The 57,542-nt window shown below is 68.8% G+C and carries 48 protein-coding genes (2 of these 48 running past the window's edge); 36 read left to right on the plus strand and 12 right to left on the minus strand.

All coding sequences use genetic code 11. The features are described 5' to 3' along the window. From tssK to G369_RS0119500, 29 genes are all read left to right on the plus strand, one after another. Positions 1 to 358, plus strand: partial view of a type VI secretion system baseplate subunit TssK gene (tssK, locus tag G369_RS0119355; protein WP_019655681.1) — the 3' end only. Its footprint begins 974 nt before the window's first position; the window shows 358 of its 1,332 coding nt (coding positions 975-1,332); its start codon lies off the left edge, out of view; the stop codon is at positions 356 to 358. 121 nt (positions 359 to 479) lie between these two features. Beyond that, positions 480 to 1,850 carry a DotU family type VI secretion system protein gene (locus G369_RS0119360; RefSeq protein ID WP_019655682.1) on the plus strand — a complete coding sequence of 457 codons (1,371 nt, stop codon included), beginning with the start codon at positions 480 to 482 and terminating at the stop codon, positions 1,848 to 1,850. Further along, positions 1,847 to 5,449, plus strand: a complete 3,603-nt coding sequence (tssM, locus tag G369_RS0119365; RefSeq protein WP_019655683.1) for a type VI secretion system membrane subunit TssM — start codon at positions 1,847 to 1,849, stop codon at positions 5,447 to 5,449. The genes G369_RS0119360 and tssM overlap by 4 nt, the downstream gene beginning before the upstream one ends. After that, the gene (gene tagF, locus G369_RS0119370) at positions 5,446 to 6,102 is read left to right on the plus strand and encodes a type VI secretion system-associated protein TagF (RefSeq protein ID WP_020723172.1); all 657 of its coding nucleotides are present in this window, start codon (positions 5,446 to 5,448) and stop codon (positions 6,100 to 6,102) included. Before tssM ends, tagF begins: the two co-directional genes overlap by 4 nt. Before the next feature lie 819 nt (positions 6,103 to 6,921). Continuing rightward, entirely contained in the window at positions 6,922 to 8,865 is a 1,944-nt protein-coding gene (locus tag G369_RS0119375; RefSeq protein WP_019655685.1) for a serine/threonine-protein kinase, read from the plus strand. Between the two features lie 54 nt (positions 8,866 to 8,919). Further along, positions 8,920 to 10,572, plus strand: coding sequence for a murein transglycosylase A (gene mltA / locus G369_RS0119380; RefSeq protein ID WP_019655686.1), 1,653 nt, complete (start codon positions 8,920 to 8,922; stop codon positions 10,570 to 10,572). 166 nt (positions 10,573 to 10,738) lie between these two features. After that, positions 10,739 to 11,488, plus strand: coding sequence for a hypothetical protein (locus G369_RS0119385; RefSeq protein WP_019655687.1), 750 nt, complete (start codon positions 10,739 to 10,741; stop codon positions 11,486 to 11,488). A 27-nt stretch (positions 11,489 to 11,515) separates the two neighbouring features. Then, positions 11,516 to 12,724 (plus strand): hypothetical protein, encoded by a 1,209-nt coding sequence (locus G369_RS0119390; protein WP_019655688.1) that lies wholly within the window; start codon positions 11,516 to 11,518, stop codon positions 12,722 to 12,724. Between the two features lie 370 nt (positions 12,725 to 13,094). After that, the gene (locus G369_RS0119395) at positions 13,095 to 15,086 is read left to right on the plus strand and encodes a caspase family protein (protein ID WP_244164354.1); all 1,992 of its coding nucleotides are present in this window, start codon (positions 13,095 to 13,097) and stop codon (positions 15,084 to 15,086) included. Positions 15,087 to 15,133: 47 nt separating this feature from the next. Continuing rightward, positions 15,134 to 15,691 carry a type VI secretion system tube protein Hcp gene (locus G369_RS0119400; RefSeq protein ID WP_019655689.1) on the plus strand — a complete coding sequence of 186 codons (558 nt, stop codon included), beginning with the start codon at positions 15,134 to 15,136 and terminating at the stop codon, positions 15,689 to 15,691. Between the two features lie 88 nt (positions 15,692 to 15,779). Then, complete coding sequence (locus tag G369_RS36050; protein ID WP_019655690.1) at positions 15,780 to 16,619, plus strand: type VI secretion system accessory protein TagJ; 840 nt, start codon at positions 15,780 to 15,782, stop codon at positions 16,617 to 16,619. Beyond that, positions 16,612 to 17,124, plus strand: coding sequence for a type VI secretion system baseplate subunit TssE (gene tssE, locus G369_RS0119410; RefSeq protein ID WP_019655691.1), 513 nt, complete (start codon positions 16,612 to 16,614; stop codon positions 17,122 to 17,124). Before G369_RS36050 ends, tssE begins: the two co-directional genes overlap by 8 nt. Before the next feature lie 111 nt (positions 17,125 to 17,235). Then, positions 17,236 to 19,128 (plus strand): type VI secretion system baseplate subunit TssF, encoded by a 1,893-nt coding sequence (gene tssF, locus G369_RS0119415; protein WP_019655692.1) that lies wholly within the window; start codon positions 17,236 to 17,238, stop codon positions 19,126 to 19,128. Continuing rightward, positions 19,125 to 20,246: a type VI secretion system baseplate subunit TssG gene (gene tssG, locus G369_RS0119420; protein ID WP_019655693.1), complete on the plus strand. Its 1,122-nt coding sequence runs from the start codon at positions 19,125 to 19,127 to the stop codon at positions 20,244 to 20,246. The genes tssF and tssG overlap by 4 nt, the downstream gene beginning before the upstream one ends. Beyond that, complete coding sequence (tssH, locus tag G369_RS0119425) at positions 20,243 to 22,972, plus strand: type VI secretion system ATPase TssH (RefSeq protein ID WP_019655694.1); 2,730 nt, start codon at positions 20,243 to 20,245, stop codon at positions 22,970 to 22,972. Before tssG ends, tssH begins: the two co-directional genes overlap by 4 nt. A 22-nt stretch (positions 22,973 to 22,994) precedes the next feature. Further along, positions 22,995 to 25,838, plus strand: coding sequence for a type VI secretion system Vgr family protein (locus G369_RS39725; RefSeq protein ID WP_019655695.1), 2,844 nt, complete (start codon positions 22,995 to 22,997; stop codon positions 25,836 to 25,838). 16 nt (positions 25,839 to 25,854) lie between these two features. Next, positions 25,855 to 28,494, plus strand: a complete 2,640-nt coding sequence (locus tag G369_RS0119435; protein ID WP_019655696.1) for a DUF2169 family type VI secretion system accessory protein — start codon at positions 25,855 to 25,857, stop codon at positions 28,492 to 28,494. After that, positions 28,491 to 29,543 carry a pentapeptide repeat-containing protein gene (locus tag G369_RS0119440; protein WP_221404281.1) on the plus strand — a complete coding sequence of 351 codons (1,053 nt, stop codon included), beginning with the start codon at positions 28,491 to 28,493 and terminating at the stop codon, positions 29,541 to 29,543. Before G369_RS0119435 ends, G369_RS0119440 begins: the two co-directional genes overlap by 4 nt. 42 nt (positions 29,544 to 29,585) lie before the next feature. Continuing rightward, positions 29,586 to 30,215: a DUF3540 domain-containing protein gene (locus tag G369_RS0119445; protein ID WP_026346501.1), complete on the plus strand. Its 630-nt coding sequence runs from the start codon at positions 29,586 to 29,588 to the stop codon at positions 30,213 to 30,215. Positions 30,216 to 30,224: 9 nt separating this feature from the next. Then, positions 30,225 to 30,620, plus strand: coding sequence for a DUF4150 domain-containing protein (locus tag G369_RS0119450; protein ID WP_019655699.1), 396 nt, complete (start codon positions 30,225 to 30,227; stop codon positions 30,618 to 30,620). 58 nt (positions 30,621 to 30,678) lie between these two features. Beyond that, complete coding sequence (locus G369_RS0119455; protein ID WP_019655700.1) at positions 30,679 to 33,057, plus strand: type VI secretion system Vgr family protein; 2,379 nt, start codon at positions 30,679 to 30,681, stop codon at positions 33,055 to 33,057. Positions 33,058 to 33,087: 30 nt separating this feature from the next. Beyond that, the gene (locus G369_RS0119460) at positions 33,088 to 33,582 is read left to right on the plus strand and encodes a DUF6484 domain-containing protein (RefSeq protein WP_019655701.1); all 495 of its coding nucleotides are present in this window, start codon (positions 33,088 to 33,090) and stop codon (positions 33,580 to 33,582) included. Positions 33,583 to 33,597: 15 nt separating this feature from the next. After that, on the plus strand, positions 33,598 to 34,725 hold the full coding sequence (locus G369_RS0119465; RefSeq protein ID WP_019655702.1) for a DUF2169 family type VI secretion system accessory protein: 1,128 nt from the start codon (positions 33,598 to 33,600) through the stop codon (positions 34,723 to 34,725). After that, positions 34,722 to 35,765, plus strand: coding sequence for a 3-oxoacyl-ACP synthase (locus G369_RS0119470; RefSeq protein ID WP_019655703.1), 1,044 nt, complete (start codon positions 34,722 to 34,724; stop codon positions 35,763 to 35,765). Before G369_RS0119465 ends, G369_RS0119470 begins: the two co-directional genes overlap by 4 nt. A 10-nt stretch (positions 35,766 to 35,775) precedes the next feature. Continuing rightward, positions 35,776 to 36,924, plus strand: coding sequence for a PAAR-like domain-containing protein (locus tag G369_RS0119475; protein ID WP_019655704.1), 1,149 nt, complete (start codon positions 35,776 to 35,778; stop codon positions 36,922 to 36,924). Positions 36,925 to 36,938: 14 nt separating this feature from the next. After that, complete coding sequence (locus G369_RS0119480; RefSeq protein WP_026346503.1) at positions 36,939 to 37,826, plus strand: hypothetical protein; 888 nt, start codon at positions 36,939 to 36,941, stop codon at positions 37,824 to 37,826. A gap of 10 nt (positions 37,827 to 37,836) precedes the next feature. Continuing rightward, positions 37,837 to 39,132, plus strand: a complete 1,296-nt coding sequence (locus G369_RS0119485) for a TIGR02270 family protein (protein ID WP_244164355.1) — start codon at positions 37,837 to 37,839, stop codon at positions 39,130 to 39,132. A 263-nt stretch (positions 39,133 to 39,395) separates the two neighbouring features. After that, positions 39,396 to 41,129, plus strand: a complete 1,734-nt coding sequence (gene tagH, locus G369_RS0119495; RefSeq protein WP_019655709.1) for a type VI secretion system-associated FHA domain protein TagH — start codon at positions 39,396 to 39,398, stop codon at positions 41,127 to 41,129. A gap of 118 nt (positions 41,130 to 41,247) precedes the next feature. After that, positions 41,248 to 42,042, plus strand: a complete 795-nt coding sequence (locus G369_RS0119500; RefSeq protein ID WP_019655710.1) for a PP2C family protein-serine/threonine phosphatase — start codon at positions 41,248 to 41,250, stop codon at positions 42,040 to 42,042. Between the two features lie 120 nt (positions 42,043 to 42,162). Here the strand turns inward: G369_RS0119500 and G369_RS0119505 are convergent, their stop codons facing one another. From G369_RS0119505 to tssA, 5 genes are all read right to left on the minus strand, one after another. Next, positions 42,163 to 42,702, minus strand: coding sequence for a peptidoglycan-binding domain-containing protein (locus G369_RS0119505; protein ID WP_019655711.1), 540 nt, complete (start codon positions 42,700 to 42,702; stop codon positions 42,163 to 42,165). 81 nt (positions 42,703 to 42,783) lie between these two features. Then, positions 42,784 to 43,263, minus strand: coding sequence for an Hcp family type VI secretion system effector (locus G369_RS0119510; RefSeq protein ID WP_019655712.1), 480 nt, complete (start codon positions 43,261 to 43,263; stop codon positions 42,784 to 42,786). A 167-nt stretch (positions 43,264 to 43,430) separates the two neighbouring features. After that, positions 43,431 to 44,924, minus strand: a complete 1,494-nt coding sequence (gene tssC, locus G369_RS0119515) for a type VI secretion system contractile sheath large subunit (RefSeq protein WP_019655713.1) — start codon at positions 44,922 to 44,924, stop codon at positions 43,431 to 43,433. A 38-nt stretch (positions 44,925 to 44,962) separates the two neighbouring features. Next, positions 44,963 to 45,478: a type VI secretion system contractile sheath small subunit gene (tssB, locus tag G369_RS0119520; protein WP_019655714.1), complete on the minus strand. Its 516-nt coding sequence runs from the start codon at positions 45,476 to 45,478 to the stop codon at positions 44,963 to 44,965. Between the two features lie 51 nt (positions 45,479 to 45,529). After that, complete coding sequence (gene tssA, locus G369_RS0119525; RefSeq protein WP_019655715.1) at positions 45,530 to 46,567, minus strand: type VI secretion system protein TssA; 1,038 nt, start codon at positions 46,565 to 46,567, stop codon at positions 45,530 to 45,532. 71 nt (positions 46,568 to 46,638) lie between these two features. Between tssA and tssJ the strand changes: the two genes are divergently transcribed. Further along, positions 46,639 to 47,151: a type VI secretion system lipoprotein TssJ gene (gene tssJ / locus G369_RS0119530; protein WP_019655716.1), complete on the plus strand. Its 513-nt coding sequence runs from the start codon at positions 46,639 to 46,641 to the stop codon at positions 47,149 to 47,151. Positions 47,152 to 47,172: 21 nt separating this feature from the next. Here tssJ and G369_RS0119535 read toward each other — a convergent pair whose 3' ends face one another. Further along, positions 47,173 to 48,273: a type VI secretion system protein gene (locus G369_RS0119535; RefSeq protein WP_019655717.1), complete on the minus strand. Its 1,101-nt coding sequence runs from the start codon at positions 48,271 to 48,273 to the stop codon at positions 47,173 to 47,175. Further along, positions 48,270 to 49,622 carry a DotU family type IV/VI secretion system protein gene (locus G369_RS0119540; protein ID WP_026346506.1) on the minus strand — a complete coding sequence of 451 codons (1,353 nt, stop codon included), beginning with the start codon at positions 49,620 to 49,622 and terminating at the stop codon, positions 48,270 to 48,272. Before G369_RS0119540 ends, G369_RS0119535 begins: the two co-directional genes overlap by 4 nt. Positions 49,623 to 49,865: 243 nt before the next feature. On the opposite strand from G369_RS0119540, the gene G369_RS0119545 reads away from it, so the two are divergent. Continuing rightward, positions 49,866 to 50,567, plus strand: a complete 702-nt coding sequence (locus tag G369_RS0119545; RefSeq protein WP_019655718.1) for a response regulator transcription factor — start codon at positions 49,866 to 49,868, stop codon at positions 50,565 to 50,567. 61 nt (positions 50,568 to 50,628) lie between these two features. Here G369_RS0119545 and G369_RS0119550 read toward each other — a convergent pair whose 3' ends face one another. The 4 genes from G369_RS0119550 to G369_RS0119565 form a co-directional block, all read right to left on the minus strand. Continuing rightward, positions 50,629 to 51,078, minus strand: a complete 450-nt coding sequence (locus G369_RS0119550; RefSeq protein ID WP_019655719.1) for a hypothetical protein — start codon at positions 51,076 to 51,078, stop codon at positions 50,629 to 50,631. Continuing rightward, positions 51,075 to 51,230, minus strand: coding sequence for a hypothetical protein (locus G369_RS38630; protein WP_019655720.1), 156 nt, complete (start codon positions 51,228 to 51,230; stop codon positions 51,075 to 51,077). Before G369_RS38630 ends, G369_RS0119550 begins: the two co-directional genes overlap by 4 nt. A 174-nt stretch (positions 51,231 to 51,404) precedes the next feature. Further along, a complete protein-coding gene (locus tag G369_RS0119560) occupies positions 51,405 to 51,752 on the minus strand; it encodes a hypothetical protein (protein WP_157773740.1) in 348 nt (115 codons plus the stop codon). Between the two features lie 35 nt (positions 51,753 to 51,787). Beyond that, positions 51,788 to 52,333, minus strand: coding sequence for an Rrf2 family transcriptional regulator (locus G369_RS0119565; protein WP_019655722.1), 546 nt, complete (start codon positions 52,331 to 52,333; stop codon positions 51,788 to 51,790). A gap of 188 nt (positions 52,334 to 52,521) precedes the next feature. Here G369_RS0119565 and G369_RS0119570 point away from each other — a divergent pair, with 188 nt between their 5' ends. Beyond that, the gene (locus G369_RS0119570; protein WP_019655723.1) at positions 52,522 to 53,235 is read left to right on the plus strand and encodes a phosphoglycolate phosphatase; all 714 of its coding nucleotides are present in this window, start codon (positions 52,522 to 52,524) and stop codon (positions 53,233 to 53,235) included. Positions 53,236 to 53,258: 23 nt separating this feature from the next. Here the strand turns inward: G369_RS0119570 and G369_RS0119575 are convergent, their stop codons facing one another. Then, complete coding sequence (locus tag G369_RS0119575; RefSeq protein WP_019655724.1) at positions 53,259 to 53,861, minus strand: chalcone isomerase family protein; 603 nt, start codon at positions 53,859 to 53,861, stop codon at positions 53,259 to 53,261. Between the two features lie 347 nt (positions 53,862 to 54,208). Here G369_RS0119575 and trpE point away from each other — a divergent pair, with 347 nt between their 5' ends. The 4 genes from trpE to ltaE form a co-directional block, all read left to right on the plus strand. Then, positions 54,209 to 55,711: an anthranilate synthase component I gene (gene trpE / locus G369_RS0119580; protein WP_019655725.1), complete on the plus strand. Its 1,503-nt coding sequence runs from the start codon at positions 54,209 to 54,211 to the stop codon at positions 55,709 to 55,711. Then, the gene (locus G369_RS0119585) at positions 55,708 to 56,100 is read left to right on the plus strand and encodes a GxxExxY protein (protein WP_019655726.1); all 393 of its coding nucleotides are present in this window, start codon (positions 55,708 to 55,710) and stop codon (positions 56,098 to 56,100) included. Before trpE ends, G369_RS0119585 begins: the two co-directional genes overlap by 4 nt. Next, positions 56,097 to 56,681, plus strand: coding sequence for an aminodeoxychorismate/anthranilate synthase component II (locus G369_RS0119590; RefSeq protein ID WP_019655727.1), 585 nt, complete (start codon positions 56,097 to 56,099; stop codon positions 56,679 to 56,681). Before G369_RS0119585 ends, G369_RS0119590 begins: the two co-directional genes overlap by 4 nt. Before the next feature lie 118 nt (positions 56,682 to 56,799). Beyond that, positions 56,800 to 57,542, plus strand: partial view of a low-specificity L-threonine aldolase gene (ltaE, locus tag G369_RS0119595; protein ID WP_019655728.1) — the 5' portion only. 316 nt of this gene lie beyond the right edge of the window; the window shows 743 of its 1,059 coding nt (coding positions 1-743); the start codon lies at positions 56,800 to 56,802; its stop codon lies off the right edge, out of view.

The raw sequence follows: 57,542 nt of genomic DNA on the forward strand, positions 1-57,542 counted from the left end.
CGGTGTGCGCGTGGCGGTGGTCACCGATGTGGAGCTGCAGCGCAAGGCCACCTTCGTGCTCGCGGTGAGCGCGAGCATGCCCAGCGAGGCGCTGCGCGCGCGCTTTCCCACGCAGGTCAAGATCGGGCCGGTCGAGCGCATCCGCGACCTCGTCAACCTCGCGCTGCCGGGCGTCACGCTCACGCCGATGCCGGTGGCGCCGAGGCAGATTCCCTTCCACACGGGCGCCAGCTATTTCGAGCTGGAGACGCGCAACAGCGACCTGTGGCGGCAGCTAGAGCAGTCGGGGGGCATCGCGATGCACATCGCGGGCGATTTCCCCGGGCTCGATCTCCAGTTCTGGGCAATACGAGCATGACCCCCAGTCTTCGCGCACTTCGTGCCGCTACGCCAACCTCCTTCGAGGGGGCAACGCCTGTTGCCCGGCAAAGCCGGTTCCGCGGCATTCCACGAATTGGCGCCGTCAGCGTGGAGCCATCATGAGCACACCTCCCGATCCCTTCGCCGCCTTCGAGTCGGAGCGCACGGTCATCAAGCCCAAGCCGCGCACGCCGGCGGGCACGCCGAGTGCGCCCGCGCCTGCGCCTTTCTTCGGAGGGGCCGATCCGACACCCGCCGCCGACGTTGGTGAACTCGGCCTGCTCAATCCACTGGTGTCGGCCGCCGGCAAGCTGCTGGTGCTGATCGGCAAGCTGCGCAACCTCGCGCAGCCGCCCAACGTGCCGGCGCTGCGTGCATCGACCGCCGATGCGGTCAACCAGTTCGACGCCAGCGCGCGCCGTGCGGGCGTGGGCAACGAGTCGGTGCTGGCCGCGCGCTACGTGCTGTGCACCGCGCTCGACGAGGCCGTGGCCAACACGCCCTGGGGCGTGCAGGCCGGCTGGAACAAGCAGAGCCTGCTGGTGCAGTTCCACAACGAGACCTGGGGCGGCGAGAAGGTCTTCCAGCTGCTGGCCAAGCTCGCTCAGGACGTGCCCACGCACCGCCAGCTGCTGGAGCTGATCTACAGCGTGCTCGCCCTCGGCTTCGAGGGCCGCTACCGCGTGATCGACAACGGCCGCGCGCAGCTCGACTCGGTGCGCCAGCGCCTGGCCGACCTCATCGCGAAGGACCGTCCGCCCGTGGAAGCCGAGCTCTCGCCGCACTGGCGCGGGCAGGGCGCCGGCACGGTGCGGCTGCGCGAGTCGCTGCCGCTTTGGGTGTTCGCAGCGGGCTTCGCGCTGCTGCTGGCGCTCGCATGGTTCGGGCTGCGGCTCACGCTCAACCATCGTTCCGACACCACCTACGCCGCGGTGTCCAGCCTGCGCGCGCCCAACATCCAGATCGCGCCGCCCGCGCTGCCGGCGAAGACGCCGCGCCTCGCGCGCTTCCTCGAGCCCGAGGTGAAGCAGGGCCTGGTGACGGTGACCGACGAGGCCGACCGCAGCGTGGTGCGCCTGCGCGGCGACTCCTTCTTCGGCTCCGGCAGCGCCGACCCGATGCCGCAGTCGCTGCCGGTGCTGCGCCGCATCGGCCAGGCGCTGTCCGAGGTGAAGGGCGAGGTGCTGATCACCGGCCACTCCGACAACCAGCCGATCCGCTCGCTGCGCTATCCGTCCAACTGGCATCTGTCGGCCGCGCGCGCCGATGCGGTGAAGGGCGCGCTCTCCACGCTGGTCGACCCGGCCCGCATGCGTTCCGACGGCAAGGCCGACGCCGAGCCGGTGGCGCCCAACGACACGCCGGCCAACCGCGCGCGCAACCGCCGCGTCGAGATCGTGCTGCTGACGGGCCCCGAGGGCGTCACACCCGCGCCGACTGCTGTCGCGCCGGCCGCCGTTCCTGCTCCGGCCGCGGGAGCGACGAAATGATCAAGAAAATCTTCGGCTTCCTCTTCAGCCCGCTGCTGCTCACGCTGCTGGCGCTGCTCGTCGTCGCGCTGCTGATCTGGTGGATCGGCCCGCTGGTGAAGATCGGCTCGCTCGCGCCGCTGGAGAGCGAGACCACGCGCGCCATCGTCATCGGCGTCATCGTGCTCGTCGTGGTGCTGCGCGCGCTGTACCGCCGCTGGCGCGCCCGCCGCGCGAGCCGGCACCTCACCGACGGCCTCATGAAGGCGCCGGCCGCCAAGGCCGATGCGCCGGTCAACGGCGAGCAGAAGATCCTCGACACGCGCTTCAGCGAGGCCGTTGCCACGCTCAAGCAGATGCGGCTGCATGCCGCCGGCAGGAAGCCGGGCTGGCGCGACTGGCTTTCCATCTCGGGCGGCAGCTATCTCTACGACCTGCCCTGGTACGTGTTCATCGGCGCGCCCGGCGCGGGCAAGACCACCGCGCTGGTCAACTCGGGCCTGAGCTTCCCGCTGGCCGAGAAGTTCGGCCCCGGCGCCATCCGCGGCGTGGGCGGCACGCGCAACTGCGACTGGTGGTTCACCGACGAGGCGGTGCTCATCGACACCGCGGGCCGCTACACCACGCAGGACAGCCACCAGTCGGAAGACAAGAGCGCGTGGGAAGGCTTCCTGGGGCTGCTGAAGAAGGTGCGCCCGCGACGGCCGCTGAATGGCGTGTTCCTCACCGTCAGCGTGGCCGACCTGCTGAGCCAGGGCCCCGAGGCGCGCACGCAGCTCGCGGCATCGATCCGCGCGCGCCTGCTGGAACTCGACGGCAAGCTCACCACGCGGCTGCCGGTGTATGTGCTCGTCACCAAGAGCGACCTGCTCTACGGCTTCACCGACTACTTCGACGACCTCGGCAAGGAGCAGCGCGCGCAGGTCTTCGGCTTCACGCTGCCGGCCGACGAGAACCTGCAGGTGGAGGAGAAGGGACTCTCCGCCGCCTTCAACCGCGAGTTCGCGCTGCTGCACAACCGCGTGAACGACGGCCTCATCGCGCGCATGCAGCGCGAGACCGACGGCAACCGCCGCGCGGCGATCTTCGGCTTTCCCGCGCAGTTCGGCTCCATCGGGCCGCTGCTGTCGGACCTGCTGGAGCAGGTGTTCACCGGCTCGCGCTTCGCGCAGCCGCCGTGGGTGCGCGGCGTGTACTTCACCAGCGGCACGCAGGAAGGCAGTCCCATCGACCGCGTGATGGGCAGCCTGGCGCGCAGCTTCGGCATCGAGCGCGCGATGCTCGCGCCGCAGAAGTCCAGCGGGCGCAGCTATTTCCTCACCTCGCTGCTGCGCGACGTGGTGTTTCCCGAGCAGCGCCTGGCCGGTGCCGACGTGAAGCTGGAGCGCCGCCGCCACACGCTGCGCGTGATCGGCGTGACGGCGATGACGCTGGTCACCGTCGGCCTGCTCGCGGCCTGGGGCTACAGCACGCTGCAGAACATGAACTACCTGAAGTCGGTCGAGGCCCGCGTGGAGCCCGCCCGGCAGAACCTCGCGGCGCTGCCCGCGCGCGTGCAGAACCTGGTGGAAGTCGCGCCGGTGCTGCAGAGCCTGCGCGACATCTGGAAGACGCCCGAGAACCGCCAGGGCGACGAGCCGCTGTCGATGACGCTGGGCCTCTACCAGGGCGACAAGCTCGACGCTGCCGCCATGCTCACGCACCAGCGTGCGCTCAACGACGCCTTCCTGCCGCAGATCGCCAAGCGCATCGAGGACCAGCTGCGCACCGCGCAGAAGGACAACCTCGAGTTCACCTACGAGGCGCTCAAGACCTACCTGATGCTCTACCAGCCCGAGCACTTCGACGCCGAGGCGCTGAAGGCCTGGATCACGCTCGACTGGGCGCGCAACCTCGACCGCGGCATTCCTGAGGACCAGCGCAAGCAGCTGGAAGACCAGCTCGACGTGCTCATCGCACAGGGCCCGCCGCGCTCGCCGCTGAAGATGGACGAGAACCTGGTGCGCAGCGTGCGTGCCGTGCTCGCGAGCTATCCGCTGGAGCAGCGCGTGTTCAGCAGGCTGAAGCGCCAGCGCGCCAGCAAGGACATTCCGGGCTTCAGCGTGGCCGCGGCCACCGGCCCGTCGGGCCCGCTGGTGTTCGAGCGCATCAGCGGCAAGCCGCTGTCCGAGGGCGTGCCGGGCATGTTCACCTACGACGGCTACCACAAGCGCTTCCAGAACGAAGTGGTGGTGCTCACCGGCCTGCTCGCGAACGAAGACCCGTGGGTGCTCGGCCAGGACCGCAACGCCGCCGACCGCCTGCGCGACGCCGCCGCGCTCGGCGCGCTGACCGACCGCGTGCGCCGCCTCTACCTGGAGGAGTACGTCAAGCAATGGGAGGCGCTGCTGGCCGATGTGCGTTTGATCCGCGTGAACGGGCTGGAGAAGAACATCGAGACCGCGCGCATCCTCTCGGGCGTCGATTCGCCGCTCGCGAACTTCCTGCGCGCCGTGGTCAAGCAGACCACGCTGATCCCCGCCGCCGACGCCAACAAGGACGTGGTCAGCAAGGCCACCGAGACCGTGCGCAACACCCGCAAGGGCCTGGAAGACCTGTTCGGCGCCGACCCCGGCCGGCAGGTGGCCCCGGGCAAGCGCATCGAGAGCATCGTGGACGACCGCTTCGAGGCGCTGCGCCGGCTCGTCACCGCGGGCGGCCCCAACCAGCCGGCGCCCATCGACGACGCGCTGAAGCTCTTCAACGAGGTCTACGTGTACCTCAACGCCGTCGACACGGCCGTGAAGGGCCGCACCTCGCCGCCGCCGGGCGACGTGGCCGGCAAGCTCAAGTCCGACGCCGGCCGCCTGCCGGAGCCCGTGCGCTCCATGGTCGAGAACCTGAGCCAGGCCGGCGCCGCGCAGGCGCAGGTGGCCGAGCGCGGCAACCTCAGCCAGGACCTGCGCCCCGTCACCGAGTTCTGCGCGCGTGCTATCGCCGGCCGCTATCCCTTCGTGCAGAGCAGCAAGCGCGACGTGCTGCCCGAGGACTTCGGCCAGATGTTCGGCCCCGGCGGCCTGATGGACGATTTCTTCCAGAAGCGCCTGGCCGCCATCGTCGACACCAGCACGCGTCCGTGGCGCTACAAGCCCGTGGCCGAGCGCGGCGCCATCACCACCCAGGCGATCGCGCAGTTCGAGCGCGCCGCGCGCATCAAGGAGATCTTCTTCCGCGGCGGCGGCCGGGGCCCGTCGATGCGGCTGGACTTCAAGCCGGTGGAGATGGATGCGGGCATCACCCAGTTCATCCTCGACGTCGACGGCCAGCTCGTGAAATACGCGCACGGCCCCGTCGTGCCCATGGCCGTGCAGTGGCCCGGCCCCAAGGGCAGCAACCAGGTGCGCATCCAGGTCAGCCCGCCCTCGACCACCGGCAGCTCCGGCTCCGCGGTGGACGGCCCGTGGGCGCTCTTCCGCACGCTCGACGACGGCCAGCTCGAGGCGGGCGACGCGCCCGAGAAGTTCTTCATCACCTTCCAGGTCGGTGCGCGCAAGACGCGCTTCGAGGTGACGACCAACAGCGTGCAGCACCCGATCCGACTGCGCGAGCTGCGCGAGTTCTCATGTCCGGAGGGGCTGTGAGCGTCGAGTCCTCTTCGTCGTCGCTGCTTGCTCCCGCCGCTGCGCTGCCCGGGTGGTTCGGGAAATTGCCTGGCATGGGGGACTTCGCGCATCGGCGGCTGCCTGAGGCGTTCCGCGCGGTCTGGGACCAGTGGCTGCAGCGCGGGATGTCGCGGCTGCGGGATCGGGCGGATTGGACCGAGCGGTATCTCGAAGCGCCCATCTGGTGCTTTGCGCTGGGGCGGCAGGTTGCTGGCGAGCAGGCGTGGATCGGGGTGCTCATGCCTTCCGTGGATGGGGTGGGGCGGTACTTTCCGTTTGCCATTGCGGTGGAGTTGAGCGCGAACTCGCCCGGGACCCTGCGGGGGGAAGCGCTGGCTGCTGCGCTGGAGTGGTGGGCTCATGCGACGCAGGCTGCGTTGGAGGGGCTTGATGGGGATCTGGATGCGGTGCGGTTTGATGCTGTGTTGCAGAGGTTGTTTTTGGCGGATGTTGTTGCTTCTTCTTCGGTTGGTCGGGAAGGGGTTGTGGAGTCTCTGGAGTTGCCGGTGGCGGGGGCTTCGTTGTGGTTGAGTGATCCTTCTGTTGAGAGTGGGATACGGATGCTCAGTACCGGGTTGCCTCGGGATGAGCAATTTGAAGCTCTGTTTCTGGGCTTTGCCGAGGAGGGGTGAGATGTACGCCTCTTCTTGTTTTGGGTTTCGGAGCCGGGTCTCGCCCCGGCGGGCGACCTACTTTCTTTTGCTTCGCCAAAAGAAAGTAGGCAAAGAAAAGGCGACCCTGCTGTCTGTGTCCCTTCGCTTCGCTACGGGCAACCTGCGGTGCTCGGCGCAGGAGGGGGTCCGCAGAACTCGCTTCGCTCAAACAGCTGCGGCCCTGATCCCTCCTGCGCCTGCGCTCCTCGGCACAGCCAGAAGGGAGTGGGGCGGGCCATCGCTTCGCTCGGCCCTTGGGTTGCCTGGATGGGCCTTTGCTTCGCTCGGCGGGGGAGGGTGGGGCGGGGCTGATGTTGGTCGCGCTAGCGGGTGCTGCGGCATCAGCAGCACCATCGGCATCGACGGCACGAGCGGCACCAACGGGATACACAGGACCGGCAGCACGAGCGGTGCTGACAGCACACGCAATCCAAACCACTGCCCCCCCTCATTCCAAGCACTGCAGGCGCAAAGCGCCCGCAGTGCCTTGGTGGCCGAGCGCAGCGATGGCCCGCAGGTCTGCAATCCCCTCTGGCTGCGCCGAGGAGCGCAGCGTTTCGCGGATCAGGGCTCGCCCTTGTCTGAGCGAAGCGAGTTTGGGCGAGACCCCGCGAAACGCGAGCACCGCAGGTTGCCCCGTAGCGCAGCGAAGGGGTCGCAGACAGCGGGGTCGCCTTTTCTTTGCTTACTTTCTTTTGGCGAAGCAAAAGAAAGTGAGTCGGCCGCCGGGCCGAGACCCGGCCCCGGGAAGCAAACACGACAAGCCACCCAACAAGCAACCAAAGAAGGAGCCAGTCAATGACCGACTCCAACGAAGACGACCGCACCCGCGTAGTCCCCAAATCAACCCCGCCGTCGCAGCCAACGACAACAGGCGACACCTCGGCCACAGTAATCACGGCAGGCGCCCCCACGAGCAGGCCAGGCTCGACCCCGGTAACGAGCCCAGCCACCGGCGCAACGGAGGCAGGCCTCCTCCCCGTAGGCAGCCGCCTGGCCGAATTCGAGATCACAAGAGTCATCGGCCAGGGCGGCTTCGGCGTCGTCTACGAAGCCTGGGACCACACCCTGGAGCGCGTCGTAGCGATCAAGGAATACCTCCCGACTTCGTTGTCGGCAAGGCAGAGCGACGGCACCGTAGTTCCGCTATCGGAAAGACACCGCGAAACCTTCGACCTCGGCATGCGCAGCTTCATCAACGAAGCCCGCCTGCTGGCCCAGTTCGACCACCCGTCGCTGCTGAAGGTCTACCGCTTCTGGCAGGAAAAGGGCACGACCTACATGGTCATGCCCTTCTACCGCGGCGAGACGCTGCGCGAGGCGCTCGTGTCGATTCCCGCGGGCGTCGACGAGGCCTGGCTGATCCGCATCATGGACGGCGTGACGCAGGCGCTCGCGGTGATGCACAACGCCAACTGCTACCACCGAGACATCGCGCCCGACAACATCATCCTGCTCGAAGGCTCGGGCCGGCCGGTGGTGCTGGACTTCGGCGCGGCGCGGCGCGTGATCACCGACAAGACGCAGGCGATCACGGTGATCCTGAAGCCGGGCTACGCGCCGATCGAGCAGTACGCCGAGATGCCCGACATGTCGCAGGGCGCATGGACCGACGTGTACGCGCTCGCGGCGGTGATGCACGTGGCGGTGTGCGGCCGTGCGCCGCCGCCTTCGGTGGCGCGCCTGCTGTCCGACAGCTACGTGCCGCTCGCGGGCAACGAGATCCTGCGCAAGCGCTACAGCCCGCGGCTGCTGGAGGCGATCGATGCGGGGCTGGGCGTGCGGCCCGAGCAGCGGCCGCAGTCGATGGCGGATCTGCGCGCAGCGCTCGACCTGGAAGTGGGGCACAGCATCGCGCCGGTGCCGCGCACGCAGCCGCCTTCGTCCTCGTCGGGCGGACGTACGTCGATGGGCTCGAATGCGGATGCGGCCACGGTCATCGCCGGCAAGCCGGGCGGCGGTGCGAAGGCGCCCGCCGCTGCGCCTGCGCCGGCGGGCAACAAGGGCAACACCGGCAGCGGCGGCGGCAAGACGGCCATCGCCCTGGCCTGCGTCGCCCTGCTTGCGGTGGCGGCCGGCGGCGGATGGTGGTGGTTCCAGGGGCGCGGCGGCGCGGACGACAAGCCGGTGGTCACCAGCACGCCGGCACCGCCTCCCGACACCAAGGTCGCGGAGGCGCCATCGCCGCCGCCGCCTCCACCACCTCCTGCGCCCGCGCCACCTCCCGCGCCGCGCACGCCGGCCGAGTCGCTGCAGTCGCTCGCGACGGGCGCCACGCCGGGCTTCGACGTGACGGCCACGCCTAAGAAGGCCGAGGTCGCGATCGGCAAGGACCGGCTCGCTTTCGAGGTCCGCAGCAAGCGCGAGGGCTTCGTCTACGTGTTCCTGCTCTCGAGCGGCGGCGAGATGTTCCTGCTGTTCCCGAATCTGCTGGACAAGTACAACAAGATCACCGCGGGCGGCACGCTGTCGCTGCCGCGCGCCTCGTGGCCGATGGACGCGGGCGGGCCGGCAGGCGCCGACCAGTTCGCGGTGCTGGTGAGCGAGCACGAGCGCGACTTCAGCGCCGCCGGCGTGCAGAACGACGGCGTGTTCCCCGTGTTCCCGCTGCCCGTTCTCGCCGCGCTGGAGGCCACGCGCGGCACCGGTCCCTCGCCGCTGCTGGGCAAGCCGGTGTGCGCGCCCAACACCCCATGCAACGACGTCTACGGCGTCGGCAATTTCAAAATCGTCGAGAAGTAATCGTCTGCAGAGCGTCGGCCTTCGTGCCGTGACTCTCAGGACAAGGAGGCTTTCATGATGACCGCATCGCAACCGCAGAAGCAGCAGCAACGACAACAACGAGAACAAGAACAACAACAGCCATCCCGGCGGCGCGGCGACCGCTTCGCCCGCGCGCTCCGCTGGAGCGTCGCGGCCGCCATCGCATCGCTGGCCGGTTGCGCCGCGCCTCCGCCGGCCGCCACCGACACCGCTGCCGCCCCCACGCCCGCGAGCACCGACTCCGCAGCGTCGCGCCCGCCTCCCGGCGCGAGCCTGGCCGGCCAGGCCCGCACCTTCTCGACGCAGCTCGCCACCTACACCTCGGTGAGCTTCGACTCGGTGCCGGGATGGTCGCGCGACGACTTCTCGGAGAGCTGGCCCGCCTTCCTCGGCAGCTGCAAGGTGCTGAACGGCCGCGGCGCCGAATGGAGGTCGGTGTGCGACCGCGCGCAGAAGGTCGACGGCAAGAACAACAACGCGATCCGGGGCTTCTTCGAGAGCGAGTTCTCGGCCTACCAGATCCGCGACGACGACCGCCGCCCCGACGGCGTGGTCACCGGCTACTTCGAGCCCGAGATCGCGGGCGCTCGCCAGTACGGCGCACCCTTCATCTACCCGGTGTACGGCCAGCCCGAGGACATGCTCTTCGCCGACGCGCGCAAGCTGCCGCCGGGCAACGGCACCGTGGCGGCCCGCGTCGAAGGCCGCAACGTGGTGGTGCAGACCGGCCTGAGCACGCGCGACATGGGCGCGCCGGGCCTCTATGCGCTGGACCTCTCGGCCATCTCGCGCGACACGCTCGACCGCAAGGTGCGCCTGCGCATCGAGGGCAAGCAGCTGCTGCCGTACTACACGCGCGAGGAGATCGAGACCAAGGGCGCGCCCAACGCCAAGGTGCTGGCCTTCGTGAGCAGCGCCACCGCGCTGTACGAGATGCAGATCCAGGGTTCGGGCCGCATCCGCATGGCCAACGGCGACATCGTGCGCGTGGCCTATGCCGAGCAGAACGGCCAGCCCTTCCGCCCGACGCTCGCGCAGGCCGCCAACGGCAAGCCGCGCAGCCCGGTGAAGGTGCGCGGCTCGTCCATCGAACTGCAGCTCGACGACGGCGACGACGACAGCGACATCGGCGGGGTGGCCGACGGCACCATTCGCACGCGCGGCTTCACGCTCGCGCGGCCGGTGGCCAGCGGGCCGGTGGTGGTGCCGGGGCGGCGTCCGGCGGCCGGCGCGGTGAGCGGCTCGGGCATCAAGGACCCGAGCTACGTGTTCTTCAAGGAATCGCCTTCGCCCGTGGGCGGACCGGTGGGTGCCTTCGGCGTGCCGCTGTCGGCGGGGCGTTCCATCGCCGTCGATCCGCGCAGCACGCCGCTGGGCTATCCGGTGTTCGTCTCCACGCGCACGCCCGGCAGCGGTGCGCCGATGCAGCGCCTGACCATCGCGCAGGACACCGGCGGCGCCATCCGCGGCGCGGTGCGCGCCGACTACTTCTTCGGCAACGGCCAGCAGGCCGCGACCAACGCGCGCCGCATGAAGGAGCGCGGCCAGCTCTGGATATTGCTGCCGCGCGGCCTCGCGGTCGCGCAGGCCGCCGTGTCCTCGACCATCCGCACGCGCGGCGGACCGGTGGGCGCGAACCTGCCGCAGTGCCTGGTGCCTTCGGAGGACACCTGCGTCGACGACTGAAGGATCGAGAGATGCGAGACCCCGGGCCCATGGCCCTCCCGTTGGCCCGCGAAGCGAGGCCCGTTCGGGGAACACCGCGGAACCGGCTCTGCCGGGCCGCCGGTGTTGCCCCCTGCAAGGGGGTTGGCGAAGCGACACGAAGTGCGCGCAGCCTGGGGGTGAGCCCATGATCCAGACGCTGTCGTCCGCGGAGAGCAGCGAGCTCGTTCGCCTGTGGCGGCGGCGCCAGACGCTGTCGCCCGGCGAGATGGGCGACATGTACCGCATCGTCGGCGGGGCGCTGGTGGCCTGCAACCCCCCCGAGCTGCAGGCGCTGGGCGAGGGCCGGCAGGAGCTGGTGGCGCAGTTCATCTACGTGAAGGTGCTGCGGCTTGATGCCGACCCCGACGAGGCCGACGAGCGCGCGGGCCACAGCGCGCCGTCCACCGCCTTCGCGCTGTGTGCCTACTTCCGCCGCTACCTCATCGACTGCACGCGCGCGAGCGCCTTCCGCCGCAAGCTCTCCATCGGCGACCAGATCACCGAGGCGCAGCTGGAGGACGAGATCGGCCCCGACGAAGGCCTCGAAGGCTGCCTCGCCGAGCACGGCCTGAGCATGCAGGCCGTGCAGCAGGCCGCGCGCGAGTTCATCGCCGGGCTGCCCGAGCCCGAGCGGCTGCTGCTGTGCGAGGGCTTCGGCAAGGAGGCCGAAGGCGGGCTCTCGGGCATCGCCTCGCGGCATGCCATCGCCTCCTACCACTACCGCGCGGGCCGACTGGGCCTCGTGCACAAGCGCGAGGGGCTCACGGCGGACTACGCAAAGACCCGGCTCGGCGGCTGGCTGCAGCAGACGCTGGGCATCGCCATCGAGCCCGACAACATGGCGGCGATCCTGCAGGTTTTCAAAATCCTCGGTGCTGAAGCGTCTTACGCCTGAAGACATAGCCATTCAGGAACAGACGCCATGACCCACGACCTCTGGCCCCCGCTCAGCGTGATACGCCACGCGCTGGAAACGACCGGTGCGGCCGCGATGCCGGACGCCGGGCCCGAAGGCGCGCCCGCCACGGCCACCGTGGCCATGCCCGGGTCGCCGCCGGGAACGACTGCCGCGCCCGCCGCCGCAGCAGCAGCGTCCGACCTGCTCCTGCCCCTCACCGAACTGGCCCGGCGCCGCGAGGCGGTCGCCCAGCGCGCCTTCCCGGCCCGCTGGGCGCCGGGCCGCCTCGTCAGCGTGATCTACCGGGGCCGGCTGCTCGGCGTGCTGCTGGACCGGTGCATCCACGACGACCTCTGGCAGGGCTGGATGGCTGCCGGCGAGGCCGACTGGGCCGGTGCCTTCGACGTGCTGCTGGAGCCCGAGGACGAGCCCTTCGAGCCGATGTTCGGCGTGATCCAGACATGGAACGTGATCACGCTCGAACCCAGTCCGCAGCTGTGCGCGCGCGTGCTGGGCGAGATCTCGGCCACGCGGCTCGCGGCCATCCGCGCGGTGCACGACGAATGGGCCGCGCGCGCGGCGCCGGCCATCGCGCCGGAGCCCGGGCGCATCGCGCTGCGAGGCGTGGGCGGCGGCGTCTTCTCGGTGCTGTCGGGCACGCCGCTCGGACCGGAAGACCCGCGCACCGACTACCAGGACCTGTACCGCGACGTCGGGCTGGAGCTAGGCACCGCGCTGACGCGGCCCCAGGCCGGCGAGGTTTCGCCTTCCGCTTCGGCCACTTCCTCTTCGCCTTCACCGCCGCGTGCGCGGCCGCAGCCCGGCCCCGAGGGCGGCTGGTGGGGCAGCATCCGCCGCTGGTTCGGCGCCGAAGGCTGGGCTCGCCCGGCTTTTGCCGTGCTGGCGCTGGTCGTGGTGATCCAGAACGTCGGCCTCATCGGCGGGAGAGATGCGCCCGAGGACGACGAAGTGCGCTTCCGCGCCGTGCCCACGGCGCCCGCGGCCGTGCTGGCCCGCGCCGACCTCGTCGTGCGCTGGAAGCCCGGCGTGCGAATGGACGAGGCCGACCGGCTGCTGCAGTCCATCTCGGCCGACGTGGTGGGCGGGCCGGGCGGCGAAGGTGCATGGCGCCTGCGCGTGCCGGAGCCCGTCGAGGCCCTGGCCGTGCTCGCGGCCTCGCCGCTGGTCGAATCGGCAGGGCCGCTCGGGCCTGCCGGGGAGCAGCGGCCATGACCCGCGGCGCCCGCCCGTCTTCCTCCCTCCCGCTCTGGGGGAGGGCAGGGGTGGGGGCACGCGGCGTATCTATTGGGCGCTCTGCCTGCCCCCATCCCAGCCTTCCCCCGGAGGGGGAAGGAGCAAGGCAAATGCGCTTGCAGCAGTCGCCCCTCGTCGTGCCACTTGGGCTGATCGTGGAGCAGCGGCCATGACCCGCAGCGCCCGCCTGTCTTCCTCCCTCCCCCTCTGGGGGAGGGCAGGGGGTGGGGCACGCGGCGTACGCGTCGGGCGCCCTGCATGTCGCCAGCCCGACCGTCCCCCGGAGTGGAAAGAAGCAAGACAGCAGCGCAGGCTTCCTTCTACGGCGGAAGGCACGAGGCAACTGCGCTTGCTGCAGGCGCTGCTCATCCTGTGGCTGTGCGCTTGCGGCAGCCTCGCCTTCGCCACGCAGCGCGCGCTGCTCGTCGGCGTCTCGGAGCTGGTCAACCAGCCGCAGGCGCTGTGGCTGCAGGCGCCGCGCAACGACGTGATGCTGATGCGCGATGCGCTGCTGAAGCAGGGCTTCGGCTCTTCCGACATCGCCGTGCTCGCCGACGGCGTGAGCGGCGCGGCGCTGCCCGAGTCGCAGGCCATCCACGAGGCGCTGGCGAAGCTGCTCGCGCAGTCCAGAAGCGGCGACTTCGTGCTGCTGTACTTCTCCGGCCACGGCACGCGGCTGCGTGACATCGTCAAGCGCTACCAGGAGCCCGACGGGCTGTCGGAGAACTTCCTCGCGCGCGACGTGCGCGGCACGCTGGGCAGCGACAACGCACTCGCGGGCGACCTGCGCGACGTGGACTTCGATGCGTGGATCCAGTCCTTCCTCGCGAAGAACGTGTTCGTGGCCTCGGTGTTCGACACCTGCTCCGCCAACTCGATGACGCGCGGCACCGCCGATGCGCCGCCCACCGCCGAAGGCCCGCCCGACGACGAAGTGCGCTGGCGCGGATTGCGCGCGACGCAACTCGTCGGCGGCGCGCCACCCGCCCGGCAGCTTTCACCGCCCTTGCCGGCCGAGGCCGTGCCGCGCGCACGCTACGTCGCCTTCTTCGCATCCGAGAGCCACCAGATCACGCCGGAGCTGCGCCTGCCGCGCAAGGCGCGCAACGCCAGGCCGCAGGGACTGCTGACCTGGGCGATGGTCGAGGCCCTCTCCCGAAGACCCGCCACGTGGCGTGAGCTCTTCGACGGCGTGCTCGCGCTGTATCCGCCGGTCATCGACGAGCTGTCGCAGCGCTTCCCCACGCGCGAGCTTCCATCGCCGGTGGCCGAAGGCAACCTCGACGCGCCGCTGTTCGCCAACAGCGGCGCTCCCGCATCCACGCGGCCGGTGTGGCGCGCGCAGCGCAGCGGCGACAGCCTGGCCATCAAGGCCGGCCTGCTCGACGGCCTGGCGCAGCAGCAGGAGCTGCGCGTGCTCGCGACGCTCGACGACGGCACCGTGCGCGGGGCGACCGCCACCGTGGCGCAGATCAAGCTCGGCGGCGCATGGCTCGGCGTGCCCGCCGCGTTGAAGGACGTGCCGGGCAGCGCCTTCTGGAGCGCCACGCCGATGAGCGAGCCGGCTGCCACCGCGCTGCGCGTGCGTGCCGACAAACCGCTGCCCGCCGGCCTCAGCCTCGACTACCCGGCCGCGATCCGTGCGGCCGACGACGCGGCCACCGCCGACGTGCGCTGGACCGACCTCGGCCCCTCGGGCCAGCGCCTCGAACTGCTCGCGCCGCTCTTCGGTGCCAGCGTCTCCGCCGTGGTGCTGCCCGACACCGCCGCACTGCGCCGCCGCCTGCAGGCGCTGGCGCAGCTCAAGTGGCTCTCGCAGCTGCAGGGCTACGGCAAGGACGGCCAGCTCGACGGCTTCGATGCCGCGCTGGAGGTCTGGAGCGGCGAGCGCCTGCTGCGCAGCGTGCCGGTTGCGCAAATGGCCAACGCGCTGCCCGCCGCGCGCGCCGGCGAGCGCGTGCGCCTGAACGTGCGCAACACCAGCGGCCGCTCGCTCGACCTCGTCATCGCCGGCATCGATGCGCGCGGCAACCTGCAGTCGGTGTACCCCGACGAGTCCGGCGAAACCAACCGCTTCAAGCGCGGCACGCTCGAGCAGCCCTCGGTGAAGCGCTTCGACCTGCCCTGGCTCGATGCGGCGGGCGACGCGCGCCTGCTGGTCATGGCCGTGCCCGCCACGCCCTACAGCGCGCCGCGCCTCTTCGGCGTGGGCCAGGCGCAGGCCGACGTGTCGGAAGTGCGCGTGCGCGGCGGGCAGCCGCCGGCCGAGAGCGCCGAGCGCCAGGTGTTCGCGGCCCTGCTGCGCAGGAGCGGCACGGCGGACGCGGGGGCCAGGCCATGAGGTCTTCAGTTCATCTTTTTTGTTCCATCGATTTCCGGAGGTGAGAAATGGCATTCCTAGACGACGGCTCCTGGAGCCCTGAAGACGCCCGCCAGTTCTATGAACTGATCGGCACCGGCTCGTCCGAGACCGACCTGGTCATGCTGATCGAGAACAAGGGCGCGCCCGTCGAAGGCGAGCTGGAGCGCAGCTTCGACGACGGCAAGGCGCGCCTGAGCATCGGCGGCTACTACTGGTCGGTGCAGGTGCCAGAGTCTTCCAGCCAGAACCAGGTGGTGCCCAACAACCTGATCGTCGCGCGCCGCAGCGACGCGGCCACCGCCACCATCGCCAGCCTGCTGCGCGCGCAGGAGAAAGACCTGAAGGTGATGATCAGCGCCTTCAAGTCCGGCGGCGACGAACGCTCGCCCGATGCGCAGTCGACCTTCGAGATGGTGCTGGAGAACGCGCGCATCTGCCGGCTGGTGCTGAGCTCGGGCGGCCACTGGGGCGTGCCCTCGGAGCTGATCTCCATCAGCTACCGAACGGTGAAGGTGCGCTCGGCCCCGCAGAAGACCACCGGCCTGCGCGGCGCGGTGCGCGAATGCCAGTTCACGCGCGCATGAGCCGCCCGTTTCCCCGCCCCTTCCTCCGCCCGCTTGTCCGCACGCCAGTCCGCACGTTCATCAGCCCAGCCCCAAGGAGCCGCACACCATGACCACCGCCGCCGAATTCCTCAAGGCCGCCGACCCTGCAGCCGCGCTCAAGGCACTGAGCGACGACGTGCGCGCCAAGCCCTCGGACAGCAAGCATCGCGTGTTCATGGCGCAGCTGCTGTGCGTGCTGGGGCAGTGGGAGCGCGCGCTCAACCAGCTCACCGTGGCGGCCGAGCTCGACGCGCTGGCCGTGCCCATGAAGCAGGTCTACGGCGAGGCCGTGCGCTGCGAGGGCCTGCGCGCCGAGGTGTTCGCCGGCACGCGCACGCCGATGATCTTCGGCCAGCCCGACGAATGGCTGGCGCTGCTCATCGAGTCGCTGCTGCGCCAGGGCCGCGGCGAGAGCGAGCTGGCCGAAGACCTGCGGCAGCGGGCCTTCGACGGCGCGCCCGCCATCGGCGGCACCATCGACGGCAAGCCCTTCGAGTGGCTGGCCGATGCCGACATGCGCCTGGGCCCGGTGCTCGAGGCCTTCGTCAACGGCAAGTACTACTGGATCCCGTACGCGCGCCTCGCGCACATCAAGATCGAGCCGCCCGAGGACCTGCGCGACTGCGTGTGGATGCCCGCGCACCTGCAGTTCGAGAACGGCGGCGAGACGCTCGCGCTCGTTCCCACGCGCTACGAAGGCACCGAGAAGCAGGAAGACGGCGAACTGCGCCTCGCACGCAAGACCGAGTGGCGCGAACTGCGCCCCGAGGTATGGGCCGGCTATGGCCAGCGCGTGCTCAGCAGCAGCGACGGCAACGAGTACGCGCTGATGGACGTGCGCGAGATCCTGTTCACGCCGGCCGAAGCCGAGACCCAGGTCCCTGCCGAAGGTGCCGTCGATGGCTGAGCTCACCGCGCAGGAGCGGCTGCAGCCTTCGCTGCTCGACCGCCTCGTCGACAACGCGCCCGACGAGAAGCGCGAGAGCGACGACAAGCGCACGCTGACCAAGCAGGCGCTGCGCCAGGCCGTGCTGCGCGACCTGGGCTGGCTCTTCAACGCCACCGGCTACGGCCTCTCGATGGACGACAGGCAGTACCCGAACGCGGCGCGCTCGGTCATCAACTACGGATTGCCTATGCTGTCTGGCCAGTTCACCTCGTCGGTGCAGCGTGTCAGCATGGAACAGGCTTTGAAGAACGCAATCCTGCAGTTCGAGCCGCGCATCCTGTCCCGAACACTCGAAGTCGAACTCATCATGGAGGGCCCGGCACTTGACTCGCACAACAGCATCGGCTTGCAGATCCGCGGCATGCTGTGGGCGCAGCCCGTGCCGCTGGAGTTCCTGATGCGAAGCCGCGTAGACCTGGAAGAAGGTCGCATCGAGATAGTGGACATGGCGCAGAAGTTATGAGCCCCCCGGCTTTTCACTGCGCTGCGCTTCGTGTAATTCGCCACCCCCCGAGGGGGAGGCGCGGCCCGCCTTGGGGCGGCCCGGCGGCGGCCGCCTTCCCGGAGTGAAGTGATGGACCCCAGACTGCTGAGTCTGTACGAACAGGAACTGCGCTACTTCCGCGAAAGCTCATCGGAGTTCGCGCGCGCATTTCCGAAGATCGCGCATCGGCTCGGCATCGAAGGCCAGGAGGTGGCCGATCCGTACGTGGAGCGGCTGATCGAGGCCACTGCGTTCCTCTCGGCGCGCGTGGGCCTGAAGCTCGATGCCGAATACCCCCGCTTCACCGGCCACCTGCTGGACATCGTCTATCCGCACTTCCTCGCGCCGACGCCGGCGATGGTGGTGGTCTCGTTCGCGCCCGACCCTGACGACGCCAACCTCGCCACCGGCCCGAGCCTGCCGCGCGGCAGCGGGCTGCGCGCGCGGCAGGCGGTGGGGCAGAACACGCACTGCGAGTTCCGCACCGCCAGCGCCCTGCGGATCTGGCCCGTCGAGGTGCAGCGCGCGCAGTACTTCACCTATGCGCCCGACCTGCCGCTGAACACGCATCCGCAGTCGCGCGCCATCCGCGGCGGCCTGCGCATCGTGCTGCGCGCCACCGCCGGACTGGACTTCAGCCAGATCGCGCTCGACGACCTCGTGCTGCACTTCGGCGGCGCGGAAGACGTGGCCTGGCAACTGCACGAGTGCGCGCTGGGCCAGCCCATCGGCGTGCTGGTGCGGCCGCTGGGTCCGGGCGGCGCGCTGCAGGGCACGCCGCGCAGCCTGCCGCCGAGCGCCATCGGCGCGGTCGGCTTCGAGGACGACGAGGCGCTGCTGCCAGTCACCGCCACCGGCTTCTCTGGCTTCAGGCTGCTGCAGGAGTACTTCGCGTTCCCGCAGCGCTTCCAGTTCGTGCGCATCGGCGGGCTCAAGGCGCTGCTGGCGCAGATGCCGGTGGCCGAGGTCGAGATCGTGCTGCTCTTCTCCCGCGGCGACGCGGCCCTCGAGAAGCTCGTGAGCGCGGACAACGTGCTGCTGCACTGCGTGCCCGCGGTGAACCTCTTCAGCAAGCGGCTCGACCGCGTGCCGCTGAACGAGGGCGTGAGCCAGTTCCACCTGGTGCCCGACCGCACGCGGCCGCAGGACTTCGAGGTGCACACCGTCACCGAGGTCATCGGCCACGGCACGCCGGGCGCCGATGCGGCGGCGGCCGAGCAGCCGTTCCGGCCCTTCTACTCGGCCTTCCACGGCAGCCGCCTGAGTCATCCGGCCTACTTCACGGTCACGCGCGAGCCGCGCATGCTGTCGGTGCGCCAGCGCACCGAGGGGCACCGCAGCAGCCACATCGGCTCCGAGGTCTACATGCAGATCGTCGATCCGCAGCAGGCGCCGTACGCGGCCACGCTGCGGCAGCTGGCGGTGACCGCGCTGTGCACCAACCGCGACCTGCCGCTGCTGATGCCGCTGGGCCGCGAGAACGACTTCGACTGCGTCGATTCCTTCCCCGTGCAGCGCGTGCGCATGGTGCGCGGGCCATCGCGGCCGGTGTCGCCGGTGGTGAGCCAGGGGCTGGGCTGGCGCGTGGTCGACCACCTCGCGCTCAACTACCTGTCGCTGTCCGACAGCACGCCGGAACAGGGCGCTGCCGCGCTGCGCGAGACGCTGATGCTCTACGCGGTGCACGCCGACGAGATGCGCCAGGGCCAGGTGCGCGGGCTGCTGTCGGTGAAGTGCAAGCCGGTGGCGCGCCGCCTGCCGATGAAGGGGCCGATCGCCTTCGGCCGCGGTCTGGAGGTGACGCTCGAAGTCGACAAGGACGCCTTCCACGGCCACAGCAGCTTCCTCTTCGGTGCCGTGCTGGCGCGTTTTCTCTCGCGCCACGTGGAGGTGAACCATTTCGTCGAGACCGTGCTGCGCATCGCGGGCAAGGGCGAGACCATGCGCTGGAGGCCGCTGTGCGGGACACGGCAGATCCTGTGACCGCTGCCGGTGCGCCCGGCACGGCCCGCGCGCCCGAGCAGGGCGGTGGCACCGTGCAGTCCCGCGTCGATGCGGCGTTGCGCGGCTGGTCGGCCGAGCCCTGGGCCTTCGACTACTTCGCGGTGATGCGCCGGCTCGAATCGGTCGCAAGGACCACGCCGCGCTGGGGCCGCGCGCTGCTGCCCGGCGCCGAGCCGGTGCGCGTGGGGCAGGAACCGTCGCTCTCTTTCGCGCCGGCGAGCTTCAGCCGCTTCGAGCCCGCGACCGCGCATTCGCCGCCGCGCCTGCGCCAGCAGTTCTTCGGCTACATCGGCCCCAACGGGCCGCTGCCGGTGCACCTGAGCGACTTCATCCGCGAGCGCAGCCTGAACCATGGCGACCCGACGTGGCTGGCCTTTCTCGACAGCTTCTCGCACCGCTTCTCGCTGCACTTCTACCGCGCGTGGGCCCAGTCGCGGCCCGCGGTGGCGCTGGACAGGCCGGGCGAGGACCGCTTCCGCCTGCAGATCGGCGCGCTGGTGGGCATCGGTGCACCGGGGCGCGTGGGGCGCGACGAGATCCATGACGACGCGCGGCTGCACTTCTCGGGCTGGCTCGCGCGCCGCGTGCACAACGTGGAGAGCGTGGAGTCGGTGCTGTGCAGCTACTTCGGCGTGCCGGTGAAGCTGGAGCGCTGGGTCGGCCACTGGATGAGCCTGCCCGCAGGCGAGCTCACGCGGCTGGGGCAGGGCGAGAGCTCGCGTGCCATGGGCATGGGCGCCATGCTCGGCACCCGCGCATGGGACCGCCAGCACCGCGTGCGCCTGCATCTCGGTCCGCTCACGATCGAGCAGTACCGCATGTTCCTACCCATCGGCGATGCGCGCCCCGTGCTGCAGCGCTGGATGCAGCAGCTGCTCGGCGACGAGCTCGAGTGGGATGCCGAGCTCGTGCTCGAGAAGGCGCAGGTGCCCGCCACCCGACTGGGCGCGGCCAAGGGCAGCGCGCCGCGCCTGGGCTGGGTGTCGTGGCTCGGCGAGCGCAGGCGCTCGCGCGACGCCGCCGACGTGCGCATCGCCAGCCAGTCTTTCAACAAGCCCACCTTCATTCGTCCAGAAGAGATACGGAGTCCCTCATGAGTGAAATCAGCCGCACCGCCCTTTTCGGCAAGCTCAACTCGCTGGCCTACAAGGCCATCGAAGGCGCCACCGTGTTCTGCAAGATGCGGGGCAATCCTTACGTGGAGCTGGAGCACTGGTTCGCGCAGCTGCTGCAGGCGCAGGACTCCGACCTGCACCGCGTGATCCAGCACTACGGCCTCGACGTGTCGGTCATCGCCAAGGACATGACGGCCGCGCTCGACCGCCTGCCGCGCGGCGCCACCGCCATCAGCGACTTCTCTCCGCACATCGAGAACGCCATCGAGCGCGCATGGACCTACGCCACCCTGCAGTTCGGCGAGGCGCAGGTGCGCACCGGCTACCTGCTGGTGGGCATGCTGAAGACGCAGAGCCTGCGCAACCCGCTGTTCGGCCTGTCGAAGCAGTTCGAGAAGATCAAGGTCGAGGACCTGTCCGACAACTTCGCGAAGATCTGCGACGCCTCGCCCGAGGCGCAGATGCGCGCGCAGGACGGCACCGGCATGGGCAGCGGCGCGCCCGGCGAGGAGTCCGACGCGATGGCGCCGGCCGCCATGGGCAAGGGCGATGCGCTGAAGAAGTTCGCGGTCGACCTCACCGAGAAGGCGAAGAAGGGCGAGATGGACCCTGTCACCGGCCGCGACGAGGAGATCCGCCAGATCGTCGACATCCTCATGCGCCGCCGCCAGAACAACCCGCTGCTGACCGGCGAGGCCGGCGTCGGCAAGACGGCCGTGGTCGAGGGCTTCGCGCAGCGCCTGGCGCGCGGCGACGTGCCGCCGCAGCTGAAGGACGTGAAGCTGCTCACCCTCGACATCGGCCTGCTGCAGGCCGGCGCGAGCATGAAGGGCGAGTTCGAGCAGCGCCTGCGCCAGGTGATCGACGAGGTGCAGAGCTCGCCCACGCCCATCATCCTTTTCATCGACGAGATCCACACGCTGGTGGGCGCGGGCGGCGCGGCCGGCACCGGCGATGCGGCCAACCTGCTCAAGCCTGCCTTGGCGCGCGGCAACCTCCGCACCATCGGCGCCACCACCTGGGCCGAGTACAAGAAGTACATCGAGAAGGACCCGGCGCTCACCCGCCGCTTCCAGGTGGTGCAGGTGCCCGAGCCCGACGAGACCAAGGCCATCCTGATGCTGCGCGGCGTGGCCAGCGTGCTCGAGAAGCACCACCGCGTGCAGCTGCTCGACGAGGCGATCGAGGCGGCCGTGAAGCTGAGCCACCGCTACATTCCCGCGCGCCAGCTGCCCGACAAGGCCGTGAGCCTGCTCGACACCGCCTGCGCGCGCGTGGCCGTGTCGCAGCACGCCACGCCGCCCGAGGTGGAGGACTGCATGCGCCGCATCGAGGGGCTGACGGTGGAGCAGGAGATCATCGGCCGCGAGGAAGCCATCGGCATCGACGTGACCAAACGCGCCGCGCAGGTGGCCGCGCTGCTGGCCGAATCGAAGGTGCAGCTCGATGCGCTGAACGCGCGCTGGCAGGAAGAGAAGGGGCTGGTCGACCGGCTGCTGGAGCTGCGCAGCAAGCTGCGCGCGGGGAACAAGCCGGTGGACTCGCCGCAGGCCGAGGGCGGGGCGAAGGCCGACGTGCCCCCGCCCCAATCCTCCCCCAGCGGCGGAGGGGGCGAAGACCGTGCCGCGCTGCTGGCGGAGCTGCACGAGCTGCAGGCGAAGATCCACGCGGTGCAGGGCGAATCGCCGCTCATCCTGCCTTCGGTCGACGAGCAGGCCGTGGCCTCGGTGGTCGCCGACTGGACCGGCATTCCCGTCGGCCGCATGGTCAAGAACGAAGTCGAGGCGGTGCTCAAGCTCGCCGACACGCTCAACCAGCGGGTGATCGGCCAGAAGCACGGACTGGAGATGATCGCGCGGCGCATCCAGACCTCGCGCGCGCGGCTGGACAACCCGCAGAAGCCCATCGGCGTGTTCATGCTCTGCGGCACCTCCGGCGTGGGCAAGACCGAGACCGCGCTCGCGCTGGCCGAGGCGCTGTACGGCGGCGAGCAGAACATCATCACCATCAACATGAGCGAGTTCCAGGAGGCGCACACCGTCTCCACGCTCAAGGGCGCGCCGCCGGGCTACGTGGGCTACGGCGAGGGCGGCATCCTGACCGAGGCTGTGCGCCGCCGTCCCTACAGCGTGGTGCTGCTCGACGAGGTGGAGAAGGCCCACCCCGACGTGCACGAGATCTTCTTCCAGGTCTTCGACAAGGGCTGGATGGAAGACGGCGAGGGCCGGATGATCGACTTCAAGAACACCATCATCCTGCTGACCACCAACGCCGGCAGCGAGCTGGTGATGAGCATGTGCCGCGACCCCGAGCTGCTGCCCGACCCGAATGCGCTGGCCGATGCGCTGAAGGCGCCGCTGATGAAGGTGTTCCCGCCCGCACTGCTGGGCCGCATCGTCACCATTCCCTACTACCCGCTGTCGCCGGACATGATGAAGAAGATCGTGCGGCTGCAGCTGGGCCGCATCAAGAAGCGCGTGGAAACCAACCACGGCGTGCCTTTCGAATACAGCGACGCGGTGGTCGACCAGGTGGTCGCGCGCTGCCAGGACCCGGAGTCGGGCGGGCGCGTGATCGACGCGATCCTGACCAACACAGTGCTGCCGACGATCTCGGTCGAGTACCTGCAGCGGCTGGCCTCGGGCGGCGAGATCCGCCGCGTGGCGCTGGATGTGAAGGACGCGGACTTCACCTACGCCTTCGATTGAGATCCCTCCCCAAGAGAAAAAGATGGCCGACAACGAGTTCCGCATCGAGAGCGATTCACCCGCCAAGGACGACCTGATGTTCTGGCGCATCGTGGGGCACGAGGCGCTGGCGCGCCCGTCGGCCTACGAGCTCACGGTGCTCTCGACGAACAAGGCCATCGACGCCAAGGACATCCTCGGGCATGCCTTCGACGTGGTGATCGGGTTCAAGGATGCCGACGGCGGCAGCCACGAGCGCCACTGCCAGGGCCATGCGGTGCGCTTCGTGCGGTCGGGCCACATGGGGCGGCACTATGAGTACCGCATCACGCTGCGCTCCTGGTTCTGGCTGCTCACCAAGCGCAGGAACTCCCGCATCCTGCAGGAGAAGAAGGTGCTGGAAGTGCTCGACGCCGTGTTCGAGGACAGCCCCATCAAGCGCTTCAAGAAGACCAAGGCCGACAACGTGGTCGGCACCCACAACCCACGCCGCTACTGCGTGCAGCACCAGGAAAGCGACTACGGCTTTCTCTCGCGCCTCCTGGAGGACGAGGGCATCTACTACTGGTTCGACGCCCACGACGCGCCCGGCACCATGCATCTCTCGGACGCCAGCGACATAGCGCACGAGAAGCTGCCGGCCGCCGACACCCTGCGCCACATGGCCCTCAACGCCGCCGAGCCGCGCTTCAACGAGATCTCGCGCTGGGTGAGCGGGCGCCAGTTCGATACCGGCAAGCATTCGTCGCGGGACAGCGACTTCAAGGCGATCAAGAAGAAGCTGGGCTCGGACATCGACGCCTCGGCGCCGCACGAGCTGGCAGGCCTGGAAATCTTCGAGTTCCCCGGCGGCTATTTCACCGGCGACGATGCCGAGAACCGCGCCAAGCTGCGCGGCGACGAGCTCAATGCGCGCCGCGACCGCCACTGGGCGATCACCACCTGGCCCGACGTCACCGCGGGCCGCGGCTTCACGTTCGAGGGCGATCCCGACGGCACGCGCAACGGCGACTACATCATCGCGGCATGCACCTTCGTCGCCAGCCACAGGGGCTACGAAGGCGTCAGCGCGGCAACGGTGGCGCAGCCGGTGCGCAGTGCGCTGGCCGAGGCGCTGCGCGACGACGCCGTCAACGCCGACACGCTGCAGGTGCTGGAGGAACTGATCGCCGCCACGCCGGCGCTGCATGCCGCGCAGACCGGCAGCAGCGCCTTCCTGCTCACGGTGATTCCCGCGGACCGGATGTTCCGCACGCCGCGCCTCACGCCGCGCGTGACCATGCCCGGCCCGCAGACCGCCATCGTGGTCGGCCCCAAGGGCGACGAGCTGCACGTGGACGACCACGGCCGCGTGAAGGTGCACTTCCTGTGGGACCGCTACGACGAGAGCAACGAGAAGTCGACCTGCTGGGTGCGCGTGTCGCAGCCCTGGGCGGGCAAGGGCTGGGGCGGCTACTTCGCGCCGCGCATCGGGCAGGAGGTGATCGTCGACTTCCTCAACGGCGACCCCGACAGGCCGGTCATCGTGGGGCGGGTCTACAACGACGACCAGCCGATCCCGTACAAGTCGCCCACGCAGAGCGGCTTCAGGACGCGTTCCACGCCCGGCGGCGGCGTGAACAACTACAACGAGATCATGTTCGAGGACAAGAAGGGCAGCGAGGCCCTGAACATCCACGCCGAGAAGAACATGGGCACCGTGGTCGAGAACGACCAGAGCCTCACGGTGCAGAACGACCGCACCGTCACCGTCGAGGGCAAGGAAAGCTACACGGTCCTCAAGACCCAGATGAACCACGTGGTCAAGGCGCAGACCAACAAGTTCGACGACAACACCTTCACCACCACCCTGGGCAACCAGACCATCGGCACCAAGGGCACGCAGAGCACGGTGGTCAACGGCGCTGTGTCGGTGCACACCAACGCCACGTATGCGCTGACGAGCGTGGGCGCGTATTCGCAGACCTCGCAGTCGATCACGATCAACTCGGTGGGGGCGGTCAACCTGACATCGGGCGCGAGTGTCGCGATGGCCTCCGTCGGTGCGATGAAGATGACCACCAACGCCGACCGCACCGACGCATCGGCCGGAAGCCACAGCATCTTCTCCAACGCGATCAAGGCGGTGTCGAACTCCGACCTGAACCTGATCGCCGTGGGCAACATCAACGCCACCTCGGCCGGCTCCAACACCACCGTGCTGGGCGCCAACTCCAGCGGCTACATCGGCGTGAACAGCGAAGCCAACATGGGGATGGCGCGCTCCACCTTCATGGGCCTTTCCATCGACACCATGATGGGCCTGAGCATGGCTTCCTGCCTGGCCCTGCAGATGGAGACGGCGGCGGCCCTCAAGCTCGGCTTCGCGGGCGTGGACCTGAGCATCTCCCCGGTGGACGTGGAGCAGCGCCAGGCCAAGGTCATCATGCCGGGCGGTGGTGCCGGCGGCGGCGCGGGCGGAGCATTCGCCATGGGCGCTTCCATCGGAGCCGCGATCGGCGCGGTGGCGTACTCGGCCGTGTCCTCGGTGGTCGACGTCAATGCGACCTACGAGCAGTACGAGAATGCATCGAAGGCGCTGAACGAGGCCGCCGAACAGGCGCAGGCCCTCGGGCTCAGCAGCCTGTCGGCGCGGCTGGCGGCGGCCAAGTCCATCACCGACGCGCGGCGCGACCGGGCCTGGTACAACCCGGACAACATGCGGCTGCATTCCGATCCGGCCGATCGCGCAGCGGCTTTCACGACCGACGGCAATCCGCAGAGCGCGCCGGTCAATGCGGTGTCGGGGCCCGCGGCACCGCCCGGCAGCACCGTGCCGGCGCCGCCGATGCCGGTTTCGACCCCCGCCGCGGCCGGCAGCCAGCCGCTGCCCTCGGCGCCCGAATAGCAGGGGCACGCGCGAGATGCACATACAGAAGCCGAACACCGCCGCGCTCAGCTTCAGGCCGATCGAGTACCGGTCGAAGGCCGGCCTGTGCCTGAGCACGATGCTGTTCGTTCCGATGTCCGAGTCCATCAGCCTGCTGCGCGAGCAGTCGATGTGGGACTGCGTGTCGAAGCTCATGGCCGTGCCGCTGATCGACGAGGGCGTCGCCAAGCTGACGCCCGAGTTCCTGGTCGTCGGACGCGTCCATGCCGCCGATCCGAAGGCGCGGGGTGCGGTGGCGCGCGTGCGGCTCGGTACTGCGGCCAAGTCGGTGCTGGCCTTTTCGCCGCGCCACTGGGACGGCGACCGCGTCGTGCAGTCGGAAACTTACCGGCCCGTGGCGCTGGACTGGGCCAACGCCTATGGCGGCCCGGGCTTCGCGGACAACATGCAGGGCATGGGCGCGGCGCCTGTGGGCGGCGTGCACCTGCTGCCCCTGCTGGAGCTGCCGGATTCGCGCATCAGCGCCCCGGGCGACGTGGTGCGGCCCGCGGGCTTCGGCGCGCTGGACCTGATGCACCCGCAGCGCGCCGCGCTGCGCGGCACCTACGACGACAGCTACCTGAAGACGCATGCACCTGGCTTTCCGCCCGACGTCGACTGGCGCCACTTCAACATGGCGCCACGCGACCAGTGGCTCGATGCTCCCCTGCGCGGCGACGAAGCCTTCGCGCTGGAGAACATGCACCCTGCCAAGCCTTTGCTGCAGGGCAAGCTGCCAGGCCTGAAGGTGCGGGTGTTCGCCAACTACCGGCTTCCTCCCGAGCAGGCTGCTGCGCATGCCGATGCGCACAAGCTCAAGGAAGTGCCCATGCGCCTGACCACCGTGTGGTTCTTCCCTGAGGTCGAGCGCATGGTGCTGGTCTGGCACGGCCTGGCCGAAGTGGCCGAGTACGACGGCACCGACATCGCGCACCTGATGTGCGCCGTCGAGCGCCTGGGCGAGCCGCGCGGCGACACCCACTACGCCGAAGTGCTCGCGAAGCGGCTGGACCCGGTGCACGGCGGCATCGAGAGCCTGAACGATGCCGACCTGCTGCCCGAGGGCATCGATACCACCGACCCGGATTTCGAGCAGGCCAGCGCCGTCTTCAAGATGGACGGCCTGCAGGGCGATGCACAGTTCCGGCGCGCCGAGATCGACGTGGCCCTGGCGCGCGAGAAGGTGATCGCCAGCGGCAAGGACCCCGATGCCATGGGCCTGAAGGCGCCCGTGCGCGAAAAGCCGCCGAGCATGGGCGAGCTGCCCGCGTACATCAAGGCCAAGCAGAAGGAGGCCGACCAGCAGCACTGGGCCGCGGTGGACGACATGGTCACCCAGCTCGAGAAAGTCCTGCGCTTCGAGGACGAACACCAGGTGAAGCTGGCTGACCTGGTGCATCGCGGGCCGCCGCTTTACACCGCCGACGCCCATCTCGCCGAACTCAAGGCGCAGGGCGGCAGGCTGCCGATGCCCGAGGCGCAGCTGCTGGCCAGGCTGCGACAGAAGGAGGGCGCCGAGCGCCTGGGCTATCTGCAGTCGGCCCACATGCAGCCGCCCGCGCATCCCCTGAAAGGAGAGCAAGGAGCGGCGCGCAGGCAGGAAGCGCAGTGGCTCGCGGAACACGGGCACCGTACCCTGCCGTGCATCGACCTCACGGGCGTCGATCTCTCGGGCTTGGACCTCAGCGGCTTCGACTTTTCCGGCGCATGGCTGGAGAGCACCAACCTGCGCGGCGCCAACATCTCGGCCTGCAACTTCACAGGCGCGGTGCTGGCCCATGCCGACATGCGCGACTGCGTCGCGGTGGCATCCGACTTCACCGGCGCGAACCTGGGGCGTGCGAAGCTGGCCGGCGCGGTGTTCGACCGGGCCAACCTGGGGGGCGCCATGCTGATGCACACGGCCATGGCGAAGACCCAGATGCGCCACGCCAGCCTGGCCGGCGCGAACCTGCTCGAAACCACATGGGGCAGTGCCGACTGGGGCTGCGCGCAACTGGCAGGCGCCGTCTTCTACAAGCTGGACCTGCAGGGGCTCGACCTGCGAGAAGCCGACCTGAGCGGGGCGAGCTTCATCGAGTGCGATGTGCGCGGCGTGGATCTCTCCGGTGCCAGGCTGCAGTCCGCGAGCTTCGTCACCTGCATGCTGCAAGGTGTGCGCATGGTCGGCGCGCAGGCCAGGGGCGTGGTGTTCACCAAGGGCACGGTGCTCGACGGGCTGGATGCCGGCGGCGCCGACATGAGCGGTGCCAACCTCGGGGAGTGCAGTGCGGTGGGGCTGCGCGCCCCCCGGGCCACGCTCGATGCCGCGAATCTCGGCATGGCCGACCTGCAGGGTGCCGACCTGCGGCTGGCCTCCGCCAAGGGCACGCTCTTTCGCAAGGCGCGCTGCACTCGCGCTCGCATGGCGGGCACCAACTGCCAGGATGCGATCTTCTCGAATGCCGACCTGATCGGTGCGGACTTCCGCAAGGCCAACCTGTTCGCCGCCGATCTCACGCGCGTGGCCCTGAGCGGCGACACCCAGTTCGAGGGCGCGCTGATCACGCGCGCGCGCACGTGGCCGCGGCTCACGCCCGAGCAGCAGGCACTCGCCGCGGCCCGCGGCGAAGCCCGAAGCGGAGGTGCGCCATGAGAGTGAGCGCCGAACTCCTGTCGCTCGGCGCGGGCCTGGGCGAGACCTTCGAGGCCCAGGACTTCAGCGGCGGCCACTATGCCAAGGCCTTTCTTGGCGGTGGCATCTTCACGCGCTGCACATGGGGCGGCGCCGACCTGCGCGAAGCCGATGCGCGCGAGACCGTGTTCGACCAGTGCGACCTGCGAGGCAGCCTCCTTGCCGGCGCCAACCTGCGCCATGCGGTGTTCAACCGCTGCAAGCTGGACCATGCGGACTTACGCGGCGCCAACCTGCATGCCGCCACCTTCAACGAGTGCGACCTCGCGCATGCGCAGTTCGGCGATGCATGGATGAGCATGGCCAAGCTGCACGCCTGCGCGCTCGACCATGCCGGCATGCAGCGCGCGCAGCTCGACGCCACCGTGCTGTCGAAGAGCAGGCTGATCGACGTCAACGCCGACCAGTCGCACTGGACCCACACGGTCGTGAGCGAGTGCGATCTGGACCGCATGACGTGGACGGGGGCGCCGATGACCCGGGTCGTGTTCTCCAACGTGAGCCTTAAGAACAAGCAATTCGCTGGCGGCAGCTATGCGTCGTGCCAGTTCTCGGGCTGCGACATGAGCGGCAGCAGCTTCGCTGGCGCCCATCTCGCGCAATGCAACTTCCAGGGCAGCACCCTGGAAGGCTGCGACTTCAGCGAGGTGGATGCGCCGCAAGCCGTCTTCTGCGAAGTCGTCGGCGAGTCGGTGCGGTTTCGCAAGGCCCGGCTGCAGCAGGCGCTCTTCACGCAGGCCGTGCTGCCCGGCGCCGACTTCGCGGCCGCCCGCCTGCATCAGTGCCACTTCGCGAAGGCCACGCTGCCGCGCGCGCTGTTCGTGCAGGCCGACTGCACCTACGCAGACTTCAAGCATGCGGACCTGCAGGGCGCCGACCTGCGGGAGGCGACGCTGTTTCGCACCGTCTTCCATGGCGCGAAGCTGCAGGACGCGCAGTTCACCGACCGCACCCAGGCGCTGGGCACCGACGCCGATCTGGCCCGCTCCGAACAATGGGCGCCCGCCTGAGCGGCCGCACCGCCTGCAACCGATCACCTCGAGCCACATCCCATGAGCACCACCACCCTTTCCACGCGACGTTTGGCCTCCGCGCCGCACAGGCCCGCCCCCCTCCAGGCCGGCTGGCACCGCGCCCTGGTGCGCGAGCTTTCCCCGCAGGCGGTCTCGCTGCGCGTCGGCGAGCGGCAGGTCCAGGCGCGGCAGGCCTTCAGCTGCCTGGTCGCATTGCAGGAGGGAGACAGCGTCGCCGCGCTGCTCGACGACCAGCAGCAATGGTGGGTGATGGCCGTGCTCGAGCGCGGCGGCGCGCAGGACGTGCGCCTGCAAAGCCGCGGTGCGCTCGAACTGCACGCCGAACGCGTCGGCATCGATGCGAGGGACACCCTGTCGCTGGCTGCGCCCCAGGTGCGGCTGAACTGCGAACAGGCCGATGCGATGGGCGAGCGCCTCAACCTCGTGGGCAGCGCCGTCAAGGCCATCGGCGCAACGCTATCGACGCTTTTCGACCGCGTTCAGCACCGCAGCCAGCAGCACATGCGCAGCACCGAGGGCCTGGACCGCACGCAAGCTGGGCACATGGAGCTGCAGGCGCAGCAGCTGCTGCAGATCCACGGCGAACACACCTTGATCGACGGCGAGAAGCTGGTCAAGGCGCGCGGCGCGCAGATCCACCTGGGCTAGGGGCACGTCATGTTCGCCAACACGCAGATGATGGGCACCGACATGGGCTTTCCCGACGTGTGCCTCACGCCCACGCCGGCCGGCCCGGTGCCCATCCCGTACCCCAACATCGCGATGGGGCCGATGGCCATTCCGAACTGCCCGACCATTCTTTTCATGTGCACGCCGGCGCACAACCTGGGCACCACCATACCGATGACCAATGGCGACAACGCGGGCGTGAACATGGGCGTGGCCTCCGGCTCGGTCATGGGGCCCTCGCGCCATCTCACGGGCGCGTTCACGGTGCTGCTCAACGGCATGCCCGCCACGCGCCTGACCAGCGTATCGCTGCAGAACAGCACCAACTGCCCCGGCGTGCGCGTCGTGCCGAGCCAGGCGTTGGTGCTGTTGCTGGCGCCATAGAGGAACCGAAGCAAAGAGGCTGCGCCGCCGTACAGGCGCATGGGGGAGAAAGCCGAAAATGGCAGACAAGGAGTTCCGAATCGAGAGCGACTCGCCCGTCACGGACGAGCTCATGTTCTGGCGCATCGTGGGTCACGAGGCGTTGGCGCGCGCGTCGATCTACGAGCTCACTGTGCTGTCGGAGAACAAGGCCATCGATGCGAAGGACATCCTCGGCCGGGCCTTCGACGTCGTCATCGGCTTCGAGGATGCCGACGGCGGCACGCACGAGCGCCACTGCCAGGGCCATGCGGTGCGCTTCGTGCGCGCGGGCCATGCCGGGCGCTACTTCGAATACCGCTTCACGCTGCGCTCGTGGTTCTGGCTGCTCACCAAGCGCAGCAATTCACGCATCCACCAGGAGAAGAAGGTGCTCGAGGTGCTCGACGCGGTGTTCGAGGACAGTCCCATCAAGCGCTTCAAGAAGACCCGCACCGACAACGTGGTCGGCACGCACAAGCCGCGCCGCTACTGCGTGCAGCACCAGGAGAGCGACTATCAGTTTCTATCGCGCCTGTTGGAAGACGAAGGTATCTATTACTGGTTCGATGCGCACGACGCGCCGGGCACCATGCACATGTCGGATGCCAGCGACATGGCGCACGACAAGCTGCCCGCGGCGGACACCCTGCGCTACGTGCCGAGCGACTCGGCCGAGGCGCGCTTCAACGAGATATCGCGCTGGGTCAGCGAGCGGCAGTTCGACACCGGCAAATACGCCTCCACCGACAGCGACTTCAAGGCGATCAAGAAGAAGCTCGAGGCGGCCGGCGGCACGCCCGACAAGCACGAGCTGGCCGAGTTCGAGGCCTTCGAATTCGCGGGGGGCTACTTCAACGGCGGCGATGCCGACGACAAGGGCAAGCTGCGCGGCGAGGAGATCGGCGCGCGCCGCCAGCGCCACTGGGCGCTCACACCTTGGCCCGACGTGGCCGCGGGCCGCAGCTTCAAGTTCGAGAACGACCCTGACGGCACGCGCGACAGCGACTACGTGATCGCCGCCTGCACCTTCGTCGCGAGCCACCCGGGCTATGAAGGCGCGGACATCGAGGAGCCGCGCGTGCCACCCACGCGGCTGCTGCGCGAGGCGCTCGCCGACGATGCCGTGCTGGCCGGCACCCTGCCGGCGTTCGAGGCGATCGCCGCGCGCATGCCGTCGCTCGACGCCGGCCGTCCGGGCGCCAGCGCCTTCCTGCTCACGGTGTTCCCGGTCGACATGCCTTTCCATCCGCCGCGCCTCACGCCGCGCGTGGTGATGCCGGGGCCGCAGTCGGCCATCGTCGTGGGCCCGTCGGGCGAAGAGATCCACGCCGACGACTTCGGCCGCGTGAAGGTGCACTTCCACTGGGACCGCTACGACAAGAGCAACGAGAAGTCGACCTGCTGGGTGCGCGTGTCGCAGCCCTGGGCGGGCAAGGGCTGGGGCGGGTACTTCTGCCCGCGCATCGGCCAGGAGGTGATCGTCGACTTCCTGAACGGCGACCCCGACCGGCCGCTGATCGTGGGCCGCGTCTACAACGACGACCAGCCCATTCCGTTCGGCACCCACACGCAGAGCGGCTTCCGCACGCGCTCGACGCCCAAGGGCAGCGCAGCCAACTGCAACGAACTGCGCTTCGAGGACAAGAAGGGCTCGGAGCAGGTGTACCTGCACGCCGAGAAGAACCAGGACATCGAGGTCGAGAACGACGAGACCCACTGGGTGGGCCACGACCGCACCAAGACCATCGACCACGACGAGACCACGCATGTGAAGCACGACCGCACCGAGACGGTCGACAACAACGAAACCATCACGGTGCACGGCCAGCGCACGGAGACGGTGGACAAGAACGAGACCATCACGATCCACCAGAACCGCACGGAGACGGTGGACCAGAACGAGACCATCTCCATCGGGCAGAACCGCACGATCACCGTCGGCGCGAGCGAGACGGCCACCGTGGCGCTGCAGCGTACGCACACGGTGGGAATCAACGAGACCATCACCGTGGGGGCGGCGCAGGAGATCACGGTGGGGGCGATGCAGGCGGTGACGGTGGGGGCGAGCCAGACGATCAGCGTTGGGGCGAATCAGTCGAGCAGCATCGGGGCCAATCGGTCGGTGGATGTTGGGGCGAACCTGTCGACCAACGTGGGCGCAGATGAATCACGCAGCGTGAGCTCGGGCCGGACCACCAGCGTGAGCAAGGACGACTCGCTTTCCGTGGGCAAGAACCTCGTGATCGATGCGGGCGATTCCATTTCCATCACCACCGGCAGCGCGAGCATCACGATGAAGAAGGACGGGACCATCGTGATCAAGGGGAAAGACATCACGATCGATGCTTCCGGAAAGATCAACCAGAAGGCCGGCGGGAACATTCTCATGAAGGGTTCGAAGATCCTTCAGAACTAGGCGCGGGCGAAGAAATTCAAGGAGAGAACCATGAGCGGCAGGGATTCGATCGAGCAAGAACTCAGGACGGAACTGGATGAGCCGACGGCCATCGCGCTCTGGAATTCCGTGACGACCGCGGAGCTGGTCGCCATCGCAGACGAAGGGCAGACGCCGCTCGTCATGCTCGGGGGGCGTCCCGGCACGACCGCGGTGCGTGCGCGCAGCGTGGTGGACCTGCACGGCGCCCATATCGGCCGACAGGTGGTGCTGATGTTCGAGAACGCCGATCCGGCGCGCCCGATCGTGATCGGCGTGCTGCGTGGCGCGCAGGGGTGGCCGCTGCCGAATGCGCCAGCACAGGTGGAAGTCGATGCGGATGGCGAACGCATGCTGGTGAGCGCGAAGGACGAGCTGGTGCTGCGCTGCGGCAAGGCCAGCATCACGCTCACGAGGGCCGGCAAGGTGCTGATCCAAGGCAGCTATGTGTCGAGCCGCTCGACGGGCGTGAACCGGATCAAGGGTGGTTCGGTGCAGCTGAACTGAGCAGGAAGAGGGTACGTGGAACTCCTCAATGCCACCCGCATGGTCGCGGGGTTCAACCTGGGCGTCGAGCCGAGCGGAAGGGAACTGCTCGTGGTGGTCGCCAAAGGCACCTTCCGCATTCCGCCGCCCGACGCGCCGGACGGCATCGTGCTGCACGAGGCGCAGCTGCCGCTGGTAATGGCCGATACCTTCACCGGCGCACCCGGTCTGTCGGCGCCGGTCTACGAAGTGGACTTCGCGCCGCGCAAGCCGCGCTGCGACATTCTTTTGCTGGGCAGCGCGTACGCGCCGGGAGGCCGGCCCACGTCGCGCGTCGAGGTGGGATTGCGGGTCGGCAACTGGAGCAAGACCTTCGCGGTGGTCGGGCCGCGCCAGTGGGAATGCGGAATGGCTGGCGTCGGCTCGACACCGCCTGGCGTGTTCGTGCGGCAGCCGATCTCGTACGACGTGGCCTTCGGCGGCGTCGACCTCCTGCATGAGGACCCGGCCCAGCACGCCGCCTTCATGGCCAACCCGGTCGGCCGCGGCTTCCATAGGCATATGCGGGTGGAATGGGTCGAGGGCCGGCCGCTGCCGGCCACGGAGGAAATCGATCACGCCGTACGCGCGCCTGACGGCAACTACCGGCCCATGGCCCTCGGACCCGTGGGGCGCGGATGGGATCCGCGCCATCGCTTTGCCGGCACCTACGATGACGCGTGGCGCCAGAAGCACTTCCCCTTCCTGCCACCCGATTTCGACGAGCAGTATTTCCAGGCGGCACCGCTTGACCAGCAGGTGCCACTCGACCACTTCCGCAACGGACCGGTCGAGGTGCTGATGGCCAACCTCACACCCGATGGACTGACGCGCCTCACCATTCCTCACCTGGTGGCGCCGGTGCACGTGTTCACCCGCGATGGCGAGCGCGAGGACCACATGGCCACGCTAGACACAGTGGTCATCGAACCCGACGAGGGACGCTTCAGCCTTACGTGGCGCATGACGCGGCCGTTGAAAAAGGACATCTTCGAGGTCGCGCAAGTCATGGTCGGCAAGAAAGGGCGCGAATGGTGGCAGCAGCGCGATGCCGTGCCCTTCCCCATTCCCGTGATCATGGTGCCGATGGTGCCGGACGACGAAGAACTGGACGAGGTCGCATGAGCATGCCGACGTCAGCCATTTGCATCCGGCGCACGGGTCTCGTCACCAGCGTGGGGTTGAACGCGGCCGCATCCTGCGCGGCGGTCCGCGCCAAGGTCACCAACCCGAGCGAGACGCGCTTCATCGATTCGGAGGGCGAGCGGATCATGGCGCACGCCGTGCCGCTGGAGAAGCCATGGCGCGGACGAGCCAAGCTGGTCCGCATGGCCGCGCTGGCGTTGCAGGAGTGCCTGGCCGGCGTGGCGCGCGAGCGATGGGACGAAATCCCCCTGCTGCTTTGCGTGGCCGAGCACGAGAGGCCGGGGCGCTTGCAGGGGCTCGACGATCTGCTTTTCGAAGAACTGCAGGATCTGCTCGGGGCCCGCTTCTCGGCGGATTCGCTCGTGGTCGCGCACGGCCGCGTGAGCGTGGTGGTGGCGCTTGCGCAGGCGCAGCGATTGATCGGCGGCGGCGTGCCGCTGGTGCTCGTGGCCGCCGTCGACAGCCTGCTCGAGTGGCCGACGCTGGGGGCATACGAACGCGGCAATCGCGTGTTGACGGCCGGGAACTCGAACGGCTTCATTCCCGGCGAGGGTGCGGGGGCGTTGCTCGTGGGTGTCCCCGGCGGCCCGGGCGTCGAGGGGTGCCTGGTGTGCGCGGGCATTGGCTTCGGCATCGAGAAAGCGCACATCGACACCGAGGAGCCGTTGCGCGGCGACGGCCTGAGCGCAGCCATCGAGGCGGGGTTGGCGCAGGCCGGCTGCGGCATGCACGACATCGATTACCGCGTCACCGACCTGTCGGGCGAGCAGTATTACTTCAAGGAGGCAACGCTCGCGCTTGCGCGTACGTTGCGCCAGCGCAAGGAGAGCTTCGACATCTGGCATCCAGCCGAATGCATCGGCGAGGCGGGAGCCGTGGCCGGAGTCGCCGCGCTGGCCGTGGCGGATGCCGCCGGCCGCCGCGGGTATGCGCCGGGGCCGGCCGTGCTGGTGCACATGGCGAACGATGCGGGGCAGCGGGCCTGTGCCGTGATGCGCTTCGAAGAGGCCGTGGCGTGAGGAGCGCACGATGAGCAACAAGGTCTTCGCCAACGCCTTGGAGATCTCGTGCAAAGCAGCGAGCGGAAAGACCATGTGCGCCTTTCCGGACGTTTGCTTCACTCCGCCGCAGACGCCGGCCACGCCGCCGGGCGTGCCGCTTCCGTATCCGAACACGGGCTTCTCGTCGGATACGACCGACGGCTCGACCAGCGTCGAGATCTCGGGCCAGCAGGTGATGCTCAAGAACAAGAGCTACTTCAAGCGAAGCAGCGGCGACGAAGCCGGCTGTGCTCCCAAGAAGGGCCTGGTCACGAGCACCAACATGGGAAAGATCTATTTCTCGCGCTGGTCGATGGACGTGCTGGTGGAGGGCGAGAACGTGGTGCGCCACCTCGACATCACCACGCACAACCACAGCTCATATCCGGGCAACGAGTCGATTCCCTGGCCGCACCTGGAAACGATGGCGCCCGGCGCGGCCAAGGCGGCATGCGACAAGGAGGTCAAGCGCGAGAAGGCTGCCTGCAAGGATTTCAAGAAGCAGGGCACGAAGAACGTGTGCGCCGCCGCCGGCATGAACATCGGCATCAAGAAGCAGCGGGGGCGCGGGGCGGACTGGAACAAGATGTCGCTCGACGCCATCAAGGGCAAGGAGGCTGCCGACAAGTGCTTGCGCGCGCGCAAGTGCAGGCTCGTACCCTACAACGCGCAGAAGGACGGCGTGAAGGGATGCTGCCCGAGCCAGACACCCGATCACGTCATACCCAAGAGCTCCTTTTACACAGCGGCAGTCTCCAAGGGCAAGAAGCTGCCCGGCTGGAAGAACTACAAGATGAGCGCTGCGCCCTGCATGTGTGCGGAGGGGCCGAGCAACACCGAGGGCAGCCATGGGCTGCGCCATGCGGCGCACAAGTTCATGGGCAAGAAGGTGGGGGCTGGGACGACACAGTCCTTCGCCAAGGAGATGAACCTCTGCGTGAAGAGCGCGCAGAAGGTGTTCAAGTCGTCCAACTGCAGCAACAAGTGCCTGAAGGCACAACTCACCGAGGGGCATAAGGACATGTGCTCTAAGGACCTGAAGGACGCCGAGGTGAAGCATTCGCCTTCGGGGTCCGACGTCGCGAGCGAGGCGGCTCTGGATCCGCTCAAGGCGCTGGGAAATAAGAGATCCCGCTGAAAAGGAGAGCGTACATGGCACAACGGCTGGGACTGTCGAAGGACAACCTAATATCGCGAGGCGCAGCGCGCTTCAAGGACCTTGTCTATCTTGCGCTCCAGGATAAGAAGCTCCAGAAGAGAGGCGTCTCCCATACGCGTCTGGGCAGCGTGGACGAAGGGGAGATCGCCAATGTCAAGGATCTCGCATGGCGTGCGGCCGGCATCTGCGTTGTTCGCAAACCCGCTGAGAAACTCGTCGTCGTCTCCGGCGACGGCCAGGTATTTACCTACGTAGGTGGGCAAGAGGGCAGCGAAAAAATCAGGGATGCCTTCGACTTGCGCGCCTGTGCCGCCATCGACGGACACGCCTATGCCTGCGGCATGAACCGCGAGGTGTTCAGGCGCGCAGGAGAAGGAAAGTGGACCGCCATGCACGCGCCGGCCGCGGAAGGTGACGACGAGGTCGCCGGTTTCGAGGCTATCGACGGCTTCGGCGCGGACGACATCTATGCCGTGGGCTGGGAAGGCGAGCTATGGCATTGGCAAGGCAGTGCCTGGGCCCAGGGGCCGAGTCCGGTCAACGTGGTGCTCAGCGGCGTGTGCTGCGCCGGCGACGGGAATGTCTACGCCTGCGGCCAGGCAGGCACGCTGCTGCGAGGCCGCGGGCAGGACTGGGAGGTGCTCGAGACAGAGGGGCTCATGGACGACTTCTGGGACCTGCGCTGGTTCATGGGCCGCCTGTACGTGGCGAGCATGAGCGCGCTGTACGAACTGCAGGGCGATGCTCTCGTGCCGGTCGACTTCGGCCGCGATGCTCCCGACAGCTGCTACAAGCTCACCGATGCGGAGGGTGTGCTGTGGTCGGTCGGGCAGCAGAACATCTGCTCGTTCGATGGTGGCGCCTGGCGCCGCTGGGAGTGAGGACGAGGCCGTGAGCATCGCCGCATCGAACAACACGGAAGGCATGGCCCTGAACAGGCCCGTGCCGGCCGTCGTCGCGCAGCATGCGGAGGAAAGTGCAGTGCTCTTCCATGTGCGGACGCGGACGGTCGATGCGCCTCATGTGAGGCTGCATCATCTGCGCCGCCTGGACGACCGACTGGCCGCGCATCTGGATGGTCTTGCCGTGGCAGGCGCGTATGGCGCACATCTGTGCGCGACGGCGCTGGCCACGCCTGGCCCGGGTGAACTCTTCGCAACCACCGCGCTGGCGCTCGACACGCACGACAGCCCTTGCCTCGACAAGGTGCTGGCGCTCGCGCATGCCTTGCCGGAATGCCGCCCCGGCGTGCTGGCTGCCTTCGCATGGGCTTCGGCGCCGTCGTTGCGCGGCATCACCGGCGGGCTGCTGGCTTCTCCTTCGGCATTCCATCGCATGGTCGGTATCCTGGCCTGCGGTGCGCATCGCGTAGATCCGGGCGCGCCGCTGGTGGCGGCACTGGACGACCCGGACAGCTTGTTGCGTGAGCAGGCGCTTCGCATCGCCGGGGAGGGCGGCAGGCTGGATCTGCAGGGCGCCTGCGTGCGCGCCTTGGCCGATGAGGACGCCGCTTGCCGTTTCCAGGCTGCGCGTTCGGCGGTGTTGCTCGGCGACCGGCATGCAGCGATACGCGTGTTGCACGAGGAGACGGGTGCAGGCAGGCCGCACCGGGCGCACGCCATGGGGCTGCTGCTCAAGCTCGCCTCGCCCGAGCAGGCGGTGCCGATCCTGAAGTCGCTGTTCGAGTCACAGGCCGATGCGCGAGAACTGATCCGCAGCCTTGGCACGAGCGGCGATCCGCGCTGGGTGCCTTGGCTGATCGACAGGATGGAGGATGCTTCCCTGTCGCGCCTGGCCGGCGAAGCCTTCACGCTGATCACCGGCCTCGATCTCGCGGAGCACGATCTGGAGCGCAGGACGCCCGAAGGCATCGAGACCGGTCCGGCGGACGATCCGGCGGACGACGAGGTTGCCATGGACGAAGACGACGGCCTGCCCTGGCCCGACGCGGGAAAGGTCGCCGATGCATGGGCCGCCCGGGCGCCGGAATTTCCGGAGGGCGTCCGCCACTTCATGGGAGCGCCACCGTCGTGGGACCATGCCATCCAGGTGCGCGCCCGGGGTTGCCAGCGGCAACGCCGGGCGGCCTCGGAATACCTGTGCCTGCTGCGGCCCGGCACGCCGCTGTTTCCGACTGGAGCTCCTGCGTGGCGCCAGCAGCGCTGGCTTGCCGAACCCGAGGTCTGAGCGTTCATGCGTGTCCCGTACATCCTCGCGCTCCTGGCCTTAGTGTTCGCTGCCGCGGCGGCCCTTCGCTGGATACGCAACCCCAGACGCCCCGGCCCCGCCACCCGCACCTGGCTCCTCATCGCCGCCATCTTCACCGCCGTCGCAGCCTGGCTGCAATGGCATACCTCTTAAGGCGAGATTGCCAACATGCCCCACGGAATGAATACTCCCTGCGAGTTTGTTCGGGCGCATTCAGGCACAGAGCCTTCGGGGGCCGATTCATGATCCACATCGCTGTCATCACCCGGCAAGGCGCTCCGGCGGGGCAGTCCATCGCCGCGGACTTCGGCCCCAATGGCGGCACCATCGGGCGGGCCGATACCAACACGCTGGTGCTCGACGATCCCGACCGCACGGTGTCGCGGGTGCATGCGCAGGTGCTGTGCCGCGACGGGCAGTACTTCGTCATCGACCGGGGCAGCAACCCGATGCAGTGCAACGGCGTGTCGCTGGGCTCGGGCAAGGAGGCGGCGCTGACCGACGGCGCGCGGCTGGTGGTGGGCAGCTTCGAACTCACGGTGCGCGTGACGGCGGCGGCACCGGCTGCCGGTGCCGCGCCGCAGCCCGCGCTGGCCATTCCCGAGACGGTGCTCGGTGCGTCCTCGGGTGCGCCTTCGGGTGCTGCGCCGTCGAGCGACGATCCCTTTGCGGACCTGCTCGCCGGCCTTGCGCCTCCACCTGCGCCGGCCGCACCGGCCGCGCCCTCCAGGCCGGCCGCGGCATCTCCCGCGGCCGCGCTGCCCGATTCGCTGCTCTTTCCCGATCCGATGGAAAGCGGCTCGCGCAACGTGCAGGCCGCGCAGGTCGACCCCTTCGCCAACCTGCTCGGGCCCGCGCCGTCGTCGACGCCGGCGGCGGGCCTCGGCGCGCTCGATGATTTCTCCGATCTCGGTGCGCCGCCTGCGAACGGCAAGGCGGCGAACATCGACGAGCTTTTCGGCGGCATGGGCGGTGGCGGCGGCATCGGCGGCGATCCGCTCGCGCTGTCGCCGCTGGCCGATCCGCTGCTGCAGCCGAACACCGCGTCCAACGCCGATCCGCTGGCGGCCCTGCAGCAGGCTGCGCCTCCCACGCCGACGCCGCGCCCCGACCATTTGCCCATCGACCAGTTCGGCTTCACGCCGCCCAAGGCGGTCGAGCCGCCGAGACCGCCTGCGCCGCCGCCGGTGATGGCGCCCGCACCGTCACCGGTGCCCATGCCCGCGCCGCCGCCGCTGCCGCAGTTCGACGACATGACCGGGCAGCCGATCCGCATCAGCGGCCCGGAGGGCTCCGGCAGGCCGCTGGAGCCTTTGAAGCCTCCCGCTCCGGCACCCGTTGCCCGCTCGGCTGCGCAGCAGCCGCCGCCCGAGCGCATGGCCAGCGACGACGAACTGCTCGCGGCCTTCCTGCGTGGCCTCGCAAGCACGCACCAGCCGCCGGAGATGCTCACGCCGGGCCTGATGGAGCGCATCGGCTCGATGCTGCGCAGCGCCACCGAAGGCACGCTGCAGCTGCTGCTCACGCGCCAGGAGTTCAAGCGCGAGGTGCGCGCCGAGGTCACGATGATCGCGGCGCAGGCCAACAACCCGCTGAAGTTCTCGCCCACGGTCGAGGTGGCGCTGGCGCACCTGCTGGGCCCCGGCGTGCGCGGCTTCATGCCGCCCGAGGCCGCGATGCGCGATGCCTTCAACGACCTGCGCGCGCACCAGTTCGGCGTGATGGTGGGCATGCGCGCGGCGCTGGCCCATGTCATCGCGCGCTTCGAGCCGGCGGAGCTGGAGAAGAAGATCAGCGCGAAGACCGCGCTCGACGCGCTCTTCAGCGCCAACCGCAAGGCCAAGCTGTGGGACCAGTTCGTGTCGCTGTACGGCGGCATCGCGAGCGAGGCGGAAGACGACTTCCACAGCCTCTTCGGCAAGGCCTTCCTCGAGGCCTACGAGGAGCAGATGGCGCGCCTGAAGTCCGACGCCTGACCCGCCCGGCCACAGGAACAGGCGCACAAGCAGCGACAGCAAGAGCAACGGCAGGCAGTCACGCACGCAGCACGAACGACGGCACAACAACCACCGCAGCACCCGCGAGGCACCCCGCTTGGAAATTGAAATCGTCACGCTCTCCCGCCAGGGGGGCCGTACCTACAACGAGGACGTGCATGGCCATTGGCACGACGAGCGCTACGTCGCCTGCCTGGTGGCCGACGGCGCCGGCGGTCATGGCGGCGGCGACGTGGCAGCGGCCACCGCGCGCGCCAGCATGCTCGGCGGCTTCTCGGTCGCGCCGGGGCTCGACGAAGCCACGCTGCGCGGCCTGGTGGAGCAGGCCAACCGCGACGTGGTCGCTCGCCAGGCCGAGGGCGGCAAGCTCGCGGGCATGCGCTCGACCATCGTCTTCGCGGCCATCGACCTCGAAAGCCAGGCGCTCGCCTGGGTGCACAGCGGCGACAGCCGCGCCTACCTGTTCCGCGGCGGCGCCATCGTGGCGCGCACCACCGACCACAGCCTCGTGCAGCAGATGGTGGCCGGCGGCATGCTCGACGAGGAGGGCGCGCGGCTGCATCCGCAGCGCAACATGCTGCTGTCGGCGTTGGGCTCGATCGAGGAGGAGCCCGAGATCGCCGTGTCCGAGCGCATGCGCCTGCTGCCGGGCGACGTGCTGCTGCTGTGCAGCGACGGCGTGTGGGAGCCGCTGGGCGACGAGTGCCTGATCGACACGCTGCATGCCTCGCGCACGCCCAGCCAGTGGACCGAGCTGATCGATGCGCAGGTCAAGGCGAATGCCAAGCCGGGCCACGACAACTACACGGCGCTCACGCTGTGGGTGATCGAGGACGACGAGGACGACGTGACACGGCTGATGCCGGAGAACGCGATGCCGACGGATTCCTGAATCCTCTCGCCTGCGCAGCGAAGGAAGCAAGCAAGCCAGCGCAGAAAGGAAAAGGGCCCGCAGCGATCGCTCCGGGCCCTTTCTGCATCAGCCGGGTCGGCTGTTCCCTCGGTCCTTCGTTCAGGCGCCGCCCGTGGTCGGCACCGTCTGCGGCGCGACGTAGGTGTACTTGCTCGCCGTCTTCTTGACCTTCTTCAGCGCGCTGCGCAGCAGCAGGGGCATGTCCGCGCGGTTGGGCAGGTTCGTGTAGTTGTCGATGCCCTGTTCCTTGCAGCAGTTGGCACAGCCGTTGTTGAGCAGGTCGAGCGCGTAGCGCGACTTGCTCAGCGTGCTGGATGCGCCGGGTGCACGGAACGGATCGAAGATACCGTCCGGCAGCACCTTCTGTCCGAGCGCGATCGCCTGCGCCTGGAAGTGCGTGATGTGCTTCTGCGTGATCGGGCCGTAGTAGCCGTCCACGACGATCACCTCGGTCTGGCCCGGGGGCGGGTCCAGGTCGTGGTTGAAGCCGAGCAGCTCGTAGTAGAAGATCTTGAACAGCGCCTGCACCAGCATCACGTCTTCACGCGTGTTGGAGCCGATCCTGCCGACCGACCAGTCGATGTTGTAGGCGGTGAGCAGATCGCCGCTCTTGCCGATGAGTGGGGTGCTGAATGCCATTGCATTGCTCCGGTGAGGACGCATGGAAACCGCATCGGGCACAGGCGCGCCCGATGCCGTGCCCCGCGGGTCCGTCGTCCGTCAGCGGGTCTCGGTGGTGGCCACGTTCCAGCCGAACTTGACTTCGCCGCCGGCGGCGCCCTTGTCGTCCTGGGCCTTGTAGGCGAACTCGATGTCCTTGAACGAGCAGGAGACCTGTTCCTGCACGTCGCCGCCTTGCGCGCCGCCGGGGCCGACCATGGCGATGAAGACTTCCTTGAGCGTGACCTTCAGGTACTCCTGCTGGCCTTCGCCCGACTTGCGGCAGGTCAGGACCAGGTCCTTGAAGTGCTTGCCGCTCACGCAGTTCTTGGCCAGCACGGGGGAGGCCTTGTCGTAGGTGTGCGTGAAGTGGAACTCTCCCGGCGTGGCCTTGCCCTTGCCCGAGCCGCCGCCCGAGCCGGCGCCCGAGGCGTTGCTCACGTTCCAGGTCCACGACGAGATCTCGATCTCGTCCTTGTGGTCCTTGTGGGAAGACTCGCCCTTGACGCCGTCGAGCTTGATGTGAAAGTCAGAAGACATGTTCCTACTCCTTGGAACCCGATTGCGTTCGGGCAGTTGCTGTTGATGATCGAGACGGATGCTTGTGCTGCCGGTGGCTTGTCGGCGGGGCCGGTCCCCGGCAGCTGTGGATAGAACGAAAACGGGAGCCGGAATTTCAAGAAAGTCCGGCCCGTTTTTTCAGGCCTTCACGCGCCGCCCTTGGCCGAGGGCAGCTTCGACACCAGGCGCAGCGAGACCGTGAGTCCCTCGAGCTGGTAGTGCGGGCGCAGGAAGAACTTGGAGGTGTAGTAGCCCGGGTTGCCTTCCACTTCCTCCACGATCACCTCGGCGGCGGCCAGCGGCTTCTGGGCCTTGGTGATCTCCGAGGAGTTGGCGGGGTCGCCGTCCACGTAGTTCATGATCCACTTGTTGAGCCAGCGCTGCATGTCCTCGCGCTCCTTGAAGCTGCCGATCTTGTCCCGCACGATGCACTTGAGGTAGTGCGCGAAGCGGTTGCAGGCGAAGAGGTAGGGCAGGCGCGCCGCCAGGTTGGCGTTGGCGGTGGCGTCGGGGTCGTCGTACTCGGCGGGCTTGTTCAGCGACTGCGCGCCGATGAAGGCCGCGAAGTCGGAGTTCTTGCGGTGGATCATCGACAGCAGCCCCGCCTTCGAGAGCTCGGCCTCGCGGCGGTCGCTGATGGCGATCTCGGTGGGGCACTTCTGGTCCACGCCGCCGTCGTCGCTCGGGAAGGTGTGCAGCGGCAGGTTCTCCACCGCGCCGCCCGACTCGATGCCGCGGATGCGCGAGCCCCAGCCGTAGAGCTTGTACGAGCGGTTGATGTTGGTCGCCATCGCGTAGGCCGCGTTGGCCCACGAATACTTGTTGTGGTCGGCGCCGGCGGTGTCTTCCTCGAAGTCGAACTCCTCCACCGGATTGGTGTTGGCGCCATAGGGCGTGCGCGCCAGGAAGCGCGGCATGCACAGGCCGAGGTACTTGGAATCGTCCGACTCGCGCAGCGAGCGCCAGGCGGCGTACTCGGGCGTGGAGAAGATCTTGGTCAGGTCGCGCGGGTTCGCGAGCTCCTGCCACGACTCCATCTGCATCAGGTTCGGGCTCGCGCCGGTGATGAAGGGCGCGTGCGCGGCCGCGGCGATCTTGGCCATTTCGCCGAGCAGTTCCACGTCGGGCGGGCTCTGGTCGAAGTGGTAGTCGCCCACCAGCGCGCCGAAGGGCTCGCCGCCGAACTGGCCGTACTCCTGCTCGTAGATCTTCTTGAACATCGGGCTCTGGTCCCAGGCCGCGCCCTTGAACTTCTTGAGGTTCTTGGCCAGCTCCTGCTTGGAGATGTCCATCACCCGGATCTTGAGGTTCTCGTCGGTCTCGGTGTTGTTCACCATGTAGTGCAGGCCGCGCCACGCACTCTCGAGCTTCTGGTAGTCGGGGTGGTGGATGATCTTGTTGACCTGGTCGGTGAGCTTGGCGTCGATCGCGGCGATCATGGCCTGGATCGACTTGGTCACGTCCTTGCCGATGACGGTGCTGTTGGCCAGCGCCTGCTGCGCCAGCGTGAGCACGGCGGCTTCGACGGCGCTCTTGGCTTCGTCGCTGCGCGGCTTGAATTCCTTCTGCAGCAGCGAGGAAAAGTCGCTGCCCGCATATTCGACGTCTTTCAGCGCGCTCTGTTCGAGTGCTTCGGCCATGGTGATCTACTCCTCGTGTGCTCTGATGGTTGTCGGTGTCAGGCAGCGGGTGCGCCGCCGTCCTCGGGTTTCTTGCTCGCCGCCAGCGTCTGCAGCAGGGCCGGGTCCTCGAGCACCTTGGCCAGCAGTTCCTCTGCGCCGCCCTTGCCGTCCATGTAGGTGACGAGGTTCGACAGCTGCGTGCGCGCCTCCAGCAGCTTGTTGAGCGCGCCGACCTTGCGCGCCACCGCGGCGGGCGAGAAGTCGTCCATGTTCTCGAAGGTGAGCTCCACCTTCAGGTCGCCCTCGCCGGTGAGCGAGTTCTCCACCGCGAAGGCCGCGCGCGGCTTCATGGCCTTCATGCGCGAGTCGAAGTTGTCGACGTCGATCTCCAGGAACTTGCGGTCGGCCACCGGCGCGAGCGGGTCGGCCGGCTTGCCGGAGAGGTCCGCCAGCACGCCCATGACGAAGGGCAGCTGCACCTTCTTCTCGGCCCCGTAGAGCTCCACGTCGTACTCGATCTGGACCCGGGGCGCCCGGTTGCGGGCGATGAATTTCTGACTGCTCTTGGCCATGGAGATGCTCCTTGCGGGTGTGAATGGGGACGGATGCGGGGTGGTCGGGGCTTATTCGGAAGGACGTCGGCCCGTGACCGTTTCGATGGTGTCCATCGCGTTCGGCGCGAGGTTGGCCATGATCTCGAGGAAGCTCACGCCGATGAGCTTCTTGGCGCGCTCGATCAGCAGCGGCGCCGGATTGCCGGGCTCGGCCTGCTCCAGGTAGCGGATCACCCGGTCGAGCATCTGTACCGCGTCCTGGCGGCTCTGGATCTCGCCGCGCGCCGCGGCAGGGCGTGTGGATGCCGTGCCGCCGGCCTGCGTGTCTTCGGCGCCCGCGTCCTGCGCGGCGGCGCCATCGGCAGTCGATCCGCTGGCGGAGGCGCTTGCCTTCTGCAGCACGCGCGCGATGGAGCGCAGCGGGTCGAGGTCGACGGCATCGGTGCGGCCGGTGCGCTCGGCGATGAGCTTCCTCAGCTGCTCCACCAGCGCAGGCACCTCGAGCGCGGCCGCGACGGCATCGGGCCGCTCGGCCTGTATCGCCTCCAGCCCGCCCTGCACCTGCGCCATCGAATAGGTGGCCTCGCCGCCCACGGCGGTGAGCGCGTTGTGCGCGATGGCGATGTCGCGCACGCGAATCGGACCCACGCCGCGCGCATTGCCGACCTGCGCCTCGTAGAGGTCGCGCAGGCCCGTGGCCTCGTCGGTCAGCGGCGCGAGCGCGTTCAGGCGCATCGTCGGGTCGTTGTCGTCGTCGGCATCCAGCTTTGGATGTATGCCGTCCCAGAAGGTGTCGAGCAATGCATTGAGCAGCCGCAGCCCGGCGGCGAAGCCCTGCACGCCCTGCATGCGGGTGGATGCGCGCAGCAGCAGCACGGCGGCGCGCACGTCCTTGCTGCGGCGAAGGATGTTCTCGGCCTTCTCGCCCACCTCGCGCCACTCGGGCTCGACCGCGGGGATCACCGTGTCGCCGAACTGCTGCTCGGGCTTGCCCTGCGCATCCGCGACCAGCGCCATGAAGTCCGCGTCGTACTCGAGATCGTCGCCGCAAGGCGATGCATCGCCGATGGGCGCGAGCAGTGTTGCAGCGAGTTCGTTGGTCAGCATGTTGCCTATCGGAGTTCGCTGGTGATAATCAAAGATGCGTCTTGACCGGTCAATGCAACGAAGGGAATAGCATGCGCACGCTGGGTACACACCATTCGTCCTATGAGGGCTTCCTTGCCGCAGCAACGCGGCGCCACATCGCCGTTCTTGGCCTTGCTGGAGCCGGTCTTCTGCTTGCGGGCTGCGCGGCGAAGCCCGTGGTCACCACCGTGGCCGTCACGCTCACGGCAGGTGCGGACGCCAACCCCGATGCGCGCGGCCGCGCTTCTCCGCTCACGGTGCGCGTATATGCATTGAAGTCGCCCGGCCCGTTCGAAGGCGCCGACTTCTTCTCGCTCTTCGAGAAGGACCAGGCCACGCTCGGCGCGGAACTGGTGCAACGCGAGGAAGTGCTGCTGCGGCCCGGCGAGACGAAGAAGCTCGACTTCAACCTGCCGCCCGACGCGAAGTCGATGGGCGTGATGGCGGCCTATCGCGATCTCGACCGCGCGCGCTGGCGCGAGGTGCGTCCGGTGGTCACCGGCAAGGCGCAGTCGCTGGACGTCACCCTCGGCGCGCGCGCGATGCGCATCGACGCGAAGTAACGCCTTCTCTATCGCTCCCACTCAGGAGGGCCTTCCTGGACGCACCAGGGGCTGGTCGACCGGAAGGAAGTGCTCGAAGAGGTCGTGCACGAAGGCACCACCGGCCGCATCCGATGCGGACGCCGTGAGATAGAGGCCGCGCCAGCGCGGCGCGCGCTGCAGCCCCTTGCCGTGGTTCTCGAACAGTACCTGCGCGAACTCGCGCAGCCCCGGCTGCAGGGCGCGGACCGCTTCCACGAACTCATGGATCGCGAGCCGTCCGGTGGGCCCCGGCTGCTCGCGCAGCAATGACATGCGCAGCGCGTGCAGCTGCTGCGCGATGGGCTCGAACACGGCGTCGAGCCGCTCGCCCGCAGGAGTCTCGATGAAGGCGGAGGGATCGGTCAGCCGATGTCCCAGCGCCTGTGCGAGCACCTCTGGCGGCAGGGCGCCGCGCAAGGTCGCGTAGCCCGCAAGCCGTTCGAGCCCGGTCACGACGAGATAGGTGGGCATCAGCAGCCGGAGGCCGTCGCTGGCTTCGTCGAGCAGGCGACGCGTTCGCTCGGCGAGCGACTTGAGCTGCGAGGCTTCGGCATCGAGCAGTTCGCCGGCTGCCACCGCCACCACGAGGCCGTTGAGCGGCAGGCGATCTCGTCGCTCAGCAAGTGCCAGAAGCGAGTGCAGCCACAGGCTGCGCGACTGTTGTGGCGTATCTGCGGTGTCCCCGACCGCGCCCGGATCGATCTCGATGGCCACCAGCCGTCGGGTCAGCCACCAGTGCCACCAGGCGGCCTGGGATGCGTCATCCGCGCGCTCGGCGTGTGCGGTCTCCAGCAGCCCGCGAAGGTTGGCGGATGCGTCGCCGAAGAAGAGCAGCCACGGAACGGGAGGCCTTGCACATGGCGTGCGGCGCATCGCCTGCTGCGCCTGCGCCATGCCTTCCTTGAGCGTGTCGATGGCGATCGCCGTCGCACCCGCGTCGGCCGTCGGCTCGCCCATGGCCGCGAGGCTCTTCTGCAGCCCGCGCCGCCGCGCGCCGCGGCCGGCGTCGCGCACCACCGCGTACAACAGGCCGAAGCCCAGCAGGCACAGCGACAGCAGCAGCCAGAAGCGGTGGGCGGGCGACAGGAGCAGGGCATTCATCGCGAGACGGTCTCAAGGAAGACGAAGTCGGCGATGAGCCGGTCGCTGTTCTTGCTGGCCGCGAGCGATTCGCGCAGCCGCAGCAGGTAGGCGGAGGCGAGCTCGAAGGGGGGCCTGTCGGCGGTCTCGGTGAGGGGCGTGGGCGACGAGAGCACAGTGATCAGCACGCTGCCGAAGGGCGGGCTCACGAGCCAGCTGGAAGGAATGTCGCGGCCCAGCTCCAGCGTCTCGCCCGCGCGCAGCCGCGTGGGTGCCTGCCCGGCGTTGAGGTGCATGACGGAGCCGTCGGCCGTGTAGTAGTCGACCCAGATGTAGCTGTCGTGCCGCGGCGCGGTCACCTGCACGCGCACGTTGTCGCCCTCGCGCAGGCGGCCTTCATGGGCGGTGGGGGAGCCCACGTCCAGGCCGTATGACTTCTCCACGTTGCGCACCTGGTAGGGCTTGAGGATGGCGAACACCTCGCAGTGCGGCCAGACCCGCAGGCCGATGTCGAAGCGCGGCGATCCCACGCCGGACAGGGCGCTCACCTCGCTCTCGACGCGCGGCAGGTCGCCGGGCTGCGAGACGAAGCCGGTGATCCGCGTGCCGCCTTCGGGGTCGATGCTGGCCGTGAGGTCGGCGCAGGCGAAGGTCTGCAGGTGCTGCTCGATGCGCTGCGCCAGGCCTGTGTCTGCAGCCGGAGGGCGGCCGGGCCACAGCCACGTCAGGTACAGCAGCGGTAGCGCGAGGGCCAGGGCGGCGGCGCCGAGCAGCAGGGTGCGGTCGCGCCGGCGCGTGTCGTTGGGTCCGCGCGGGTCAGGCACCTCGTAGGGCTGTGGCGTGATGTGGTCCTGCAGCAGACTGCCGGTCGACAGCGGGCGAAGCAGCAGCTGGCGGCCGTGCAGGTCCTTCAGCTTGCCGAGTTCGCCGTGGTCGCCTTCCTCGAAGTAGTACTGGCCCTTGAAGCCGAGCGCCAGCGCGTGCCAGTACACCTCGCGCACCGCATCGTCCCCGGGGCCCAGCGCCGAGAGGTGATGGAAGAACTCGCTGTGCGCGTTGTTGGAGTTGAAGAGCTGCACCTGCAGCGCGGCCGCGGTGCCCCCAGCGCCCGAGGTGCCCGTGGTGCCGGCGGCGTCCGGATGGCGCGCGAGGATCTCGTCGATCCAGGCGACCATCGCGAAGGAGGCCGACTCGATCTGCGCGGCGGGCGTGCCGGCGGTCTCGGCGGCCGCGCGTGCCGCGTCGAGGAGCCGGCGGGCCCGCTGCTGCGCCGCGTCGTGCGGCAGCAGGGGCGCGCCGGAGGCGATGGACGCATCCAGCGCGAGGCCGGACGAGATGAAGCTGGAGAAACAGTCGAGGAGGCGGGCCATGAACGGGCCCGCTCATTCATGCGTTGCGAAGGATGCCTTGCACCGGCGTCTGCAGCGATGGCACATGCCCATGTCCCCGGTTCCTTCGAGTAGGCGTCCATTCTTTCAAAGGGCTTGCGGCGGGCGCCATATCGCTTGGGGTCTATGCCGTTGGTGGGGCCGCCGGCCTTGCTGCGCGGGGATTTCGCCGGTATCTTCTGCGCCTGCGGTGCATTGCACGCTGGGATACGGGGAAAAGACATCATGAAAATACTGATCGCCGACGACCACCGGCTCGTCATCGAGGCGGTCAAAGCCAAGCTCTCGGAGCTGGAGCCCGGCATCGAATTCGTCCTGGCGATGAGCGTCGACGAATTGCTTGCCGGAGCCACCGACGACCTCGACCTGGCCCTGATCGACCTCAACATGCCCGGCGCCGATGGCCAGGCCCACATCGACGAGATCCGCCAGCGCCATCCTGCGGTGCCGGTGATCGTGCTGTCGGGCTACGAAGACCCGGCCATCATGCGCAGCGCGCTCGAGCGCGGCGTGCTCGGGTTCATTCCCAAGGCCTATTCGCCCGACGTGATGCTCTCGGCCGTGCGGCTGGTGCTGGCCGGCGGCGTGTATGTGCCGCCGATGATGCTGACGGCCGTGCCGCCGGGCATCGTTGCCGGCATGGCGCAGCAGCCGGGCACCGAGTCGCTCGTGCGCGGCGGCGCTGCCGGCGGCGGCAGCGGCGGCCAGACGCTGGAGCACCTGCGCAGCGTGCTCACCGAGCGGCAGGTCGAGGTGCTCCAGCTGCTGTCGCAAGGCAAGCCCAACAAGCTGATCGGGCGCAGCCTGGGCATCAGCGAAGGCACCGTGAAGATCCACCTGGCTGCGATCTTCCGCGCACTCAACGTGCGCAACCGCACCGAGGCGGTGGTGGCCGCCCAGGCGCTGACCGAGGCGCAGCAGGCCTGATCGGCCCGCGCCTGCCGCATGCCGGCCGCCCTGCGGCGCGGCTGCGGAAGGCGCCACAGCCTCAACTCTTCGACGCCACGCAGGCCATCTGCAGCTGCTGCAGGTGCGAGCGGAAGGCGACCGCGTCCTGCCAGCCGTCCACCACGAAGCGATGGTCGGGCGCGGCCGGCATGCCGGCGGCCGGGGCCACGCTCACCCGGTAGCGCTCCTCGGCCGAGAAGGCGACCTGCAGCGTGTCCAGCCGCAGCGAGGCGATGGACTCGCGCCCGCCATGCGCGGTGGTCGCGAGCCGCAGGATGCAGGGCGTCGCCAGCGTCATCCTCGCATCCAGGGTGCGCGCCTCGTGCCGCAGCATGCCGTTGAGTGCGTGTATGTGCTCCGCGGCGCTCATGTCGCTGGCGGCGGGGGCGTCCTTGGTCGGATAGCCATCGGTGCAGGCGCCGGCCATCGCCGCGATGGCGAGCACGGCCGCGATCCAGCGCCATCGCCGCCTGGCCTCGTGCACCGTCATACCACCAGCGAGACGATGCCGGCCACGCCCGTGCAGGCGGCCACGCCAGCGAGCAGGCCGGCATCGCGATGGTTCGAGACCAGGCGTTCGCGCCAGGCGAGATACAGCAGCAGAAGGCTGGCGCCGAAGATGATCCAGGTGAGTTCGTTCATGAGCCAATGAATTTGGGAATCGGGTGCGTGACGCGCCGTCGCCCACGCCGGCCATGGCCGCGCAGGACAACGACGACGAACGCGACGCGCGGGCACGGCGGCCCGACGTCGCGTATTGCGGAAAAGAAGGTGAGGAAGGAGGGCGGGCGCGAGCGGCTGGGCCCGCACCTTCGCCTACGCGGCGATGCGCGTGCGTGGCGGCTTCAGGGGAACCGGTGGCACGCGCGATGGGGGCGCGTGGATGTCCTGCGGCGGCGATGCGTCATGCCACCTTGCATGGTGCAGCGTGGCATTGCGAAGTCCGCAGATTTCGGAGAGGTCCGGCGCGAGGTCGGTGGCCGGGGAGCGCTCTTCGAGTGTGGTGAACGGCCCGGCGGGGGCCTCGCAGTGGATGTTCGACAGATGATGAAGCCCCGCAGCGTCGACCGGTGCCATGGCCGCGTCGTGCGACTTGGCCAGCGCCGCGAAGCTCTGGCAGCCCAGTGCGAACACGAGCAGCAGAGACAGGAGCCAGCGGGGCATCATCAGGAAAGAGAAAGGAAGGCGGGCGTTCTTCTTCAGCGTTTTGCGAAGACGCCGTTCCACGCGAACACCGAGTTGGGTGCGTTCACGCGCAGCGGCAAGGCGGCGGGGCTCAACGGGGTTTCCTTCTTCTTCGGCTGCGAAGGTTCGTGTTCCACGCGCACGCCCTTGGCCAGCTGGTCCTCGACCAGGCTCTGCAGTGTGACGGAGCCCAGGAACTCCATCACATGGTGCTTGGCGGAGGCCCACAGCGCTTCGGTGGAATAGCAGCCCTTGCCGCCGGCCTCGCCCTTTCTCGACGAGTCTTCCGCGTCGGACAGCGGTTGGCCGTCGACCGAGGCGAGGATGTCCGCCACCGTGATCTCGGACGCCCTGCGCGTCAGTGTGTAGCCGCCGCCCGGTCCACGGGTTGCCTTGATCAGCGCGTGCTGGCGCAGCTTGCTGAACAGCAGTTCGAGCGACGAGCGGGCAATGTGTTGGCGCTTGCTGATCGACGCCAGTGGCACGGGGCCGTCCTGCTCGCGCATCGCGACATCGATCATGGCCGTCAAGGCGAAGCCGCCCTTCGTCGTGAGACGCATGGAGTATTCCTCGTTGTTGGGTTTTTCAAACGATGGGGCATAGGTGTGCAAAAAGCCCCGAAAAGTTTCCGAGGCACAAGGGCGACGGTTTTGAAACAGTTTGAAAGTCTCATCGGCGCCGGGTGCGGCTGGAGTGCCGGCGATGCTCTGTAAAGTGTCGGGCGATTCCACAACCACCCGCGCCTGCCTTGAACTTCCTACGCCCTGACCGCGCCCGTTTCGATGCCGCCATCGTCGATCTCGACGGCACCATGGTCGACACGCTGGGCGACTTCGCCGCCTCGCTGAACCGCATGCTCGACGACCTTTCGCTTGGGCATGTGGCGCCCGCCGCCATCGAGACCATGGTGGGCAAGGGCTCGGAGCACCTGATCCATTCGGCGCTCGTGCACGTGCTGTCTCCGGCCCTCTCCAAAGCCGAGGCCGATGCGAAGGCGCGAGCGCTGTTCGACCGAGCCTGGGAGCGCTACCAGCATCACTACCTTGCCATCAACGGCCGGCATTCGGCCGTGTACCCCGGCGTGATCGAGGGGCTGCAGGCGCTGCGCGCGCAGGGCCTGCGCCTGGCCTGTCTCACCAACAAGCCGACCCCGTTCGCCAAGCCGCTGCTCGCCGACAAGGGGCTCGACGGCTTCTTCGAGCTGGTGTTCGGCGGCGATGCCTTCGAGCGCAAGAAGCCCGATCCGCTGCCGCTGCTGAAGACCTGCGAGGCGATGGGCACCGAGCCCGCGCGCACGCTGATGATCGGCGACTCGAGCAACGACGCGCGCGCCGCGCGTGCGGCCGGCTGCCCGGTGATCCTGGTGACCTACGGCTACAACCACGGCGAGCCGGTGCGCGGCGTGGATGCCGACGGCTTCGTCGATTCGCTGGCCGAGCTGGTGCCGGCCACGGGGCGCTGACGCCAGCAGGCCCGCTGCGATGCCTACTGCTTGCCGAGCAGCGCGTCCTTGAGCTTCCAGTCGGCCGGGTTCGGTCCCAGCCAGATGCGCAGCAGCGCATTGAAGAAGGCCTGCTCCTTGATCGGATCGGGCTGCGGCACGCCGCGCACGGTGATCAGCGTGCCGGTGCCGGGAAGCCAGTCGACGGTGAAGGTGTCGCCGGCCTTCAGCTGCTTCTGGTCGGCGAACATCTGGCCCATGCGCAGAAGGCCCGGGATGAGATTGACCATCTCGCTCTTGGGCGAGTTGTCCTCCACGCCCTTGGTGAAGAGCTTGCCGAGCTCGTTCGCGTCGATGTCGCGCAGCATCGTGATCGACACGCGCTTGGGGCCGAGCGCGGCCAGCGCTTCCTCGGGGGTCGAGACCTTCCTGCCCACGTAGAGGCCGGCCGCGTAGACCTTGAAGATGGCCTTGTAGCGGATGCCCGCGCCGTTGAGCAGCAGGGGGGTGCCGCGCAGGTCCATCTGGTCGTCGAGCTTGACGCCGCCCACGTCGACCTGCGCGGCCGAGGCACCGAGACTGGCGACGGCGAGGCAGGCTGCCAGGGCGAGGCGAGGGAACACGGTCGTGAACGAAAAGGTGGGCAACGCTGTCTCCTTGGAGTTTTGCGAACGATCGTTCGAATGTATCTTTTTGTTCTACTTGCCCGGCTTCGGGGGAACCCTGAAGCGCTGCCGATGCGGGCGATTGCGCGTCCTGGCGTTTTCGTGGGCTAAACTCCGCAGCTCATATGTTCGTTCATCACGTCATTCAAACAGGTGAAGGCAGCCGGGGAGCCTGGCCCTGGCGTCGCCATACTTCGCTGACTGTTTGATTGCACGGCGCACGCCGTGCGCCCGCGGCTCAGGACCGGCACGCTCGCCGGCACCGGGCCACCCGTGAATGACCTTGCCGTCGGCCGAAGGAGCGCCGCAGGCAACTGGAGAACGTATCCGTGATCACCGAACTTGAATTCAAGAGCCTCAGCGCCCAGGGCTACAACCGCATTCCGCTGATGGCCGAGGCCTTCGCCGACCTCGAGACTCCCCTTTCCCTCTACCTCAAGCTGGCCCATTCGCAAGGCGGCGGCAAGCACAGCTTCCTGCTCGAATCGGTGGTGGGCGGCGAGCGCTTCGGGCGCTACAGCTTCATCGGGCTGCCGGCGCGCACGCTGCTTCGCGCCAGCGGCTTCGGCGCCGAGGCCCTCACTGAAGTGGTGACCGACGGGCAGGTGGTCGAGACTGTCAAGGGCAATCCGCTCGACTTCGTGGCCGAGTACCAGAAGCGATTCAAGGTGGCGCTGCGGCCGGGCCTGCCGCGCTTCTGTGGCGGCCTTGCCGGCTACTTCGGCTACGACACCGTGCGCCACATCGAGCGCAAGCTCGAGAAGTCCTGCCCCCCCGATGCGCTGGGCTGCCCCGACATCCTGCTGCTGCAGTGCGAGGAACTGGCCGTCATCGACAACCTCTCGGGCAAGCTGTACCTCATCGTCTATGCCGATCCGAAGCAGCCCGAGGCCTACGCCACGGGCAAGCGCCGCCTGCGCGAGCTGAAGGAAAAGCTCAAGTACTCGGTGAGCGCGCCCGTCGTGAAGCCGACGCAGCCGCACCCGCCCGAGCGCAGCTTCGCCAAGGCCGACTACCTCGCGGCGGTGGAGCGCGCCAAGGAAATGATCGCCGCCGGCGACTTCATGCAGGTGCAGGTGGGCCAGCGCATCAGCAAGCGCTACACCGAGTCGCCGCTGTCGCTGTACCGCGCGCTGCGCTCGCTGAACCCCTCGCCCTACATGTACTACTACAACCTCGGCGACTTCCACGTGGTGGGCGCGTCGCCCGAGATCCTGGTGCGACAGGAGAACACGGGCGAGGGCGAGCAGAAGATCACCATCCGCCCGCTGGCCGGCACCCGCCCGCGCGGCGCGTCGCTCGAGCTCGACAAGGCGGCCGAGATCGAGCTGATCAACGACCCCAAGGAGCGCGCCGAGCACGTGATGCTGATCGACCTCGCGCGCAACGACATCGGCCGCATCGCCAAGACCGGCACCGTGAAGGTGACCGAGGCCTTCGCGGTCGAACGCTACAGCCACGTGATGCACATCGTGAGCAACGTCGAAGGCACGCTGAAGGACGGCATGACCGCCATCGACGTGCTCAAGGCCACCTTCCCGGCCGGCACCCTGACCGGCGCGCCGAAGGTGCATGCGATGGAACTCATCGATGAGCTCGAGCCCACCAAGCGCGGCCTGTACGGCGGCGCCTGCGGCTACATCAGCTACGCGGGCGACATGGACGTGGCCATCGCCATCCGCACCGGCATCGTGAAGGACCAGATGCTGCACGTGCAGGCCGCGGCCGGCGTGGTGGCCGACTCGGTGCCCGAGCTGGAGTGGAAGGAAACCGAGGCCAAGGCGCGGGCGCTGCTGCGCGCGGCCGAACTGGTCGAGGAGGGGTTGGAATGAGCGCCCTGCCTGATACCCAGAGCGACTTCTCGCACGAGATCATCGGCGCGGCAGTCGAGGTGCAGCGCGTGCTCGGCACGGGGCTCGATGAAGCGGCCTACGCCGCGGCGCTGGCCATCGAGCTCGCGGAGCGCGAGATCGGCTTCGCGCGCGACGTGGCGCTGTCCGCCAGCTACAAGGGCCGTTCGATCGGCGAGGTGTACCGCGCTGGCTTCGTGGTCGAGCAATCGGTCATCGTCGAACTCAGGGCGGTCGACGTGCTGACCGACCTGCATCGCGCGCAGGTGCAGGCCGCGCTGCGCCTCTCGGGCCTCAAGCTGGGCCTTCTGATCAACTTCAACGTGTTCCCCGTCGTCAAGGGCGTGCACCGGATTGTGAGCAAGCCATGAAACTGCTGATGATCGACAACTACGATTCCTTCACCTACAACATCGTCCAGTACTTCGGCGAGCTGGGTGCGGACGTGCAGGTGCATCGCAACGACGAGATCACCGTGGAGCAGATCGGCGAGCTGATCGGCTCGGGCGTGACGCGGCTGGTGGTGTCGCCGGGGCCGTGCTCGCCGGCGGAGGCTGGCGTCTCGGTGGCTGCCATCGAGGCCTTCGCGGGCAAGCTGCCGATCCTGGGCGTGTGCCTCGGCCACCAGGCCATCGGCGCGGCCTTCGGCGGCAGGATCGTGCGCGCGCAGCAGCTCATGCACGGCAAGACCAGCGAGATCACGACCACGCAGGAAGGCGTGTTCGCGGGGCTGCCCAGGCGCTTCGTCGTCAACCGCTACCACTCGCTGTCCATCGAGCGCGAGAGCTGCCCGAAGGAACTGGCTGTCACGGCCTGGACCGACGACGGCGAGATCATGGGCGTGCGGCACACCGGCTTCGCGCACGACGTGCGCATCGAGGGCGTGCAGTTCCATCCGGAATCGATCCTGACGGAACATGGCCACGCCATGCTCAAGAACTTCCTGGAATAGCATGGCGCTCCCGCAGGCCTCGCGTACTTCGTGTCGCTTTGCCAACCCTCTCGCCGGGAGCGATGCCGGCGGCCCGGCAGAGCCGGTTCCGCGGTATTCCCACTAAGGACCCCAAGACATGCCCACCTCCGATTCCCTCGTCGACCTGCGCAGCGACACCGTCACGCAGCCCACGCCCGCGATGCGCGAGGCCATGATGGCGGCGCCGCTGGGCGACGACGTCTTCGCCACCGATCCGAGCGTGAACGCGCTGCAGGAGAAGATCGCGGCCATGCTGGGCTTCGAGGCGGCGCTGTTCGTGCCCACAGGCACGCAGAGCAACCTGTGCGCGATCCTGTCGCACTGCGGCCGCGGCGACGAGTACATCGTCGGCCAGCAGGCGCACTGCTACCGCTGGGAAGGCGGTGGCGCCGCGGTGTTCGGCAGCGTGCAGCCGCAGCCGCTGGACCACGCAGGCGACGGCACGCTGCCGCTCGCGCAGATCGAGGCGGCCATCAAGCCAGACGACGCGCACTTCGCGCGCACCCGGCTGCTGGCGCTGGAGAACACGCTGGGCGGCAAGCTGCTGCCTTTCGAATACGTGCAGGCCGCGACCGACCTTGCCAAGGGCAAGGGACTGCAGCGCCACCTCGACGGTGCGCGGCTCTTCAATGCCGCGACGGCGCAGGCCGCACTGAACAGGCACAGCGACATCCGCGCGGAAGCCCGCCGCATCGCGCAGTGCTTCGACAGCGTGTCGGTGTGCTTCAGCAAGGGGCTGGGTGCACCGGTGGGCTCGGCGCTGGTCGGTTCGCGCGAGTTCATCGCCCGCGCGCACCGCATCCGCAAGATGGCGGGCGGCGGCATGCGGCAGGCCGGCCT

It is taken from the genome of Variovorax atrisoli 110B (genome assembly GCF_000382045.1).
In the GTDB taxonomy this organism is placed as follows: Bacteria; Pseudomonadota; Gammaproteobacteria; order Burkholderiales; family Burkholderiaceae_C; genus Variovorax; species Variovorax atrisoli.

What these genes read in the sequence shown, in the direction of transcription:
- G369_RS0119360 (WP_019655682.1), top strand. Translation starts at nt 480, where the DNA reads ATGAGCACACCTCCCGATCCCTTCGCCGCCTTCGAGTCGGAGCGCACG.
- tssM (WP_019655683.1), top strand. Translation starts at nt 1,847, where the DNA reads ATGATCAAGAAAATCTTCGGCTTCCTCTTCAGCCCGCTGCTGCTCACG.
- G369_RS0119375 (WP_019655685.1), top strand. Translation starts at nt 6,922, where the DNA reads ATGACCGACTCCAACGAAGACGACCGCACCCGCGTAGTCCCCAAATCA.
- mltA (WP_019655686.1), top strand. Translation starts at nt 8,920, where the DNA reads ATGATGACCGCATCGCAACCGCAGAAGCAGCAGCAACGACAACAACGA.
- G369_RS0119385 (WP_019655687.1), top strand. Translation starts at nt 10,739, where the DNA reads ATGATCCAGACGCTGTCGTCCGCGGAGAGCAGCGAGCTCGTTCGCCTG.
- G369_RS0119390 (WP_019655688.1), top strand. Translation starts at nt 11,516, where the DNA reads ATGACCCACGACCTCTGGCCCCCGCTCAGCGTGATACGCCACGCGCTG.
- G369_RS0119400 (WP_019655689.1), top strand. Translation starts at nt 15,134, where the DNA reads ATGGCATTCCTAGACGACGGCTCCTGGAGCCCTGAAGACGCCCGCCAG.
- G369_RS36050 (WP_019655690.1), top strand. Translation starts at nt 15,780, where the DNA reads ATGACCACCGCCGCCGAATTCCTCAAGGCCGCCGACCCTGCAGCCGCG.
- tssE (WP_019655691.1), top strand. Translation starts at nt 16,612, where the DNA reads ATGGCTGAGCTCACCGCGCAGGAGCGGCTGCAGCCTTCGCTGCTCGAC.
- tssF (WP_019655692.1), top strand. Translation starts at nt 17,236, where the DNA reads ATGGACCCCAGACTGCTGAGTCTGTACGAACAGGAACTGCGCTACTTC.
- tssH (WP_019655694.1), top strand. Translation starts at nt 20,243, where the DNA reads ATGAGTGAAATCAGCCGCACCGCCCTTTTCGGCAAGCTCAACTCGCTG.
- G369_RS39725 (WP_019655695.1), top strand. Translation starts at nt 22,995, where the DNA reads ATGGCCGACAACGAGTTCCGCATCGAGAGCGATTCACCCGCCAAGGAC.
- G369_RS0119435 (WP_019655696.1), top strand. Translation starts at nt 25,855, where the DNA reads ATGCACATACAGAAGCCGAACACCGCCGCGCTCAGCTTCAGGCCGATC.
- G369_RS0119440 (WP_221404281.1), top strand. Translation starts at nt 28,491, where the DNA reads ATGAGAGTGAGCGCCGAACTCCTGTCGCTCGGCGCGGGCCTGGGCGAG.
- G369_RS0119445 (WP_026346501.1), top strand. Translation starts at nt 29,586, where the DNA reads ATGAGCACCACCACCCTTTCCACGCGACGTTTGGCCTCCGCGCCGCAC.
- G369_RS0119450 (WP_019655699.1), top strand. Translation starts at nt 30,225, where the DNA reads ATGTTCGCCAACACGCAGATGATGGGCACCGACATGGGCTTTCCCGAC.
- G369_RS0119455 (WP_019655700.1), top strand. Translation starts at nt 30,679, where the DNA reads ATGGCAGACAAGGAGTTCCGAATCGAGAGCGACTCGCCCGTCACGGAC.
- G369_RS0119460 (WP_019655701.1), top strand. Translation starts at nt 33,088, where the DNA reads ATGAGCGGCAGGGATTCGATCGAGCAAGAACTCAGGACGGAACTGGAT.
- G369_RS0119470 (WP_019655703.1), top strand. Translation starts at nt 34,722, where the DNA reads ATGAGCATGCCGACGTCAGCCATTTGCATCCGGCGCACGGGTCTCGTC.
- G369_RS0119475 (WP_019655704.1), top strand. Translation starts at nt 35,776, where the DNA reads ATGAGCAACAAGGTCTTCGCCAACGCCTTGGAGATCTCGTGCAAAGCA.
- G369_RS0119480 (WP_026346503.1), top strand. Translation starts at nt 36,939, where the DNA reads ATGGCACAACGGCTGGGACTGTCGAAGGACAACCTAATATCGCGAGGC.
- tagH (WP_019655709.1), top strand. Translation starts at nt 39,396, where the DNA reads ATGATCCACATCGCTGTCATCACCCGGCAAGGCGCTCCGGCGGGGCAG.
- G369_RS0119505 (WP_019655711.1), bottom strand. Translation starts at nt 42,702, where the DNA reads ATGGCATTCAGCACCCCACTCATCGGCAAGAGCGGCGATCTGCTCACC.
- G369_RS0119510 (WP_019655712.1), bottom strand. Translation starts at nt 43,263, where the DNA reads ATGTCTTCTGACTTTCACATCAAGCTCGACGGCGTCAAGGGCGAGTCT.
- tssC (WP_019655713.1), bottom strand. Translation starts at nt 44,924, where the DNA reads ATGGCCGAAGCACTCGAACAGAGCGCGCTGAAAGACGTCGAATATGCG.
- tssB (WP_019655714.1), bottom strand. Translation starts at nt 45,478, where the DNA reads ATGGCCAAGAGCAGTCAGAAATTCATCGCCCGCAACCGGGCGCCCCGG.
- tssA (WP_019655715.1), bottom strand. Translation starts at nt 46,567, where the DNA reads ATGCTGACCAACGAACTCGCTGCAACACTGCTCGCGCCCATCGGCGAT.
- tssJ (WP_019655716.1), top strand. Translation starts at nt 46,639, where the DNA reads ATGCGCACGCTGGGTACACACCATTCGTCCTATGAGGGCTTCCTTGCC.
- G369_RS0119535 (WP_019655717.1), bottom strand. Translation starts at nt 48,273, where the DNA reads ATGAATGCCCTGCTCCTGTCGCCCGCCCACCGCTTCTGGCTGCTGCTG.
- G369_RS0119540 (WP_026346506.1), bottom strand. Translation starts at nt 49,622, where the DNA reads ATGGCCCGCCTCCTCGACTGTTTCTCCAGCTTCATCTCGTCCGGCCTC.
- G369_RS0119545 (WP_019655718.1), top strand. Translation starts at nt 49,866, where the DNA reads ATGAAAATACTGATCGCCGACGACCACCGGCTCGTCATCGAGGCGGTC.
- G369_RS0119550 (WP_019655719.1), bottom strand. Translation starts at nt 51,078, where the DNA reads ATGACGGTGCACGAGGCCAGGCGGCGATGGCGCTGGATCGCGGCCGTG.
- G369_RS38630 (WP_019655720.1), bottom strand. Translation starts at nt 51,230, where the DNA reads ATGAACGAACTCACCTGGATCATCTTCGGCGCCAGCCTTCTGCTGCTG.
- G369_RS0119560 (WP_157773740.1), bottom strand. Translation starts at nt 51,752, where the DNA reads ATGCCCCGCTGGCTCCTGTCTCTGCTGCTCGTGTTCGCACTGGGCTGC.
- G369_RS0119565 (WP_019655722.1), bottom strand. Translation starts at nt 52,333, where the DNA reads ATGCGTCTCACGACGAAGGGCGGCTTCGCCTTGACGGCCATGATCGAT.
- G369_RS0119585 (WP_019655726.1), top strand. Translation starts at nt 55,708, where the DNA reads ATGAGCGCCCTGCCTGATACCCAGAGCGACTTCTCGCACGAGATCATC.
- G369_RS0119590 (WP_019655727.1), top strand. Translation starts at nt 56,097, where the DNA reads ATGAAACTGCTGATGATCGACAACTACGATTCCTTCACCTACAACATC.